This window comes from Micromonospora sp. Utrum1, assembly GCF_057197805.1.
The window spans coordinates 7,272,208-7,329,878 of the sequence record NZ_CM170071.1 but is presented as its reverse complement, the minus strand read 5'-3'; the positions used below and the strand labels follow the sequence as shown (position 1 = coordinate 7,329,878).

Sequence of the window (57,671 nt, the reverse complement as noted above, 5' to 3'; positions counted from 1 at the left end):
GAGTGATTCCGCCGCCGTGATCCGCCCCCTGGCGACCGGCGGTCCTCGACCTCCCGACCAAGAGGATTCCCGACATCCATGTCAAGAAGATGGATCTCTGTCCTGATGTCCGCCGGGCTCGCGCTCGGCACGGCGCTCACCACCGCACAGCCGGTCAGCGCGGCAGGCTCCGCTCCTGACGGTGGTGGACGGGCGAACGCCGGCGTCAAGCCGGGCGCCCGCACCACCTCGGCGTCCACGAGCGCCACCACCCCGGCCGGCTACACGGTCCGCGGCATCGACGTCTCCAGCCACGACCACAACCTCGGCCCGATCGACTGGCCGGCCGTGGCGACCAACGGCTACAAGTTCGCCTACATCAAGTCCACCGAGGGGCAGACGTACCGCAACCCCTACTTCGCCGAGGACTACGCGGCGGCCAAGGCGGCCGGCCTGCTCGTCGGTGCCTACCACTTCGCCCGCCCGGACGGGCGCGACCCGATCACCGAGGCCAACTTCTTCGTCGACAACGCGCAGTTCGCCAAGGACAGCCAGACGCTGGTGCCCATGGTGGACATCGAGTGGCCCTACTGGAGCGGCGCGCCGACCTGCTACGGGCTGACCACGACCGAGATGTCGAGCTGGATCAAGTCCTTCACCGACCAGGTCAAGTCCCGCATTGGCCGGCCGGTGATGATCTACACCAACACCAACTACTGGAACCCGTGCACCGGCAACAACGCGACCTTCGGTGCCAACCCGCTGGACATCGCCGGCTACACCACCACCCGCCCGCCGCTGCCGGCCGGCTGGACCACGGAGACCATCTGGCAGTACGCCGCCGGTGACCCCAGCCAGCCCGGCAACTACAGCCAGAACGTGTTCAACGGCGACTACGCGGGGCTCACCCGGCTCACCGGCGCTCCGGCGGTCGCGGCTCCGGTCGCCCTCCGCGCCCGGGTCAACAGCCGCTACGTGGTGGCCGAGAGCGCCGGCGCCAAGCCGCTCATCGCCAACCGGACCTCGGTCGGGCTGTGGGAGCAGTTCGACGTGGTCGACGCGGGTGGCGGCTTCGTCGCCCTCCGCGCGCGTGCCAACGGCATGTACGTGGTGGCGGAGAGCGCGGGCACCAAGGCGCTGATCGCCAACCGGACGTCGATCGGCGTCTGGGAGAAGTTCACCATCATCAACAACTCGGACGGCAGCATCAGCCTCCGGGCCAACGCCAACGGCCGGTACGTGGTGGCGGAGAACGCGGGCACCCTGCCGCTGATCGCCAACCGCACGTCGATCGGGCCGTGGGAGAAGTTCGACAAGCTCGCCACGTCCTGAGCCACCGCCGTTGCCCGGCGCCCTGACCAGGGGCGCCGGGCAACGGCATCTTCTGCGACCGTTGCGTCCCGCGCACCCGGGGCCGTTCGTCAGATTCCTTCCTCGGCCAGCGAGTCCCGCAGCAGGTCGGCCAGCTCGGCGGCCTTGGTCAGCTCCTCGCCGACCGGCGACTCCGCGAAGGCAACCGCGGCCACCCACAGCAGCCGCGCCGGCGTGCCGCCGCTCAGCCAGCCCGGCAGCGCCCGCTCCGTGTCCCCGGGCAGGCGCCCGCCCCAGGTCCAGGAATCGACCACCTCGGCCAGGTGCCGGGCCGGCTCCTCGCCCGGCAACTCCGCGAAGTCCGCGAGATACGCACCCACGTCGAGGTCGAGTTCCGCGACCGCCTTCAGCACGTCCCAGGCGGGGTTGGTGGACGGCCAGGACGTCAGGGTCCACCGCCACCAGGCCCGGAAGAAGTCCTCGATCGCGCTCTGCTCGGCGGGTGACCAGTCCCGCCAGCGCTGCTCGATACGCTGGGCCACCGTCTCCGGCGACCACCAGTTTTCCATCTCGCCGGTGGCGTACCCCTCCAGCAGCCGGGGCACCAGGTGCGGCAGCTCCGTCCCGTCGCCCCAGGTGCCGGGGTTGGACAGGTAGACCCCGAGCTGGTCGGGCGCGAGGTCGCGCAGCGGCGTACGCAGGAACTCGTCCACCTCGGCCGGGTCGACGCAGTGGTCGCAGGCCGTCGCCATGCCGGGCGGCAGGCGGTGGTGGGCGAAGGCGGTGTAGAGCCGGTCGGTCGCCCGCTCCAGGTCCGGTGGGAACATCCCGCCAGTCTGGTTGCCGCGCCCGCGGTCGTCACCCGGGATACGTCAGTAGGACTTGTCCTGGCCGAGCACGTGCTGGGCCACGAAGTTGAGGATCATCTCGCGGCTGACCGGGGCGATCCGGCCGGCGCGGACCGCGCCGAGCAGGGTGGCCACGCCGTACTCGGTGGTCATGCCGGCGCCGCCGAGCGCCTGCACGGCGGTGTCCACGGCGAGCGCGGCGGCCTCGCCGGCCGCGTACTTGGCCATGTTGCCGGCGACGCCGGCCTCCAGGTCGCGGCCCGCGTCGTAGAGGGTGGCCGCCTTGTGGATCATCAGTCGGGCGAGTTCCACCTGCACCGCCGCGTGCGCGAGCGGGTGGGCGACGCCCTGGTGCGAGCCGATCGTCCGGCCGCCCCACACCGTCCGGGTCGCGGTGTACGCGCTGGCCTGCTCGATGGCGTACCGGCCGGTGCCGGCGCCCATCGCGGCGACCGTGATCCGCTCCGGGTTGAGGCCGGCGAAGAGCGCCGGCAGCCCGGCGTCCAGCGACTCGCCGACCAGCGCGTCGGCGGGCAGCCGGACGTCGTCCAGGTAGAGCAGGAACTGGTTCTCCGGGGAGAGGATCTCCATGTCCAGCTTGGACTTCTCCAGCCCGGGTGCGTCGGTCGGCACGATGAACAGCGCCGGCTTCAGCTTGCCGGTGGCCGAGTCCTCGGTGCGGGCCACCACCAGCACGTGCCCGGCCTCGTCGACGCCGGAGATGTAGCACTTGCGGCCGGTGAGCAGCCAGTCGTCGCCGTCGCGGCGGGCCACCGTGCCGAGCCGGTGGAAGTTCGACCCGGCCTCCGGCTCGGTGATCGCGAAGACGATCTTCTGCGAGCCGTCGGCCAGGCCGGGCAGGTGACGCTTGCGCTGCTCGTCGGTGCCGTGCTTGTTGATCACGGTGGCCGCGATGGCGGGCGAGACCACGAGCAGCAGCAGCGGGCAGCCGGCCGCGGCCAGCTCCTCGCAGACGATGGCCAGCTCGGTGATGCCACCGCCTCCGCCGCCGTACTCGGTGGGGATGTTGACGCCCAGGTAGCCGAGCCGGCCGGCCTCCTGCCACAGCTCGGTGGTGTGCGCTCCGGCCTTGGCCTTCTCGACGAAGTAGCCGTGACCGTACTTCCGCCCCAGCGCCCGGACGGCGTCGCGGAGCTGGTCCTGCTCGGGAGTGAGATCGAAGTTCATCGCGGGTCCTCCTCGGGATTGACCACGGCCAGCACCGCTCCGGTGTCGACCTGGCCGCCGGCCGGCACCGGCAGCTCCGCCACCACGCCGTCGGTCGGGGCGAGCACGGGGTGTTCGAGCTTCATCGCTTCGAGGGTCAGCAGCAGGTCGCCGGCGGCCACCCGCTGGCCGACCTCGACGTGCACCCGGGTCACCGCGCCAGGCAGTGGCGCGAGCAGGGATCCGGCCGCCAGCTCGGCGGTGGGCAGGGAGAAACGCGGCAGCTCGGTGAGGCTCGCCGCCCCCTCCGGGCCGTCCACGAACACCTCCGGCCCCACCCGGTGTACGCCGAACGCCCGCCGCACCCCGTCGACGTCGAGCACCACGCGGTCCGGGGCGGCCTCGACCAGGGCGACACCCTGCGACACCGAGCACTCGGCGAGCGCCCCCGTCCGGTCCAGCCGGTACCGCACCTCGATCTCGCCCTCGGGGCCGGTGAATCGGCTGACCTGCGGGAAGGCCGGCACGTTGCGCCAGCCCGAGGGCAGGCCGGCGAGCACGGGCGCCGAGGCGCGGCGGCCGGCGGCGCCCGCCAGCGCCGCGGCGAGGGCGGCCAGGGGCAGCCGCTCCGGCGGGAGCAGCGGGGCGAAGACCTCCTCGTGCCGCTCCAGGAAGCCGGTGTCGGCCTCCGCCGCGCCGAACTCGCGGCTGCGCAGCACCCGGACCAGCAGGTCCCGGTTGGTGGCGACGCCGTGCAACTCGGCCCGGGCCAGCGCGCCGGCAAGAGCCCGGGCGGCCTCGGCGCGGGTGGGCGCCCAGGCGATCAGTTTGGCGAGCATCGAGTCGTAGTGCACGGTCACCGTCGAGCCGTCCCGCACGCCGGAGTCCAGGCGCAGGCCCTTCGTCGGGGCGAACTCGCCGGCCACCCCGCGGATCGCGAAGCGGTGCAGGGTGCCGGTGGCCGGCCGGAAGCCCTGGGCCGGGTCCTCGGCGCAGAGCCGCACCTCGATCGCGTGGCCGTCGGCCGACGGGGTGGCCGTGATCGGCAGCGGCTCGCCCTCGGCGACCAGCAGTTGCAGCCGGACCAGGTCCAACCCGGTGACCGCCTCGGTGACCGGGTGCTCCACCTGGAGGCGGGTGTTCATCTCCAGGAAGTGGACCTCCCCGTCGGGCGCGAGCAGGAACTCGACGGTCCCGGCGCCGACGTAGTCGACCGCCCGGCCGGCGGCCACCGCCGCCGCGTGCAGCCGCTCGCGCACCTGCGGGGGCAGGACGCCCGGCGCCTCCTCGACGATCTTCTGGTGCCGGCGCTGGATCGAGCAGTCGCGTACCCCGAGGGCCACCACCGTGCCGTGGGTGTCGCCGAAGATCTGCACCTCGACGTGCCGGCCGCACTCGACGTACCGCTCGATGAAGACCGTGCCGTCCCCGAACGCCGCGGCCGCCTCGCGGCGCGCGCCCGCGACGGCCTCGGCGAGCCCGGCGGCGTCGCGGACCACCCGCATGCCCCGGCCGCCGCCGCCCGCGGCCGCCTTGACCAGCACCGGGAAGTCGGTCACCTGGTCGGCCTCGGTCCAGGTGGGCAGCATCGGCACGCCCGCGTCGGCGAGCAGGGCCTTGGCCGCCATCTTGTCGCCCATCGCGGCGATCGCCTTGGCCGGCGGGCCGACCCAGGTCAGCCCGGCGTCGGTGACGGCGGCGGCGAACTCGGCGTTCTCGGCCAGGAAGCCGTAGCCCGGGTGGACGGCGTCCGCCCCGGCCCGGCGGGCCGCGTCCAGGACCAGGTCGATCCGCAGGTACGTCTCGGCCGGCGTGTTCCCGGGCAGCCGGACGGCCAGGTCGGCCTCGGCCACGAAGGGCGCGTCGGCGTCCGCGTCGGAGTGCACGGCGACCGTCTCCACGCCGAGCACCCGGCAGGTGGCGAAGACCCGGCGGGCGATCTCCCCCCGGTTGGCCACGAGAAGTCTGGTGATCACAGCTCGCCCCTCACATCCGGAAGACGCCGAAGCCGTCGGCGCCCTTCACGGGTCCGTTGTGGATCGCCGACAGGCAGAGCCCGAGGACGGTACGGGTGTCCCGGGGATCGATCACCCCGTCGTCGTAGAGCCGGCCGGAGAGGAAGAGCGCCCCGGACTGGGACTCGATCTGCTGCTCGACCATCATCCGCATGGCGGCGTCGGATTCCTCGTCGTAGTCGCGGCCCCGGGCGGCGGCGGCCTGCCGGGCGACGATCGACAGCACCCCGGCGAGCTGCGCGGGCCCCATCACCGCCGACTTGGCGTTCGGCCAGGTGAACAGGAACCTCGGCTCGTACGCCCGGCCGCACATGCCGTAGTTGCCGGCCCCGTAGGAGGCGCCGAGGTTGACGGTCAGGTGCGGCACCGTCGAGTTCGACACCGCGTTGATCATCAGGGCGCCGTGCTTGATGATGCCGCGCTGCTCGTACTCGGTGCCGACCATGTAGCCGGTGGTGTTCTGGAGGAAGACCAGCGGGGTGTCGGCGGCGTTGGCGAGCTGGATGAACTGGGCCGCCTTCTGCGCTTCCTCGCTGAACAGCACGCCCCGGACGTTGGCCAGCACGCCGACCGGCCACCCGTGCAGCTCGCCCCAGCCGGTGACCAGCGCGGTGCCGTAATTGGGCTTGAACTCGTCGAACTCGCTGCCGTCCAGCACCCGGGCCAGCACCTCGCGCGGGTCGAACGGCACCTTGAGGTCGGCGCTGGCGATGCCGAGCAGCTCGTCCGGGTCGTACTTCGGCGGCCGGGGGAACGGGTTGCGCGGCGGCGCGCCCTGCTTGCGCCAGTTGAGCCGGCGTACGCACTGCCGGGCCAGCCGGATGCCGTCCCGCTCGTCCTCGGCGAGGAAGTCGGCCAGGCCGGACTTCCCGGCGTGCATGGCCGCCCCACCCAGTGACTCGTCGTCGGTGACCTCGCCGGTGGCCATCTTCACCAGCGGCGGCCCGGCCAGGTAGACCTGCGACCGGTCCCGGATCATGATCGTGTAGTCCGACATGCCCGGCACGTACGCGCCACCCGCGGTGGCGTTGCCGAAGACCACGCTGACCGTGGGGATCTTCGCCGCGGAGAGCCGGGTCAGGTCGCGGAACACCCGGCCGCCCGGGATGAAGATCTCCGCCTGGGTGGGCAGGTCAGCGCCGGCGCTCTCCACCAGGTTGACCATCGGAAGCCGGTTGGCCAGGGCGATCTCGCCGGCCCGCCGGGTCTTGGCGAGCGCCCAGGGGTTCACCGCCCCACCGCGTACGGTCGGGTCGTTGGCGACCACGAGGCACTCCACGCCCTCGACCACCCCGATGCCGGTGACCGTGCTGGCGCCGACCGGGAAGTCCGTGCCGTACGCGGCCACCGGCGACAGCTCCAGGAACGGGCTGTCCGGGTCGAGCAGCAGCTCGATTCGCTCCCGGGGGAGCAGCTTGCCCCGCTTGTGGTGCCGGGTCACGTACTTCTCGCCGCCGCCGGCGCGGGCCTGGTCGAGCGCGGTCTCCAGCTCCGCGAGGCGCTCCAGCAGGGCCGCCCGGTTGGCGCGGTGGGCCGGTGCGGCCGGGTCGATCGCACTGTCGATTGTGGTCAAAGGCCCATGCCCTTCGCGATGATCTCGTTCATGATCTCGGTGGTGCCGCCGCCGATGCCCAGGATCCGGGCGTCCCGGTAGTGCCGTTCCACCTCGGCGTCGCGCAGGTAGCCGAAGCCGCCGTGCAGTTGCAGCGCCGCGTCGACGACGAAGTCGCAGGCCGACACCGCGACGTTCTTCGCCATCGCCACCTCGGTCACGACGGGCTGCCCTCCCGCGACGCGCTCGGCCACGTCGTGCACGTACGCCCGGGCCGCCTCGGCGCGGGTGTGCATCTCGGCCAGCCGGTGCCGGACGAGCTGGCGGCTGGCCAGCGGGCGGCCGAAGGTGGAGCGGTCCCGGCACCAGCGGGTGGCCAGCTCCACGCAGCGCTGCGCCGTGGCGTAGGCCTGGGTCGCCAGGGAGAGCCGCTCGGTGGCGAACTGCTGCATGATCGCCAGGAAGGCGGTGTCCTCCGGGCCGATCCGGTTCGCCACCGGCACCCGGACGTCGACGAAGGAGAGCTCGGCGGTGTCCGAGCAGTGCCAGCCCAGCTTCTCCAGCCGCCGGCCGACGGTGAACCCGGGCATGCCCTTCTCGATCACAAGCAGGCTCAGCGAGCCCGAGCCGGGGAAGTCGGTGCAGACGGCGGTGGTCACGAAGTCGGACCGGACGCCGCTGGTGATGTAGGTCTTCGACCCGTTCACCACGTAGTGCTCGCCGTCCCGCCGGGCGCAGGTGCGGATGCCCGCCACGTCGGAGCCGCCGCCCGGCTCGGTGATCGCCAGCGCGCCGATCATCGTGCCGGCGAGCGTCGGCCGCACGTACCGGCCGATGAGGCCCTCGTCGCGCGAGGCAACCATGTGCGGCAGCGCGATGCCGTGGGTGAACAGCGCGGCAACCAGTCCGGACGAGCCGCCCGAGCGGATGATCTCCTCGGTGACCAGGATCGAGTCGAGCAGGTCCCCGCCGCTGCCGCCGACCGACTCGGGGAAGCCGATGCCGAGCAGCCCGATCTTCGCGGCGGTCTCGTGCAGCGACCGGGGCACCTCGCCGGCCCGCTCCCAGTCGTCCAGGCAGGGCAGGACCTCCTTGGTCACGAAGGCCCGGGTCAGCTCGCGGAGCTGCCGCCGCTCCGGAGTGTCCACGATGGTCACGACGGCACCCCCGGGGTGAGGTCGGCGGGCAGGTCGACGACCCGGGAGCGGAGCAGCTCGCCGAGCGCCTTGGCCTGCGGATCGAAGCGGGTGGAGGCGGCCACGCCCTGGCCGAGCAGCCCCCGGATCACGAAGTTGATCGCCCGCAGGTTCGGCAGCTCGTACCGCTCGACGGCCAGCGGAGCGGTCTCCGGCAACAGCTCGGCCAGCCGCGCGACGGTCAGCCAGCCGCGCAGCCACGCCCAGGTGGCGTCGGTGCGGGCCCAGACGCCCAGGTTGGCGTCCCCGCCCTTGTCGCCCGAGCGCGCCCCGACCAGCTCGCCGAGCGGCGCCCGCCGGGTCGGCCCGGTCTCGGGCTCCGGCCGGGTCACCGGCTCGTACGGCGGCGGTGCCGCCGTCCGCGTCGGCGGGGCGATCGGCACCCGGGTCCCGTCCGGCAGCACGGCCACGTGCGCGACCGCGTCCTGCGGCACGGCGTCGGCGGTGAAGACCCCGTACGGGGTGGCGTCGCCGGGCAGGGTGGTCAGCGTGCAGCCCGGATAGGAGGCCAGGGCCAGCTCCACGGCGGCCGCCGAGAAGGCCCGCCCGGCCCGCGCCTTGTCGCCGTTCCGCAGGTGTACGTGCAGCAGCGCGCTCGCCGCCTCGGTGTCGGTGGCGTCCGGGTGGTCGGTGCGGGCCAGCGTGAACTCCAGCCCCTCCTTGCCGACCGCCTCCTCCAGCTGCCCCCGGACCAGGGCCGCCTTGGCCGGGATGTCCGGCCCGCAGAGCACGAACGTCATCGAGTTGCGGAAGCCGCCCAGGTTGTTGACGCCCACCTTGAGGGTGTCCGGCGGGGGCGCGCCCCGGACGCCGGAGACCCGCACCCGGTCCGGCCCCTCCCGCGCCAGCTCCACCGTGTCCAGCCGGGTCACCACGTCCGGCCCGAGGTACGCGGGCCCGCCCACCTCGTAGAGCAGTTGGGCGGTGACCGTCTCGACGGTGACCGCGCCGCCCGTGCCGGGGTGCTTGGTGAGCACCGACGAGCCGTCGGCGTGGATCTCGGCGATGGGGAAGCCGGGGCGGTGCCCGCCGTCGGGCAGCTCGGTGAAGAAGCTGAAGTTGCCGCCGGTGACCTGCGCACCGCACTCGATGAGGTGCCCGGCGACGGTCGCCCCGGCCAGCGCGTCGAGGTCCTCCCGGGTCCAGCCGAAGCGGGAAATGGCCGGGCCGACCGCCAGCGAGGCGTCACTCACCCGCCCGGTGACCACCACGTCCGCCCCGGCGTCGAGGCAGGCCGCGATCCCGAACGCCCCCAGGTACGCGTTCGCCGTCAACGCGTCCGGCCGGGCGAGGGCGTCGCCCTCCACGTACCCGATCCGGACGGTGAGGCCGAGCCGGTCGGCGAGCGCGCTGATCGCGGCGGCCAGCCCCGCCGGGTTGAGCCCGCCGGCGTTGGTGACCAGCTTGACCCCGCGCTCCAGCGCGATGCCGAGGGTGCCCTCCACTTGGCGCAGGAACGTCTTGGCGTAGCCGAGCGAGGGGTCGCGCATCCGGTCCCGGCCGAGGATCAGCATGGTCAGCTCGGCCAGGTAGTCGCCGGTCAGCACGTCCAGCTCGCCGCCGTCGAGCATCTCCCGCCAGGCGGTGAGGCGGTCGCCGTAGAAGCCGGACGCGTTGCCGACCCGCAGCGCGGTCACCGGGTCACCCCGCCGCCCGTCGCCTCCCGCTTGCCGCCGGGCGGCCCCGCGAACGCCTGGGCGATGTCCAGCCATTCGTCGGCGACCGGCCCGGTGGCGACCAGCGCCAGATCCGCGCGGTGCCGGCGCTGGATGACCAGCAGGCAGAAGTCGAGCGCCGGCCCGGTGACCCGGTCGGCCGCGTCCTGCGGCCCGAAGGCCCAGGTGTCGCCGTCGGGTGCGGCGAGTTCGACACGCACCGGCGCCGTCGGCACCGCGCGGCCGTGGGCCGCGAAGCTGTGCCCGAGGGTACGGAAGCCCAGGTGCGCCACGTGCCGGAGCCGGGCCGTCGGGGCACGCCGGACGCCCAGCGCGTCGGCCACGTCCTCGCCGTGCGCCCAGGTCTCCATGAGCCGGGCGGTCGCCATCGAGGCGGGCGACATCCGGGTGCCGTACCAGGGCAGCTTCTCCCCGGTTGGGACGGCGGCGAGCGCCGTCGCGAGCGCGGCCCGGCCCGCCCGCCAGCGTGCCAGCAGCGCCGCGGCCGGGGCGAGGAACGATTCGGCGCCGTCCTCGACCAGCCGGGACGGATCCGGAGCGGAGGTGACCGAGGCGAAGAACGCCGCCGCGTCGGTCGCCGCGAGGTGGGCGACGTGGTCGGTCCAGGCCAGGTGGGCGATCTGGTGGGCGATGCTCCACCCGGGCGCCGGGGTCGGCCGCTCCCAGGCTTCCGGCGCCAGCGGTGCGACGAGCGCGTCGAGCTGCTCGGACTCGGCGGTCAGGTCCGCGAGCAGGGCTGTCAGGTCGACCATGGTGCCTCCGGGGGACTCAGTGCGGCCGCGCGCTCCCGGGCGTCGGCGGGCCGGCGTCGGGGTTGAGCAGGGCGGCGAGCTGGCGCTTCCAGGTGTGCAGCAGGGCGGTGCGGCGGGTCGTGTCGTCGCTAAGCAGGTTGGCCACGCCGAGGCCGCGGAGCAGGTCGAGGGTGGCCTGCACCGCCTCGCGGACGCCGGGTCGCCGCTCGTCCACGCCGAGCAGCTCCACGGTGAGCCGGTGCATCTCCCGGCCGACCCGTGCCTCGAGGGGAACCAGGGCGTCGCGCAGCTCGGCGTCGGTGCGGGCGGCCACCCACAGCTCCAGCGCCGCGACGAAGAGCGGCCCGGTGAAGGCGGCGGCGAGCAGGTCGACCACCCCGTCGAGGCGCCGCGGGCCGGCCGGCAACGCCGCGGCCTCGGTGCGCAGCTCCACGGCCCGGCGCTCGGTGAGGTGGGTGACCGCGGCGGTGACCAGGGCCGCCTTGGTCGGGTAGTGGTGCAGCTGGGCGCCCCGGGAGACGCCCGCCCGGGCGGCCACCACGGTCGTCGTCGTGCCGGACCAGCCGTGCTCCACCACGCATTCGACGGTCGCCTCCAGCAGCCGGGCCTGGGTGGCGCGGCTGCGCTCCTGTTGAGGGACGCGGGTCGATGCGGTGGGCACGGGGACAGCGTGCCGTCCCCGAAACAAACAGTCAAGCCTGACTTTTTCTGAGTCCCGATCGAGCGATGTATACAATCCATGCGCATAGATCTAGCTGTCGGCCGATGGCTGGACTAACGTGCGCCTCACCAGATCAAGGAGGCGTGCCGTGACTCAACCTCCCGACCCATCCGAGACATCCGTCCAGGTCGAACGGTTCGGCTACCGGCAGGAACTGAGCCGGACCCTCACCTTCACCGACCTGCTGATCTACGGACTGATCTTCATGGTGCCGATCGCGCCCTTCGGCATCTTCGGCAGCGTGTACGCCGGCTCCGGCGGCATGGTCGCGCTGGCCTACCTCATCGGCATGGTGGCGATGATGTTCACCGCCTCCTCGTACGCGCAGATGGTCCGCGCGTTCCCCATGGCCGGGTCCGTCTACAGCTACACCGGTCGCGGCATCGCACCGCCCGTCGGCTTCCTCGCCGGCTGGGTGATCCTGCTCGACTACGTCCTCGTGCCCGGCCTGCTCTACCTGGTGGCCAGCGTGGCCATGCACTCCCTCGTGCCCGGCGTGCCGGTGTGGGTGTGGCTGGCGGCCTTCGTCGTGCTCAACACCGTCGTCAACTACCTCGGCATCAAGATGACCGCCCGGGTCAACCGGGTGATGCTCGCCGCCGAGCTGGTCATCCTCGCGATCTTCCTGGTCGTCGGCGTGATCGCGCTGGCGCAGGGCAAGGGTGCCGGCTTCTCGCTCCGGCCACTGTTCAACGCGGGCACCTTCTCCTGGCCGCTGGTCTTCGGCGCGGTGTCGATCGCCGTGCTCTCCTTCCTCGGCTTCGACGGGATCTCCATGCTGGCCGAGGAGAGCCGCGAGGAGGCCCGGCAGATCGGCCGGGCGATGGTCGGGGCGCTGCTGCTGGCCGGTGCCCTGTTCGTCGTGCAGACCTGGGTCGCGGCCCTGCTGGTGCCGGACGCACCCGGCCTGCTCGAAAACGGCGACCCGGAGGGGACCGCGTTCTACGACGCGGCCCGCGCGGCCGGCGGGGGCTGGCTGGCCGGGCTGACCGCCCTGGCCACCGCGATCGCCTGGGGCTTCGCCAACTCCCTCGTGGCCCAGGCCGCGACCTCCCGCCTGCTGTACGCGATGGCCCGCGACCGGCAGATGCCGCGCTTCCTCGCCCGGATCAACCCGAAACACAAGGTGCCGGCCAACGCCACCCTGCTGGTCGCCGCCATCTCGCTGGCCCTCGGCCTCTACATGGCCAGCCGGGACGACGGCATCTCGCTGCTGTCCACACTGGTCAACTTCGGCGCCATGACGGCGTTCCTGGCGCTGCACGTCTCCGTCGTGACCCACTACGTCGTGCGCAACGGCAGCCGGGACTGGCTGCGGCATCTGGTGGTGCCCGTGATCGGGTTCCTGATCCTGCTCTACGTCGTGATCAACGCCAAGGTCGCCGCCCAGGTGCTCGGCTTCGTCTGGCTGGGCGTCGGGCTGCTGGTCCTGCTGGTCTTCTACCTGACGGGCCGGCGTCCCGAGCTCGCCGCGCTGGTCGACGTCGCCCACGAGAGCACCGACGAGCCGGTGAAGGAGCCGCACTGATGACCGACGTGGTGAAGTACCGGCCGGAGCCGGACGAACTCTCCTACACCTTCGGCGGGCGCGAGGCGGTGCTCCGGGTGCGCCCGGGCACCATCCTCGAGCTCTACACCGAGGACTGCTTCGGCGGCCGGGTCCGGACCACCGACGACCTGCCGTCGCAGGTCTGCCAGTTCCCGTACCTCAACCCGGTGACCGGGCCGATCCACGTCGAGGGGGCCGAGCCCGGCGACACGCTCGCCGTGCACTTCATCTCCATCGAGCCGGCCCGGGACTGGGCCGTGTCCACCACCTTCCCGCACTTCGGCGCGCTCACCAGCACCCACACCACGGCGACCCTGCAACCCCCGCTCGCCGAGGTGGTCTGGCGGTACGACGTCGACGTCGCCGCCGGCACGGCGACGTACCGGGCACGGCGGGGCGACTACACCGTGGCGCTGCCGCTGGATCCGATGCACGGCACCGCCGGGGTGGCGCCGGGCGCCTTCGAGGCGCGGATGACGATCACCCCGGACGCGCACGGCGGCAACATGGACACGCCCGAGCTGCGGGCCGGGGTCACCGCGTACTTCGGCGTGAACGTGTCGGGAGCGCTCTTCGCCCTCGGCGACGGGCACTGCCGGCAGGGCCATGGCGAGGTCTGCGGCACCGGCCTCGAGGCCGCCATGAACACCACGGTCGTGGTGGACGTCGTCAAGGGGATCGGCACCCCGTGGCCGCGGCTGGAGTCGGACGACGCGCTGATGTCCACCGGCTCGGCCCGCCCGCTGGAGGACGCCTACCGGATCAGCCAGCACGATCTGGTCACCTGGACCGCCGAGCTGGTCGGGCTGGACCAGCTCGACGCGTACCAGCTGATCAGCCAGGCCGGTGAGGCGCCGGTCGGCAACGTGTGCGACACGAACTACACGATGGTGGCGAAGGTGGACAAGCGCTACCTAAGCGGGGCCGCTGGGTACGACGGGGTGCACGCCCGGCTGCGCGCGACGGCCCACGACTACCTGACCCACCGCTGACCCACGGAGGGACCGGCCGTGTCGACCCCGGCCGGTCCCGCCACCCGCGCTGCCGCTGTCGGACCGGGAATTCACAAACTTCACGATCTCCTGCGGGTGTGGCCGGTCAGCGGCCGTCGCGCGGGCCGAAGACGGTGAGCGCGTCCGCGTCGCTGTGGCGGGAACGCAGGTACTCGTCGGCCCAGGCGGCGGCGTCCGGGAAGCCCGACTCGGCGGCCACCCGGGCGCAGGCGGCGTCCACGTCGTAGCCGGTCCGGCGCAGTTGCACGCCCGGCCCGAGCAGCGCCCACCAGGCGCCCGCGCCGCCGTACGGCATGCCGACGCTGCCGGGGTTGACCACCAGCCGGCGGTCCACCAGCCGGGTGAACGGCATGTGGGTGTGTCCGCAGACCACCGTGCCCACCCGGGCCGGCAGCCCGGCGAAGACCTCGGCCCAGCGCTCCAGCCGGGAGTCGACCAGCACGACCTCCTCGTCGTCGCGGGGCGTGGCGTGGCAGAAGATGACCTCGCCGAGGCCGGCGACCGGCAGCGTGACGGTCGGCGGCAGCGCGGCCAGCCGGGCCACCTGGTCCTCGCGGAGCTGGGTCGCGGCCCAGTCGGACACCTCGATCTTCGCCGGTCGCCCGGCCCGCGCCTCGACCAGCTCGCGGTCGGCGTTGCCGCCGACCCAGCGGGCCCGGTCGCCGAGCGAGGCGAGCAGGTCGAGCACCTCGACCGGCTGCGGGCCGGCGGCGATGTCGCCGGTGAGCACGATCAGGTCGGCGGCCGCCACGTCCGGCTCGGCCAGAACGGCCTCCAGCGCCGGCAGCACGCCGTGGATGTCGGAGAGGACAGCTACCCGCTCGATCATCGCCCCAGCCTGCGCCCGGCCGGCCGGCTGGTCCAGCAATTCTGCGGCCGGCAGAGACGGGACCGGCCCGGCCCGTGGACTCACCGCGCCGGGCGCGGCGCCGCCAGGACGGCAACCGGCCCGGACCGTGGACTCACCGCGCCGGGCGCGGCGCCGCCAGGACGGCAACCGGCCCGGACCGTGGACTCACCGCGCCGGGCGCGGCGCCGCCAGGACGGCAACCGGCCCGGACCGTGGACTCACCGCGCCGGGCGCGGCGCCGCCAGGACGGCAACCGGCCCGGACCGCGGAGGCGGGCCGGGCCGGGACGCTCGTGGAGGGGTCAAACCCGCGCGCGGCGGGCCAGGCGCTCCGGGTCGAGGATGATGATGCTCTTGCCGTCGAGCCGCAGCCAGCCGCGCGAGGCGAAGTCGGCCAGGGCCTTGTTGACGGTCTCCCGGGAGGCGCCGACGAGCTGGGCGATCTCCTCCTGGGTCAGGTCGTGGGTCACCCGCAGCACGCCGCCGTCGCGGGTGCCGAACCGGCCGGCCATCTGGAGCAGGTTCTTGGCGACCCGGCCGGGCACGTCCGTGAAGATCAGGTCGGCCAGCGAGTCGTTGGTCCGGCGCAGCCGGCGGGCCAGCACCCGCAGCAGCTGCTCGGCGATCTCGGGCCGGTTGTTCAGCCAGGGCCGCAGCGCCTGCTTGCGCAGCCGGACCAGCCGGGTGTCGGTGACCGCCGTGGCCGTCGCCGTACGCGGGCCGGGGTCGAAGAGCGACAGCTCGCCGACCATGTCCGACGGGCCCATCACGGCGATCAGGTTCTGCCGGCCGTCCGCGGCCCGGCGACCCACCTTGATCTTGCCGGACAGGAGGATGTAGAGACTGTCGCCGGGCTCACCCTCGTTGAAGACGACCTCGCCCTTGCGGACCTCGATCGTCTCCATCTCCTTGGCGAGCGCCTCGGCAGCCTCCGGGTCGACACCCTGGAAGATCCCGCTGCGGGCCAGTACCTCGTCCATCGCGCACCTCCGCTTGCGCGTGCCGTCCGTCGGCCGGGTCCGCCGTCCGCTGATCCCTCGCGCGACGCCAGTCTAGGCGCACGTGAGCGGGAATCAGAGGTGCACCCCTGGAATCTTGATCGTTGGGCGTAACCTGCCCGACCCGGTCGACGACTAGGATCCCCGTCCCCCGGTCCGGGCCGGCACCACCCGTCCCCACCTGTGATCGTAGGGTGACCGGCGTGCTGAGCGAGCCGTTCCTGACCACCCGGCCCGAGGACGGGTGGGACCTCCCGCTGCTGGTCTGGCGGGCCGAGACGCCGCTGGTGGCGATCGGCTCCGCCCCGCTGGGCGGCGGGATCGGCGTACGGCGGTGGGTGGTCAACGCGACCGTGCCGATGTCGTACGACCGGGACGACCCCGCCGCGCACCTGACCGACCTGGCCGCCGGGCTCGGCCTGGCCGGCCCCGGCGTCGGGCTGCTGACCGGGGTCGACGTGACCGAGGTGGTGACCCGCGCGGACGGCGGCGTACGGGTCTGGGCGACGGTCGGCCTCGGCACCCCGGTCTGGGCCGCCGCGCCCGCCGCGCCCGCCCAGCGGGTCGGCACGGTCAACATCGTCGTGTACGTGCCGGCCCGGCTCGGCGAGGCCGCCCTGGTCAACGCGGTGGCCACGGCCACCGAGGCGAAGGCGCAGGCGATCTGGGAGCTGGGACTGCCGGCCACCGGCACCCCCACCGACGCGGTCACCGTGCTCTGCCCGGCCGACGGCGACCCGGCCCCGTACGGCGGCCCCCGCTCGGCCTGGGGCGCCCCGCTGGCCCGGGCCGTGCACGCGGCCGTCCTGGCCGGCGGCGCCGGGCCGGTCGTGCCCTGGTCCGACCGGCGGGCGGGTTGAGCGTGGCCGGTCCCGCCGATCGGGTTTTCCGACCGATCGGCCCTCGTCGCGGTGTTCCCGGGACGGTAGCGTCGCGGACGATGTACGCTCCCGCCCTCTCCGTGCCTCGTCCCCGCCGCCGCTCCGCGCGCCTCGCCGCGGCCCTCGGCGCGCTGCTCGTCGTCCTGCTCGCCGCCGGCTGCGGCGAGGATTCCGGCGACGGGCCGATCTGGCAGCCGGGCCAGGGCGGGGGCTCGACCGGGTCGGCGGTCCCCGCCGAGGCCGACCAGCCCGCCGCGTCGGGCGAGCCCGCCGAGAAGTCGATCTCGCTGACCGCGACCGGTGACGTGATCATGGGCAACGCCCCGTCCCGGCTGCCCGCCAACGGCGGGAAGGGCTTCTTCGACGACGTCAAGGCCGCGCTCAAGGGCGACCTGGTGATGGGCAACCTGGAGGAGCCGCTCACCGACGACACCGGCGCCGGCAAGTGCGGCCCGCAGCCGAAGAACTGCTACCAGTTCCGGGCGCCCCCGGGCTGGGCGGCGCACCTGCGCTCGGCCGGGTTCCAGCTGCTCAACCAGGCCAACAACCACGGCTACGACTACGGCCAGCAGGGCTACGAGAACACCCAGTCGGCGCTGGAGGCGCACGGGCTCAAGCACACCGGCGCGCCCGGCGAGATCACCGTGGTCGACGTCAAGGGCATCAAGGTCGCGGTGGCGGGCTTCTCGTCGTACCCGTGGTCGAACAGCCTGGTCGACCTCGACGCCGCGAAGCAGGTCATCACCATGGCCAAGGGGATGGCCGACCTGGTCGTGGTGCAGGTGCACATGGGCGCCGAGGGCGCCGACCGGAGCCACGTGAAGCCGGGCACCGAGATGTTCTTCGGGGAGAACCGGGGCGACCCGATCCGCTTCTCGCACGCGGTGATCGACGCCGGCGCCGACCTGGTGATCGGGCACGGCCCGCACGTGCTGCGCGGCATGGAGTTCTACAAGGGGCGGCTGATCGCCTACAGCCTGGGCAACTTCGCCGGCGGCGGGAAGTCGCTGAACAGCTCGGGCCGGCTCGGCTGGGGCGGCGTGCTGAAGGTCTCGCTGACCGCGGAGGGGCGCTTCGTCGGGGGCCAGTTCACCTCGACCAGGATGAACAGCGTGGGCCGGCCGGCCATCGACCGGCAGGACCAGGGCCTCGGGCTGGTCCGCGAGATGAGCGGGGCCGACTTCCCGAAGACCGGCGCGCGGGTCGACGATTCCGGCAAGATCAGCGCTCCGGCGGGCGGCTGAGGCAACCACCGCGCGCGTGGGCCCGCCGGGACGTCGTCCCCGCGACGTAGGCTGGCCGGCGTGACAACGCGCTCCCCCGAGACCGACCTCGGTCGTACGCGCCGCGCCCGGCGGATCGGCCGGGTGCTGACCGAGACCCACCCCGACGCGCACTGTGAACTCGACCACTCCAACGCGCTGGAGCTGGCCGTCGCCACGATCCTGTCGGCCCAGTGCACGGACAAGAAGGTCAACGAGGTCACCCCGAAGCTGTTCGCCCGCTACCGCACGGCGGCCGCCTACGCCGGGGCCGACCGCGCCGAGCTGGAGGAGCTGATCCGGCCCACCGGGTTCTACCGGAACAAGACCAGCTCCCTGATCAACCTCGGCCGGGCCCTCTGCGAGCGCTACGACGGCGAGCTCCCCGGCAAGCTGGCCGATCTGGTCACCCTGCCGGGCATCGGGCGCAAGACCGCCAACGTGATCCTCGGCAACGCCTTCGACGTCCCCGGCATCACGGTCGACACCCACTTCCAGCGGCTGGTGCAGCGGTGGGAGCTGACCACCGAGACCGACCCGGTCAAGATCGAGCACGCGATCGGGGCGCTCTACCCGAAGCGCGACTGGACGATGCTGTCGCACCGGATCATCTTCCACGGCCGGCGGGTCTGCCACGCCCGCAAGCCGGCCTGCGGCGCCTGCACACTGGCGCAGCTCTGCCCGGCGTACGGCACCGGGCCGACCGACCCGGTGGCAGCGGCCAAGCTGCTCAAGGGGCCGCGCGCCCGGGACCTGGCGGCGGCCGTCGGCATCGACCCCGACCTGGTGCCGCAGCAGGCGGTCGCGGCGGAGGTGCCGTGACCCGCCGGTTCGCCTACCTGCTCGTCCCGCTGCTGCTCGCGGTGGCCGGCTGCACCGCCAGCACCGAGGAGTCCGCGGGCCCGGCGCCGGCCACCCGGGCCGAGCGTCCCTCGCCGTTCGCCGACTGCGCTCCGCTGGCCGCCGCGCCGGCGTCCGCCCCGGCCCCGTCCGGCACGCCGGGCGATCCGCTGCCCGACCTGGCCCTCTCCTGCTTCACCGGGGGCGCGCCAGTGAACGTCCGCGACATCAAGGGGCCCGCGGTGATCAACGTGTGGGCGTCCTGGTGCCCGCCGTGCCGCAAGGAGCTGCCCGCCTTCCAGCGGCTCAGCGAGCGGGCCGACGGCCGGTTCCAGGTGATCGGGGTCAACAGCCGGGACAGCCGCGGCGGCGCCCAGTCCATCGGCGAGGACTTCGGCGTCCGGTTCCCCATGCTGGTCGACCAGGGTGACGCGTTCGAGCGGGCGCTCGGCCGCAACGCCTTCCCGCTGACCGTCCTGGTCGACGCCGACGGGCGGATCCGGCGCACCGACTCGACCGGTGCGCTGGACGACGCCCGCCTCGCCGAGCTGGTCCGTAGCCACCTCGGGGTGCGGCTGTGACCCGACGGCCGCCGGACTGGCTCGACCCGCTGCTCCACCGGCTCGGCACCGCGCGCGCCGAGGACTTCACCCGGCTCGCCACCCCGGAGAGCGGCGGCCGGGAGAGCGCGGTGCTGGTGCTGCTCGGCGAGGAGCCGGGCGTCGGCCCGGACGTGCTGGTCCTCCAGCGCGCCGCCACGCTGCGCAACCACGCCGGGCAGCCGGCCTTCCCCGGCGGCGCGGCCGACCCGGAGGACGCCGACGCCCGCGCCACCGCGCTGCGCGAGGCGAACGAGGAGGTCGACCTCGACCCGAGCACGGTGACCGTGCTGGCCGAGCTGCCGAGGCTGTGGATCCCGGTCAGCGACTTCGTGGTCACCCCGGTGCTCGCCTGGTGGCACGCCCCGCACCCGGTGCACCCGCGCGAGCCGGCCGAGGTGGCGCACGTCGCCCGGCTGCCGGTCGCCGAGCTGGTCGACCCGGCGAACCGGATGCGGGTCCGCCACCCGAGCGGCTGGATCGGCCCGGCCTTCTCGGTGCGCGGCATGCTGGTCTGGGGCTTCACCGCCGGGGTGCTGAACACGCTGCTGGAGATGGGCGGCTGGGCCCGCCCGTGGCCGCGGTCCCGGGTGGTGGAACTGCCGCCGGCCGCCGCCCCGGCCCCCTCGGCCGGCACCGACGCGGCGGACGAGAGCCCGGTCCGCTGAGCCGACCGGGCTCACCGGCGCGAATCCGAAGGTCACGTTCAGCGAGCGGCCAGCCTCTTCCGGGCGCGGTGCCCGTACCCTTGGGGCGTGTCCGCCGTGGATCTCGTACTGCTCCTGCTCATGCTCGTGTTCGCGATCAGCGGATACCGTCAGGGCTTCGTCATCGGGGCGCTGTCGTTCTCCGGCTTCTTCCTGGGCGCGCTGCTCGGCCTCCAGCTCGGGCCGCTGGTCGCCCGGCAGTTCACCGACAGCGGCACCCGCGTGCTGATCTCCCTGGTGGCCATTTTCGGGCTGGCCGTGCTGGGCCAGGCGCTGGCCGGCTGGCTCGGCTCCAACCTGCGGGCGGCGATCACCGGGCCGGCCGGGCGGAAGATCGACGACGCCGGCGGCGCGGTCATCTCGGTCTTCGCGGTCATGCTGGTGGCCTGGCTGGTCGCCGTGCCGCTGGGCTCCTCGTCGGTGCCCTGGCTGGCCTCGTCCGTCCGCAACAGCGCGCTGCTCACCGTGGTCGACCGGGTGCTGCCGGACAAGGCGCAGGAGCTGTCCACGGCGCTGCGCGACACGGTCGACACCAACGGCTTCCCGGACGTCTTCGGCGACCTCGCGCCGACCCGGGCCCGGCAGGTCTCCCCGCCCGACCCGACGCTGGCCAACTCCCAGGTGGTGAAGAACAGCCAGCGGTCGGTGGTGAAGGTGCTGGGCTCCGCGCCGAGCTGCGCCCGCCGCATCGAGGGCTCCGGCTTCGTGTACGCCGACGACCGGGTGATGACCAACGCGCACGTGGTGGCGGGCACCCGCACGGTGGCGGTGGAGCTGCGCGGCGACCGCTACGACGGCGAGGTCGTCGTCTACGACCCCGAGCGGGACCTGGCCGTGCTGCACGTGCCGGGGCTGCCCGGGCCGTCGCTGCGCTTCGCCGCCGGGGAGGCCGGCAGCGGGGCCGACGCCATCGTGCTCGGCTTCCCCCTCGACGGCCCGTACGACGCCCGCCCGGCCCGGATCCGCGACGTCGACCGGATCACCGGGCCGGACATCTACTCCGCCGGCGACGTGACCCGGGAGATCTACACGATCCGGGCGCTGGTCCGCAGCGGCAACTCGGGCGGCCCGCTGGTCTCCTCGAACGGGCTGGTGCTCGGCGTGATCTTCGCGGCCGCCGCGGACGACCCGAACACCGGCTTCGCGGTCACCTCCGCCGAGGCGCGGTCGGTGGCGCTGGCCGGCGCGGAGCGTACCCGGGGGGTGGCCACCGGCGAGTGCACCTGAGCCGGCGGCGGTCAGCCGGTGGAGGCGCCCGCCCGGGTCACGCCGTCGCCGGAGCGGCCGAGCGGCAGCTTGGTCCGGCCCCAGGTGAGCGTGCGGTCGAGCACCGCCCGCGCCATGATCGCCACGCAGGCGCCGCCGTTGAGGAAGGACGCCGCCACGTCGCTGGGGTGGTGCATGCCCCGGTACATCCGGGTGAGCGCGACCCCGACCGGCACCAGCACCAGCAGGGCCCACCAGCCGACCTTGGCCGGGGCGCTCCGCGCCCGCAGCGCGAGCAGCACCGCGATGCCCACGTAGAGCGCCATCGCGGCCGACGTGTGCCCGGACGGGAAGCTGGAGGTCGGCGGCGAGTCGTCCATGTGCTCGACGGCGGGACGGGTCCGGTCGATGACCATGGTGGTGAAGAGGAAGATCAGCGCCTGCGCGCTCACCGCGGCGCAGAGGAAGAGCGGCTCCCGCCAGCGGTGCAGCACCAGCCGCAGCACCAGCGCCACCAGCACCGTCACCACGACGATCAGCTGAGTGCTGGCCAGCGTGCTGAACACCAGCGAGACGTCGTTCCAGCCGGCGGTCCGGTGCGCGGCGAACTCGCGGTTGAGCGCGTCCTCGACGGTGAACGGCCAGGTCTTCGCGAACACCCGGGTGACCAGGAGGCCCAGCGCCACCAGGACGGCGAAGAGCAGGGCCACCGGCAGCAGGACCCGCCGGGCGATCTGGACCGCGACATCGGACATGAGCCGCCCATTACCCCGGCGGATGCCGGACTACGCGTGGCGGCCGTCCGGCCCCGGTTCGGCCAACTCCGGCTCGACCCCCTCCCGGGCGGTACGCGCCGGCCGCCGGCCGACCCGGGTCCGCCAGGTGGAGAACGCGGCCGTGGTGGCGGCGACCACCGCCACGCCGAGCAGCCAGCCGCCGACCACGTCGCTGGTCCAGTGCACCCCCAGCGCGATCCGGCTGAGCCCGGTCACCACCGCGATCAGCACCGCCGCCGTCCAGAGCGCGCCGCGCACCGCCCGGCTGTGCCGGGCGAAGGGCAGGAAGACCAGCAGCAGCACCCCGGCGGCCAGGGTGGCGTTCAGCGCGTGGCCGGACGGGAAGGAGTAGCCGGCCGCCCGGGCCACCGGGTCGAGCAGGTCCGGCCGGTGCCGGCCCACCAGCAGCTTGAGCAGTGCGCCGAGCAGCCCGCCGACGGTCATCGTGGTGACCACCCAGAGCGCCAGCCGGGGCGCGCCGCGCAGCAGCAACCAGACCACCACCCCGGCGGCGGCCACCCGGAGCGGGCCGGGCCCGAAGACGTCGGTCCAGACCGCCATCACCCGGACCCAGGCCGGATGGTCGAGGGCGTACCCGTGCAGGGCGTCGGTGATCGTGGCGTCCAGCCGGGACAGCGGCGACCAGGCGTCCAGCACCAGCAGCGCGAGCAGGGCGAACGGCACCAGCACCAGGAACGCGGCGAGGGCGGCCAGGGTGAGCCGCAGGCCCAGCGAATGGTCCGGGTCGAGGCGGCGCCGCCGCCAGGACCGCTCGGGCAGGGAGGTCAGGTCGCCGGACGTGTTCATGCGCTGGTCACTACCCAGGGTGGGGCTCCGTCAGACGGGCCGGCGGTCAGCGGTGGGACTGCCGGAACCGGCGGACCATCAGCGCGGCGCCGGTGACCAGGGCGACGAACAGGGCCAGGCCGGACCAGAGCCGTTCCGGCGCCGAGTCGTCGGCCTGGCCGGCCGGGCGGGCCGACCACCGGGTCTGCTGCTGCGGGCCGTAGCCGAACGGTTCGCCGCCCTGCCCGGCGGCGGCCCGGGTGTCGCGGCCGGCGCCGGGGGCCGGCCCGAAGCCCACCACGCCGGGAGAGTCGTTGTCGTCGAGGGGGTTGCGGCCGACCGACGGCACGTCGGCGGTGAGCGCGGCCACCGGGTCGACCATGCCGTAGCCGAACCGGTCGTCACGGCCGGTGGGACCGAGGTCGCGGGCCGTCGTGATCAGCCGGTTGACCACGTCCCCGGCGGACATCCGCGGATAGCGGGCCCGGACCAGCGCGGCCGTCGCGGCGACCAGCGGGGCGGCGAAACTGGTGCCCTGCACCCGCCAGTAGCCCTCCGGGCGGGCGCCGTAGAGCGCGGTGGCCGGCGCGGTGAGCACGGTCTGGTGGCCGGTGATCGAGCCGGACCAGAGGTTCTGGCTGTTGCGGTCGAGACCGGCGACCGCCAGTACCCCCGGCTCGCGGGCCGGGTACCAGACCTTCGGGCTGTTCGAGGTGGCCAGGTTGCCGGTGCAGGCGACCACCACCACGTCCCGGGCGAAGGCGTAGTCGAGGGCCGCGGCGAGGGCCGGGCTGTCTCCGCCGCCGCCGAGGGACAGGTTGATCACGCGCGCGCCGTTGTCGACCGCCCAGCGCACCCCCTTGGCGACGATCAGTGCGTCGTCGTAGCGGTTCTCGTCGTCCAGGACGCGGACCGGGAGGATCCGGGCTTCCGGCGCCAGCCCCAGGACGCCGCGGTCGTCATCGGCCCGCCCGGCGATCAGGCCGGCCACCGTGGTGCCGTGGCCCACCGGGTCCGGCCCGTCCCCGCCGTCCGGCGTGACGAGGTCGACGCCGGGAAGCACCTGGCCGACCAGGTCGGGATGGGTACCGTCCACACCCGAATCGATGACCGCGACCACCACGCCGCGCCCCGTCGAGGTGCGCCAGGCCGTCTTCGCGCGAAGCTCCTCGAGCTGCCACTGCTCGTCGCGGACCTGGTCCGTCCGGGCCACCGTGTGCAGCGGGGCGAGCCGGGCCGGTTCGCGGGTCGCGACGGCTGGGGCGGCGTGCGCGGGCGGGGCCAGTGGACCGGCCACGGTGGCCACGACCGCCACCGCGCCGAGCAGCGCGCGCCCGGCGAGACGCCGGGGTGGCGCGGTGGGAACTCCCTGCCGATCCCTGGTCACATTCCCCAGCCATTTCGTCGCGTCAGACACATGCTGCTCGGAGATTACCGGGTTTCCCGTACGTCACGGTGCAACTCGGTGGGGCTGGTCACCCGGGCGGGAGATGGGCCAGCTGGACCAGGCGTACGCCCTCCCGCCGGGTGACCAGGCGACCCCGGCCCGGCGGCAGCGGGCCGGCCTTCACCTGACCGACGAGCGGACCCTCCTCCGGGGCGCCCGACATCACCAGCCCGGCCGTGGACAACTCCCGCAACCGCTGGATGACCGGCTCGAACGAGGTCCGGCCCGCACCCCCGGAGCGGCGGGCCAGCACCAGGTGCAGGCCGACGTCCCGGGCGTGCGGCAGGTGCTCCTCCAGCGCCCGCACCGGGTTGGTCGGCCCGCCGGCCACCAGGTCGTAGTCGTCCACCAGCACGAACAGCTCCGGCCCGGTCCACCACGACCGGGTACGCAGCTCCGCCGGGGTGACCCCCGGCCCGGGCAGCCGCCCCTGGAGGTAGCCGGCCGCCGACTCGATCAGCTCGGCGGTGTGCGGCGCGGCGGTCCCGTACCCGATCAGGTGCGCCGTCTCGATGGCGCCCATCAGGCTGCGCCGGTAGTCGACCAGGATCACCCGGGCCTGCTCCGGGGTGAACCGGTGGACGATCGAGGTGGCCAGCGCTCGCAGGAACGAGGACTTGCCGCACTCGGCGTCGCCGAAGACCACGAAGTTCGGCTCGATGGCGAAGTCCAGCACCACCGGACGCAGGTCCGCCTCGGCCACCCCGATCGGGAAGGCCAGCCCGGTGGTCGCGGCCTGGTCCAGCTCGGCGTAGGGCAGCACCGGCGGGAGCAGCCGCACCGGGGGCGCGACCGGGCCGGCCCAGGCCCCGGCGACCGCCTTGACCAGGTCGCCGGTCTCGGCCCCGAGGCCGGCGACCCGGGGCTCGGCGACGAGGAAGTGCAGCCCGCCCGCCGTGATCCCGCGCCCCGGCCGCTCCTCGGGGACGGTCGCCGCGAGCGCGCGCTTGACGACCACCGAGTCGGCCGGGTCGCCGAGGCGCAGCTCCAACCGGGAGCCGAACAGGTCCCGGATCGCCGGCCGGAAGTCCGACCAGCGCAGCGCGCTCGCCACCACGTGCACCCCGTACGCCAGGCCCCGGGTGGCCAGCTCGGTGACCAGGGGTTCCAGGTCCTCGTACTCGCTGCGCAGGGTGTTCCAGCCGTCTACCACCAGGAACACGTCGCCGAACGGGTCGGTGCCTTCCGACGTCGTCGTGGCCCGGCGCCGGCGCCAGGCCGCCATCGACTCCACCCCGGCCTCGGTGAACCGCCGCTCCCGCTCGGCCAGCAGGGTGGCGATCTCGCCGACGGTCCGGCGTACCGCGGTGTCGTCGGCCCGGCCGCTCACCCCGCCGACGTGCGGCAGGTCGCGCAGCGCGCCGAGCGTCCCGCCGCCGAGGTCCAGGCAGTAGACCTGCACCTCGGCCGGGGTGTGGGTGAGTGCCAGCGCGCAGACCAGGGTGCGGAGCAGGGTGGACCGGCCGCTACGCGTGGTGCCGACCACCGCGACGTGCCCGGCCGCCCCGTCCAGGGCCAGCGAGAACAGGTCGCGGCGCTGCTCGAACGGCTTGTCGACCACGGCTACCGGCACCTGGAGGGCGCCGTGCAGCTCCGGGTTGCCCACGGTGAGCCCGCGGACCGGGTCCGCACCGACCGGGCCGAGCAGCTCGTCGAGGGACGGTGACTCGTCGAGCGGGGGCAGCCACACCTGGTGCGCCGGCCGGCCCTGCCCGGCCAGCCGCCCGACCATCAGGTCGAGCAGGGTCTCGCCGGTCTCCTCCTCGGCGGGGAGGGCGGCCGGGGTGGCCGGCTCGGGCACCGGCACCAGGTGGGTGGAGAAGGCGAGCAGCCGCGGGCTGCCGGCGCCGGCCGCTCCCGCCGGGCCGGCCCGCCGGCGTACCGCGCCGGAGACGTACGCGGCCTTGAACCGGACCAGCGGGTCGGTGCCCGAGCGCAGGTAGCCGTGCCCTGCGCTGCGGGGCAGCTCGTGCGCGTCCGGCACGCCGAGCACCGTCCGGGACTCCAGCGCCGAGAAGGTGCGCAACCCGATCCGGTACGACAGGTGGGTGTCCAGCCCGCGCAGCCGGCCCTCCTCCAGCCGCTGCGAGGCGAGCAGCAGGTGCACACCGAGCGACCGGCCCAGCCGGCCGATCTGCACGAAGAGGTCGATGAAGTCGGGCTTGGCGGAGAGCAGCTCGGAGAACTCGTCGCAGACGAGGAGCAACGACGGAAGCGGAGCGAGCGGGGTGCCGGCCGCCCGGGCCCGCTCGTAGTCGCGCACACCGGCGAAGTTGCCGGCCCGGCGCAGCAGCTCCTGCCGGCGCATCAGCTCGCCGTTGATCGCGTCGACCATCCGGTCGACCAGCGGCAGCGCGTCGGCCAGGTTGGTTATCACCGCGGCGGTGTGCGGCAGCCGTTCGAACGGCGCGAAGGTGGCGCCGCCCTTGAAGTCGACCAGCACGAAGTTGAGCTGCTCCGAGCTGTGCGTGGCGGCCAGCCCGAGCACCAGCGTGCGGAGCAGCTCGGACTTGCCCGAGCCGGTGGCGCCGATGAGCAGCCCGTGCGGGCCCATCCCGTCCTGCGCCGACTCCTTGAGGTCCAGCTCGATCGCCCCGCCGTCGGCGCCCACCCCGATCGGCACCCGGAGCCGGTCCCGGGCCGCCCGGGGCGTCCAGCCCTGCTCGGCGGTGAAGTTCTCCGGGTCGCCGAGCCCGAGCAGCTCGGGCAGGCCCGGCTCGGCGCCGGGCGGGGCGTCCGGTCCGCGTACGGTGCCGGCCAGCCGCAGCGGGGCGAGCCGGCGGGCCACCGCCTCGGCGTCGGCCGGCTCCAGCGCGTCGGCCACGCCCACCTCGGCGTGCCCCTCGGCGGAGTGCGAGTGCAGCCGGCCGTCGACCACGTCGAGCAGGAGGGCGTACCGGTCGAGCAGGCGGGGCGGCGGGGTGTCCAGGTCGAGCACGGTGACCGCGTCGATCCCGCCGTCGCCGGCCAGGTCGGTGGCCCCGGTCAGGTCGCCGCCGTCGAGCACCACCAGCACGTGCGGGCCGTCGGTGGCCGGACCGGCCGGGCTGAACCGGGACCGGCTGGCGAGCACGTCGTCGAGGAGCCGTTCCAGCTCGGCGGCGGAGCTGGTGACCAGCCGGACCGGGCCGAGCGCGTCGGTGCGGCCCGGGTGGTGGGCGTGTGGCAGCCACTTGACCCACTCCCACCGAGCCCGGCGTTCCGGCCCGGCGCAGACCGCGATCAGCAGCTCGTCGGGGGCGTGGAAGACGGCGAGCTGGGTGAGCACGGCCCGGGCCAGCGCCGGGGCGGCCGGGCCGCGCACGAAGACCCGGGCGAAGCTGCGTAGCGAGAGCGCCACCGGCAGGTCCGGCACCACCGAGTACGCGTCCAGGAAGCGCCGCAGCGCCCCCGCGGTCATCGGCTCCAGCTCGTCCAGCGGCCGGGTGACCGGCGGCACCAGCGGGGTGGCCAGCGTCTGCGGCCCGACCCCGACCCGGACCACGGCGAAGTCGGGGTCGCCCGGCCGGCGCTCCCAGACCCGGTGGCTCTCGACGGTCGACCAGAGCCGCACCGGGTCGGGGTGCCGGTAGTAGAGCCCGGCCCGCTGTGCCCCGGCGGTCTCCCGGACCCGGCGGCGCAGCGCGGCCAGGTGCCGCAGGTATTCCCGGCGGGCGGCCATCATCTCCGACCTCTTCGGGCCGGCGCTGCCCCAGGAGGTCACCAGCATCGCCACCGAGGAGAGCCCGAACATGCCGCCCACCACGTACGAGTAGGCCCCGCCGCCCCGGCCGAACATCATCGCCATGGCCACCGTCCCGCCGAGCATCGGCAGCACCATCAGCGCCTGCTGCCACCGCCCGCCGGCCACCGCCGGGATCTCCGGCGGCGCCTCGACGGGCAGCTCACCGGCCGGGATCTCCGGCGCCGGGCGGCGCGGCGGCCGCTTGATGACGACAGTGGACACTCCGCCTCCCCATGGCTCTCGGTAACCCGAGCCTGGCTCATCGTAGGTAAAGTCCACTCGTCCGTCAGCCACCGTTCCCGCTCGATATGGAGAAACATCGATGACAAGCGGGCTGGCCCGGGTCACGATCAGCGCCCCCCGGCGGCGGGTCGACGTGGCCCTGCCGGAGCAGGTCCCCCTCGCCGAGCTGCTGCCCGAGGTGCTCCGGCACGCCGGGGAGGGGCTGGCCGACGACGGCGAACGGCACGGCGGCTGGGTGCTGCGGCGGACCGACGGCGCGGTGCTGGCCACCGCGCAGGCGCTGCTGCCCCAGGGCGTCCGCGACGGCGAGGTGCTGCACCTCGTCCCGGCCCGCGCCCAGTGGCCCGAACTGGAATACGACGACGTGGTCGAGGCGATCGCCGACGGGGCCCGCCGCCGGGGCGCCGCCTGGTCGCCCGGGGCCACCCGGGCAGCCGCCCTGGCCGGCGCGGGCGTGCCGCTGGCCGTCGGGCTGCTCGCCGTGGTGGCCGCCGGCCCGGGGCCGGGCAGCGGCTGGCCGGTCGCCGCCACGGTCGCCCTGCTCCTGGTGCTCGCCGCCACCGCCGCCTCCCGGGCCTACGGCGACGGGCCGGTCGGCGCCACCCTCGGCGGGTACGCGCTGCCCTGGGCCGCCGCGGCCGGCGCCCTGGCGGTCGGCACCGGCGACCCGGTCGGCCCGCTCGGGCCGTTGCGCTGGGTCGGCGCGCCCGAACTCCTCGCCGGCTCGGTGGCGCTGCTGCTGGTGTCGGTGCTCGGCCTGCTCGGGGTGGTCAGCCGGTCCCGGGTCTTCCTGGCCGGCGCGACCACCGGCGCGGCCGGCGCGGCGGCCGGCCTCGGCGGGCTGCTCCTCGACCCGGCCGGCACCGCCGCCGTGCTGCTCTGCGCGCTGGTCTTCGCGCTGGGCGGGCTGCCGCTGCTGGCCATCCGGCTCGGCAAGGTGCCGCTGCCGCCGATCACCCTGCCCGCCCCGGCCGGCGGCCCGCCCGGAGTCCGTGACCTGCCCGACCGGGGCCGGGTGCAGGCGGCCGTGGCCCGCACCGAGGAGATGCTGACCGGGATGCTGCTCGGGCACGCGGTGCTGGCCGTCGCGGCCACCGCGGTGCTCGCCACCACCGGCGGGACCGCCGGTCGGCTGCTGGTGGCGGTCGGCTGCGGGGTGCTGCTGCTGCGCTCCCGGCTCTTCGTGGCGGTCCGCCACCGGGTGCCCGCCGTCGCCGCCGGGCTGACCGGGTACGCCCTGCTCGGCGCGGTGCTCGCCGACCGGGCCGGCCCGGCCGGCCGGCTGGCGCTGACCGTGGGCGGGCTGGCCCTGGCCCTGGTCGCCGTCGCGGCCGGCGCCACGTACGCCCGGCGACCGGTCTCCCCGTACCTCGGTCGGCTGGCCGACCTGACCGACACGGCGCTGGTGGTGGCGGTGGTCCCGGTGGCCTGCGCGGTGCTCGACCTCTACGACCGGGCCCGCGGCCTGCTCGGCTGACCGGCACGCACGCGGGCCCGGGTCGCTCCGTGGAGCGGCCCGGGCCCGTCGGCGCGGATCAGGTCAGTGCAGGGTCTCGCCGCGCTCGGCGGCCTCCTTGGCACGCTGGTACGAGGCCACGATCTCGGCCTCGGCCTCGGTGCGGCCCACCCAGGTCGCGCCCTCGACCGACTTGCCCGGCTCCAGGTCCTTGTAGACCTCGAAGAAGTGCTGGATCTCCAGCCGGTCGAACTCGCCCAGGTGGTGGATGTCCCGCAGGTGCTCCTGGCGCGGGTCCTCGTAGGGCACGCAGAGGACCTTGTCGTCGCCGCCCTTCTCGTCGGTCATCCGGAACATGCCGATGGTGCGGCAGCGGATCAGGCAGCCCGGGAAGGTGGGCTCGGGCACCAGCACCAGCGCGTCCAGCGGGTCGCCGTCCTCGCCGAGGGTGCCCTCGATGAAGCCGTAGTCGGCCGGGTACTGGGTGGAGGTGAAGAGAGTGCGGTCCAGCCGGATCCGGCCGGTCGCGTGGTCCACCTCGTACTTGTTGCGGTGACCCTTGGGGATCTCAACCGTGACGTCGAAATCCATCTCCCACGCTCCCTCGTTTGCCCACGCTGGCTAACGGAAACCAGTGGCGCCGCCCACCGGACGGGGTGAACGCCCCCCGCCGGCTCCGGCCGCCGCATAGTGTTCGGACCGAAGTAGTGTCACCCAAGGCGCTTTTGAGCGGGGGAGGAGGGGGTCGTGGGGAGGGAAGATTCACACTACCGCCCCGAAGGGGTTGACGGGCGCGGGTCCGCCACTTCCGGTCCCGGCGGGGCCACCGGCCGCGTCTCGGTCCCCGGCACCAACCCCGCCCACCGCCCTGGGCCGGCCGCCGGGTCCGCCCCGGTCGGCCGCGCCAACCCCGGGGAGTACGGCCACCCCCGGCCCACGGACCACGGCCGCGCCGCCCCGCGCGAGTACGGCCACGCGGCGCCCCGGGACCACGGTCACGCCGCGCCGCAGGACTACGGCCACGCCGCGCCGCAGGACTACGGCCACGCCGCGCCGCGGGACTACGGCCACGCCGATCCCCGGCAGTACGGCCACGCCGGCGCGCGGGACTACGGGCAGGCCGACCCGCGCGGCCACGGCCCGGGCCCGGCCGCGCCGGTGAGCTGGCCCGGCTACGACGCGCCCGGATCCATCCCGGTGAGCCCGCCCGTCCCGCCGGTCGGCGCCGCTCCGCTCCCGCCGCCTCCGCCGCCACGTCGACGCCGGCTCCCGCTGGTCGCGGTGCTGGCCACCGTACTGATCGTCGCCCTGGCCGCGGTCGGCCTGGCCGTGGTCCGCCCCGGCCCGGTGGCCGGCTGGCTGGGCGGCGAGGACAGCCCGACCGCGGCCGCGCAGTCGTCCGAGCCCGCCCCGCCCGCTGTGCTGGCCGGCGCGGACGGCAATGCCCCGCTGCCCACCCCCGACGGGGTACGCGCCGCGCTCGAACCCCTGGTCCGCGCCGCCGCGCTCGGTGATCGGGTGAACGTGTCGGTGGCCGACGTGACCACCGGCGAGGCGCTCTACGGCAGCGGGCAGGACACCCCGACCGTTCCCGCCTCGGTGACCAAGCTGGCCACCGGGGTCGCCGTGCTGGCGGCCCGCGGCCCGGCCTACCGGATCCCCACCCGGGCGGTGGCCGGCGCGGCCCCCGGCGAGGTGGTCCTGGTGGGGGGCGGCGACCCGACCCTCGCCGTCGACAAGAACGGCTTCTACCCGGGGGCGGCCCGGCTGGACGACCTTGCGGCCCAGGTGCGCAAGGCGCTCGGCGGCACCGCCCCGACCAAGGTCACCGTCGACTCGTCCCTGTTCAGCGGCCCGGTCTACGAGCCCGGTTGGGACGACGACATCCCCACCGGCGGGTTCGGCGCGGCGATCACCGCGCTGATGACCGACGGCGCGCGGCGGGACCCGGCGGAGGCCCGCCGAACCGAGGAGGCCATGAACCACGCCGCCGAGCGAGTGCCCCAGCCGGACCTGACCGCCGGCCGGCAGTTCGCCAAGCTCCTCGGGCTCTCCGGAGCGGCCGCCGAGGTGAAGCGGGGCACCGCGCCCGCCGCCTCCGGCGCGACGGCGACCGGCACGCCCGCCCCCGGCGCCGAGCTGGGCAAGGTCCAGTCGCTGCCGATGGTCCGCCTGGTCGACATCATGATCAGCGACAGCGACAACGTGATCGCCGAGGCGATGGCCCGGCAGGTGGCGCTCGCCAAGGGCAAGCCCGGCTCGTTCGCGGGCGGCGCGGCCGCCACCGACCAGGTGCTCGGCGAGCTGGGCCTGCCGGCCGACGAGATCAGCCTGGCCGACGGCAGCGGCCTGTCCCGCACCAACCGGATCAGCCCGTCGCTGCTCACCGACCTCATCACGCTCGCCGGCAACGGCAGCCACCCCGACCTGGCCGCGATCTTCGGCGGCCTGCCGGTGGGCGGCTGGTCCGGCACCCTGGACGAGCGCTACCAGGCGGCGGTGACGAAGGCCGGCGCGGGCGTGGTGCGGGCGAAGACCGGGACGCTCAGCGGGGTGAACGCCATCGCCGGGCTGGTCACCACCACCGACGGCCGGCTGCTCACCTTCGCCGTCCTCACCGACCGCACGCCGGACGCCCTCGACGAGACCCGGCAGGCCCTCGACCGGATCACCTCCGCGCTGGCCGGCTGCGGCTGCCGCTGACCGTCCCGCCCGCTGCGACCGGCGTCGATCGGCTGGCGCGAGCCCGGGTGGGGGTGTCGCGGCGCGGGTACGGTGGGTTCATGGCGCAGTTCGTGGACTGGGATCTGGCCGCCGCGACCGCGGGGGCGCTGGGCAAGTCGGGCCCCCGGGTGTCGTACGCCGAGGCCACCGACGTGGTGGGCGAGCTGCGCCGGCTGACCGAGGGAGCCGCCGGGCACGTCGCCAACTACACCGGTCTGCGCCCCCAGGTCACCCACCCGCCGGTCCGCGTGGTCGACCGCCGGGACTGGGCGGCCGCCAACATCGCCGGGCTGCGCGAGGTGATCACTCCGCTGGTGGATCGGCTCTCCGGCGACAAGCGCCCCGGGCCGCTCACCGAGGCGATCGGCTCCCGGCTCACCGGGGTGCAGGCCGGCACCGTGCTGGCGTACCTCTCCGGCCGGGTGCTCGGCCAGTACGAGGTCTTCGCCGGCGACCCCGGCCAGCTCCTGCTGGTCGCCCCGAACATCGTCGAGGTGGAGCGGAAGCTGGGGGCCGACCCGCGGGACTTCCGCCTCTGGGTCTGCCTGCACGAGGTGACCCACCGGACCCAGTTCACCGCCGTGCCGTGGATGCGGGCCTACTTCCTCAGCGAGGTGCAGGCGTTCGTCGACGCGTCACAAGGCGGCGAGCACGTGCTGGAGCGGCTGCGCCGCGGGGTGGCCACGCTCTCCGACGCGGTGAAGGACCCGAACAGCCGCGCCAGCGTGCTGGACATCGTGCAGACCCCGGCGCAGCGTGCCGTGCTGGACCGGCTCACCGCGCTGATGACCCTGCTGGAGGGGCACGCCGAGTTCGTCATGGACGGCGTCGGCCCGCAGGTCATCCCCAGCGTCGAGTCGATCCGGGCGGCGTTCAACCGCCGCCGCGAGTCCGGCAACCCGCTGGAGAAGGCGATCCGCCGGATCCTCGGCATCGAGGTCAAGATGCGCCAGTACGCCGAGGGCCGCAAGTTCGTGCACGGCGTGGTGGACCGGGTCGGCATGGCCGGTTTCAACAAGATCTTTTCCTCGCCGCTCACCCTGCCCCGCCTGGACGAGCTGGGTGACCCGGACGCCTGGGTGGCCCGGGTGCACGGCGGCCCGGCGAACGTGCCCCCGGCCGCCGGCTGAGTTGGCGGCGCTTCCCCCGCCGGTCGCCGCCGTCCGGCTCGCCGTACGCCGGGCGTTGACCGGGCTGCCCGGGGCCGGGCCGGTGCTGGTGGCCTGCTCCGGCGGCGCCGATTCGCTCGCCCTGGCCGCCGCCACCGCCTTCGTCGCGCCCCGCCTCGACCGCCGGGCCGGCCTGGTGACCGTGGATCACGGCCTGCAAGCCGGCTCGGCCGAGCGCGCCGAACGGGTGGCCCGGTGGGCGGCCGAGGCCGGTTTCGACCCGATCGAGGTGGTCCCGGTGACCGTCGCTGGCCGCCCCGGCGGCCCGGAGGCGGCCGCCCGCGAGGCCCGGTACGCCGCCCTGGTCGCCGCCGCCCGACGGCACGACGCGGCCGCGGTGCTGCTCGGGCACACCCGCGACGACCAGGCCGAGACGGTGCTGCTCGCGCTGGCCCGGGGGGCCGGCCCGCGCGGGCTGTCCGGCATGCCGCCCCACCGCGAGCTGGACGGGGTGCCCCTGCTGCGCCCGCTGCTCGACGTCGCCCGCGTCGACACCCGCGAGGCGTGCGCCGCGCTCGGCCTCACGCCCTGGGAGGACCCGCACAACGCCGATCCCGCGTACGCCCGGTCCCGGGTCCGCGCCGACGTGCTGCCGGCCCTGGTCGAGGCGCTCGGTCCCGGGGTAGTGGACAACCTGGCCCGGACCGCCCACCTGCTGGCCGCCGACGCCGCCGCCCTGGACGACCTCGCCGCCACCGCGCTCGCCGAGATCCGGGCCGCCGAGGGCGGGCTCTCGGTCGCCGGCCTGGCGGCACTGCCGGCGGCGGTACGCGCCCGGGTGCTGCACGCCTGGGCCCGTGAGCTGGGCGCGCCGCCGGCCGCCCTGTCACACCGGCACGTGGCGGCGCTGGACGCCCTGGTCACCGACTGGCACGGGCAGGGCCCCGCGCACCTGCCCGGGGGCCTCCCGGTCCGCCGCCACGCCGGCCGTCTCACCACCTGATCCACCCGGGGTCGCCGGGAGCCGCCGGAGGCGGTAGACAGGGCGCATGGCGTACCCCCGACAGCCGCTGCTGGCCCTCCACGGTGCGGTCGCGACCAGCCAGCCGCTCGCGGCGGCCGCGGGCCTCGCCGTGCTGCGACGCGGCGGCAACGCCGTCGACGCGGCGCTGGCCACCGCGATCACCCTGACCGTGGTGCAGCCACCCTCGAACGACATCGGCGGCGACCTGTTCGCCATCGTCTGGGACGGCGAGCGGCTGCACGGGTTGAACGCCTCCGGCCGTTCCCCGGCGGCGCTGACCCGGGAGCTGGTGCTGGCCGCGACCGGCCGGCGCGGCGCGGCGGCGGTCGAGGCGCTCGGTGGCGCGCAGGGCGCGGGGCCCGCCGTGCCGGCCCGGGGCTGGCTGCCGGTGACCGTGCCGGGCGCCCCCGCCGGCTGGCGGGACCTGCACGAGCGGTTCGGCTCGCTGCCCTTCGCCGACCTGTTCGCCGACGCCATCGGCTACGCCGAGCGCGGCTATCCGGTGGCCCCGGGCACGGCGGCCGCCTGGGCGCGCGGGGTCGCCGCGCACGACGGGCTGGCCGGGCCGGAGTACGCGGAGTTCCGCCGGGTGTTCACGCTGGGCGGTCGGGCGCCGCGGCCGGGGGAGTGGTGGCGCAACCCGGACGCGGCCGGCACGCTGCGGCGGATCGCGGAGAGCGGGGCGGCGGACTTCTACCGGGGGCGGATCGCGGCGGCGATCGACGACCACGCGGCCCGCACCGGTGGCTTCCTCACCGGCGACGACCTGGCCCGGCACGCCTCGACCTGGGTCGACCCGGTCCCGGTGCGTTACCGGGGGCACGAGGTGTGGGAGTTGCCGCCCAACGGGCAGGGGATCGCCGCGCTGCTGGCGCTCCAGGTGCTCGACGGGGTGGACCTGGCCACGCTGTCGCCGGAGGAGCGGCTGCACTGGCAGATCGAGGCGGTGAAGCTCGGCTTCGCCGACGCGCACGCCCACGTGGCCGATCCGGAGCGAGTCGAGGTGCCGACGGCGGCGCTGCTCGACCCGGCGTACGCGGCGGCCCGCCGGGCGCTGGTCAGCGAGCGGGCGGGCGACCCGGTCGCCGGGGAGCCGGAGCGCGGCGGCACCGTCTACCTCTGCACCGCCGACGCCGGCGGCATGATGGTCAGCCTGATCCAGTCGACCTACCTGGCGTTCGGCTCGCACGTGGTGGTCCCCGGGCACGGCTTCGCGTTGCAGAACCGCGGGCTCGGCTTCCGTCCCGACCCCGACCACCCGAACGTGGTGGGGCCGGCGAAGCGGCCGTACCACACGATCATCCCGGGGTTCCTGACCCGGGACGGGGCCCCGGTCGGACCGTTCGGGGTGATGGGCGGGCACATGCAGCCGCAGGGGTACGTGCAGCTCGTCTCGGCCACCATCGACGCCGGGCGCGACCCGCAGGCGGCTCTCGACGCCCCGCGCTGGTACTGGCACGCGGGCCGGACGCTGCTGGTCGAGCCGGAACTCGACCCCGCGCTCGTCGCGGGGTTGCGGTCGCGCGGGCACGAGATCACCGTCGCGACCGAGCCGTCGGTCTTCGGGTACGGCCAGGCGATCTGGCGGGCGCCCGGTGGCGGGTACGTGGCCGGGTCGGAGTCCCGGGTCGACGGGGCGATGCTGGGCTGGTGATCAGGCGTCGACCCGCTCCCGGAAGGTGGTCCGGTAGGCGTGCGGGGTGGTGCCGACCCGGCGGGTGAAGTGGTGCCGCAGCGCCGCCGCGTCGCCGAAGCCGGCCTGGTCGGCGACGGTCTCCACGCTCAGCCGGGTCTCCTCCAGCAGCCGCCGGGCCAGCAGCACCCGCTGGTTGGTCAGCCAGTCGTGGGGGGTGGTGCCGGTCTCGGCGCGGAACCGCCGGGCGAAGGTTCGCGGCGCCATCCCGGCCCGGGCCGCCAACTCGTCCACGGTCACCGTCCGGTCCAGGTGCCCCATCAGCCACTCCAGCACCGGCTCCAGGGTGGGCGCCTCGGGCGCCCGGGGGATGGGCGCCTCGACGTACTGGGACTGGCCGCCGTCGCGGTGCGGCGGGACGACCATCCGGCGGGCCAGCCGGGTGGCCGTGGCCGAGCCGTGTTCCTGGCGGACCAGGTGCAGGCAGGCGTCGATCCCGGCGGCGGTGCCGGCGCTGGTGAGCAGCCGCCCGTCCTGCACGTAGAGCGAATTGCAGTGCACCCGGGCCGCCGGGAACCGCTCCTGGAGGTCGTCGACGTGCCGCCAGTGGGTGGTGCAGTCGCGCCCGTCGAGCAGCCCCGCCTCGCCGAGCACGAACGCCCCGGAGCAGACGCTGAGCAGCCAGGCGCCGCGGTCGGCCGCCCGGCGCAGCGCGGCCAGCACCGGCGCGGGGACCGGCGTGGTCCCGTCGCCGTGGGCGGGCACGGCCACCAGGTCGGCGTCGTCGACCGCAGTCAGGTCGGCGGTCGGGGTGAGCAGGAAGCCGGAGCGGCTGCGGACCGGCCCACCGTCGGCGGTGCAGACGTCGAACCGGTAGCCGGGGAAGCCGTCGGCGGTGCGGTCGGTGCCGAACACCTCCGCGACGACACCGAGCTCGAACGCGGCGACCTCTTGCAGGGCGACGACGGCGACGGAACGAAGCATGTGACGAGGGTAACCCCAGAGGTGGCAGTAAATCGAGGCTCAGTGGCATCCCTGCCACTGTCCGAACTGCACGGCGGGTCGCAAACTTGATGGTGTCCGGTGCGCACCGGCGGCGAAAACCACATCAACCACGCGAAAGCGAGCGCCGCCATGACCGTTCTGCTGCTCCTGCTCTTCCTGCTCCTCCTCCTCGGCGCCAGCGCCTTCGGGCTGACCGCCGACACCCGGGACTCGGCCGACTGGAAGCCGACCGACGACGGCCGGCGCTGGCGCTCCCGCACCTGCTGAGGTGATTTGCTCCATCTGCGCCGTTAATCCCCGGCGGGACCGCGCCAAAAGGGGCGGCCCCGCCGACGGAGGCCATCCGGCGTACGGCAGGCTAGGAGCATGGCTGACGGCTCCTGGTACGACGCCGACATCGACCACGTGATCATCTCCGAGGCGCAGATCCGCGAGAAGACCGCGGAACTGGCCAAGCAGGTCTCGGCGGACTACGCGCACGTCGAGAACGGTCTCCTGCTCGTCTGCGTGCTCAAGGGCGCGGTCATGTTCATGGCCGATTTCGCCCGCGCGCTGGGCCGCCAGGGCCCGCCCGCCGAGCTGGACTTCATGGCCATCTCCTCGTACGGCCAGGGCACCACCTCCTCCGGCGTGGTGCGGATCCTCAAGGACCTGGACCGGGACATCGCCGGCCGGCACGTGGTGGTCGTCGAGGACATCGTCGACTCCGGTCTGACCCTCTCCTGGCTCCTGCGCTACCTCGAGTCGCGCTCCGCGGCCAGCGTCGAGGTGGTCGCCCTGTTCCGCAAGCCGGACGCGGTCAAGGTGCCGGTCCCGGTGAAGTACGTCGGCTTCGACATCCCGACCGAGTTCGTGGTCGGCTACGGCCTCGACTTCGGCGAGCGCTACCGCGAGGTGCCCTATGTCGGCGTGCTCAAGCCCGAGGTCTACGCCCGGGCCTGACCCGGTCGCCCGGCCGGTCGTCAGCCGACGTTCAGCGGGCTCTCAGCCTTCCGGTCTACGGTAGAGGCCGGTGACGTGGAGGCACTCTCCACGCCCGACCCCTCGAACCGCGTGACCGGGCGGCGGGGTGGCCGGGTGGGGAGCTCCCCGCCACGCCGGCTCAAACCCGGGTTCGCCGTACGCGTAAGTGCCGGGCTCGCAAGCTCGCATCTGGCACGAACGGTGTACCGTCGAATGACCGCGGCGCGGCAGTTGGCGCGCCTCGGGGTCGGGGCCGGCCCGCACGGCGGCCGCGGCCGCCGCCCGAGGCGGCGACACCATTCAGACGGTCAGGACGTCGATCAGGAGGATGCGGGCGCTTCGGTGCCCGACAACAGCATGGAACGTACGCGTTTCTTCCGCCGACCGGTGGTCTGGATCATCCTGGTCATCCTCGGCGCCGTTGTGCTCAGTCAACTTTTCACGGCTGGCCCCAGCTACCACCGCGTGGACACGTCGGTGGCGCTCGACCAGCTCCACACCGCGAAGATCAACAAGGCGGTCTTCCAGGACAAGGAGCAGACGCTCCAGCTCGACCTGGCCCAGAAGACGAAGTTCGGCGACACCACCACCGACCGGATCGAGGCCCAGTTCCCCTACGAGGTGGGCAGCCAGGTCTGGAACGACGTTCTCAAGGCCAAGGCGGAGAACCGGGTCACCGGCCCGGCCGACACCAAGGTCTCCTCGGACAGCATCTGGGTGAGCCTGCTGGTCAACCTGCTGCCCATCGCGCTGCTCGTGCTCCTGCTGCTGTTCTTCATGTCGCAGATGCAGGGCGGCGGCTCGCGGGTGCTCAACTTCGGCAAGTCCAAGGCGAAGATGATCACCAAGGACACGCCGAAGACCACCTTCGCCGACGTGGCCGGGGCGGACGAGGCCGTCGAGGAACTGCACGAGATCAAGGACTTCCTGCAGAACCCGGCGAAGTACCAGGCCCTGGGCGCCAAGATCCCGAAGGGCGTGCTGCTCTTCGGCCCGCCCGGTACCGGTAAGACCCTGCTGGCCCGGGCGGTCGCCGGCGAGGCCGGCGTGCCGTTCTACTCCATCTCCGGCTCGGACTTCGTGGAGATGTTCGTCGGTGTCGGCGCCAGCCGGGTCCGCGACCTCTTCGAACAGGCCAAGTCGAACGCGCCGGCGATCGTCTTCGTCGACGAGATCGACGCCGTCGGCCGGCACCGCGGCGCCGGCATGGGCGGCGGCCACGACGAGCGGGAGCAGACCCTCAACCAGCTGCTGGTCGAGATGGACGGCTTCGACACCAAGGGCGGGGTCATCCTGATCGCCGCCACCAACCGGCCCGACATCCTCGACCCGGCGCTGCTGCGCCCGGGCCGCTTCGACCGGCAGATCCCGGTCGACGCCCCCGACATGGAGGGCCGCAAGGCCATCCTGCGGGTGCACGCCAAGGGCAAGCCGTTCACGCCCGACGTCGACCTCGACTCGGTCGCCCGGCGGACCCCCGGCTTCAGCGGCGCTGACCTGGCCAACGTGATCAACGAGTCCGCGCTGCTCACCGCCCGCAAGGACCAGCGGGCGATCACCAACGACTCCCTGGAGGAGTCGATCGACCGGGTGATCGCCGGTCCGCAGCGGCGGACCCGAGTGATGAGCGACCAGGAGAAGAAGATCACCGCGTACCACGAGGGTGGGCACGCGCTGGTCGCCTGGGCGCTGCCGCACGCCGCGCCGGTGCACAAGGTGACCATCCTGTCCCGGGGCCGGTCGCTGGGCCACACCCTGGTCCTGCCGACCGAGGACAAGTACACCCAGACCCGGGCCGAGATGATCGACACCCTGGCGTACGCGCTGGGTGGCCGGGCCGCCGAGGAACTCGTCTTCCACGAGCCCACCACCGGCGCCGGCAACGACATCGAGAAGGCCACCCAGCTGGCCCGCGCGATGATCACCCAGTACGGCATGAGCTCCAAGCTCGGCGCGATCAAGTACGGCACCAGCGGGGACGAGCCGTTCCTCGGCCGCAACATGGGCCACGAGCGGGACTACTCCGACGCGGTGGCCGCCGAGATCGACGGCGAGATGCGGGCGCTGATCGAGCTCGCGCACGACGAGGCCTGGGAGATCCTGGTGGAATACCGGGACGTCCTGGACAACATCGTGCTCGAGCTGATGGAGAAGGAGACTCTCTCCACGGCCGACATGGCCCGGATCTGCGCCCGGGTGGCGAAGCGCCCGCCGATGGCCCCCTACCACGGCTTCGGCAAGCGTCAGCCCTCCACCGAGCCGCCCGTGCTCACCCCCGCCGAGAAGGAGACCCTCAAGGCGCAGGCCCAGGCCGACGGCGCCGCGGTCGGCGGGTCCCCCTCGAACAACTCGGACGGTACGCACTGAGCACCGACCCGACGGCCAGCTCCCACGACCGGGGGCTGGCCGTCTCCGCGACCGAGCCCGAAGACGACGCGCTCGACTACGTCGCCGCCCGCCTGATCAGCGGCAAGCTCACCGGCCGGCCGGTGGAGGAGAGCGTCGACCTGGGCCGCATCGAGAAGGCGGTCCGGGAGATCCTCGTCGCCGTCGGCGAGGACCCGGACCGCGACGGCCTCCAGCAGACGCCGGCCCGGGTCGCCCGCGCGTACGCCGAGCTCTTCGCCGGCCTGCGGGTCGACCCGGCGCAGGTGCTCAGCACCACCTTCGAGGCCAACCACGAGGAGCTGGTGCTCGTCCGGGACATCGACGTGATGAGCCTCTGCGAGCACCACCTGCTCCCGTTCCGGGGCAGCGCGCACATCGGCTACATCCCGGGGCCGGACGGCCGGATCACCGGCCTGTCCAAGCTGGCCCGGCTCGTCGAGGTGTTCGCCCGGCGCCCACAGGTGCAGGAGCGGCTCACCTCGCAGATCGCCGACCTGCTGATGGCCAAGCTGGCCCCGCGCGGCGTCGTGGTGGTGCTCCAGTGCGAGCACATGTGCATGGCGATGCGGGGCATCCAGAAGTCCGGCGCCCAGACCATCACCTCGGCGGTCCGGGGCACCCTCCAGCACGACGCCAAGTCGCGCGCCGAGGCGATGTCACTGATCATCCCGCGCTGACCGCAGCGAAACAGGGCCCTTCCCGCCGGGAGGGGCCCTGTGCCGTGTCCGGGCTCAGTCGGCCAGCATGGCCAGCAGCAGGCCGGCCGCGGTCAGCACCGCCGGGACCAGGCAGACCAGCGCGCCGAAGCGCGGCGTCCGGTCCACCCGGTCCACCGGGCGGGGCCGGAACAGCCGGCCCACCGCGAGCCAGCCCAGCATGAACGCGACCGTCGGCAGCGGCAGTCCCACCACCAGCGCGAGCACGGTCACCGGACCGGTGCCGGTGGCGAGGAAGAGCACGAGCTGGACCAGCGGCACCAGCAGCGCCAGCGGGCCGTAGACCAGCAGGTTGCGGGGGCGCGCCGGCCAGCGGGCCAGCCGGGGCAGGCCGCGCGCGGCGAGGCTGTCGTCCGCCGCGTCCGCCCAGCCCCGGGCGGTACGCAGGGCGGCCAGCACGGCCGCCGGCCCGGCCGCCATCGGCCGGGACGCCTCGGTCACCTCCGGGGGCGTGGGCACCAGCGAGATGGCCGGCACGCCCAGCTCCCGCAGCCGCGACTGCTGCGGGGCGAGCCGCTCGCGGACCGCGGTCAGCTCCTCCCGGGCCGCCGCCACCGACCGGGCCTGCTCGCTCGCCGCGGTCGCCGCGGCCCGGCGTACGCCGTCGAGCTGGCGGGCGGCGGCCACGTAGTCGGCCCAGGCCGCCCCGGCCGGGTCCACGTCGACCGTCGGGCCGCCGGACCGGGGCGCAGGCACCGCCGTACCGGTCTCGCTCATGGTGCTACCCCCTCGCCGAACGGGACCAGCACCGTCCCCTGCTCGCCGGGACCGTCCCAGAGCACCGCCCGGCCCGGGCGGGGCCGCCAGAGCACCGGCCGGTCGAAGAGCTGTTCCAGCCGGCCGCCGGGCACGTCGGTGACCACCACGGCGGTGAGCTTGTCCACCTCGCCCTCCGGGCCGAGCAGCCCGGCCAGCGGCGCCACGGTGCGCCACCAGCCGAGCAGGTGCCGGCCGGCCGGCGGCCCCTCCAGCAGCAGCGTGCGCAGCAGCTCGGGCGGCAGTTCGGCGGCGTCCGGCACGTCCAGCCCGAACACCACCAGGTAGCCCGGCTCATCCGCCGCCACCGCCGCCCGCAACCCGGTCACGTCGACGGTCTCCACCCGGTGCCGCCCGGCCAGCTCGGCGGCGAGCACGCCGGCCGGCTCGGCCGACCCGTTGGCCAGCGGGGCGAGCACGAACCGCGCCGCACCGGGGTGCGCCGCCGCGGCGCTGCGGACCGCGGTGACCAGCAGCCGCTCGGCCTCCTCGTCCCGGCCGAGCACGGCCAGGTTCCGGCCGGCGGCCGGCCCGAGCGGCACGGCCACCGTGGAGCGCCGGACGTCCACCGCCCGGCCGAGCAGCGCGGCCGGCGCGTGCGCCCGGCCGGCCAGCGCGGCCCGGTGCCGCGGGTCGTTGGCGAGCAACGGGCGGGCGAACCCGGCGAAGACCACCGGCGGGGCGGCCCCCTCGGGCCGGGCCGACCAGAGCCGGTGCCGCAGATCGGCGAGGACCGCCGGATCGTCGTGCGGGTCCGGGAACCGGATCAGTCGCTCGTGGCCCCGGGTCGCGCCGCGCGGGCCGCCCAACCCGCCGGCGGTGTTCACCACCGCGCTGCCCACCGGCAGACCGGCCGCCGCGTCGTTGGTCGGTTCGAGCACGGCCGAACCGCCGGGCAGCGCCACCCGGACCGGGAACTGGCCGAGCAGCGGGTCGCGCGGGCCGCCGATGCACAGGTCGCCCTCGCCGGCCAGGACCAGGTGGATCCCGTACGACCGGGCGGCGCGGGCCAGCCCGTCCAGCCGGGCCAGCAGGTCGGCGGCGAGCCGGTCCCGCTCGCGCAGCAGCAGCGGGAAGTTGTCGATCACACAGACGATCCGGGGCAGCGACTGGTGCTGGCGCAGCTCGGCGTAGCGCTGCCCGCCGGCCCGCCGGGCTGCCTCCTCCCGGCGACGCAACTCGCCCTCCAGCTCGCCGAGCAGGTCCGCCACATATTCGCGGTCGGCGGCCATCCCGGCGGCCCGGACCTGCGGCACCCAGGACCGGTCCCGCTCGGTCTGGAGGAACTCCACGAAGGACTCGCCGTCGTCGAGGTCGGCCAGGTAGAGGACCAGCTCGTCCGGGCCGTACCGGGCGGCCAGGCCGAAGAGCGCGTCGGTGAGGAACGCCGACCGCCCGGCCTGCGAGCGGCCGCTGACCAGCCAGTGCGGGGTCAGCTCGGTGAAGCCCAGGCCGACCGGCCGCCCGGCGGCGTCCCCGACCGTCGTGGTGAGCCCGTCGACCGAGCTCTCCGCCCAGGGCTCGCCCTCCGGCAGCAGGTCGGTGAGGGCGAGGCGGGAGCCGTCCTCGATCTGCCGGACCAGCCGCCGGCACACCCCGGCGACCAGTTCCTCGGGCGGATCCTCGTCGAGGAAGATCGGGGAGTTCAGCCCGCCCGGCGGCTCCGCTCCGGGACTGCTGAACCCGGCCGCCGGCGGGTCGCCGACCAGCGCGTACGCCGTGCGCACCGCCAGCGGAGTGGCCTGCGGCAGCGGCGCACGGTCGGGCCAGCCGGCCACCACCAGGTGCAGCCCGGCCCGGGGACCCCGGGCGGCCAGCTCGGCGAGCCGGTCGAGATCGGACGGTGCGGCCCCGTCGGGCAGGGCGGCCACCACCAGCAGCAGCGTACGGTCGTGCCCGCGCTGGCGGGCGGTCCCGGCGGCCACCCACTGCTCGGCCTCGGCCAGCACCGCCCGGAGCCCGGGCAGGTCGGTGGCGGGCGGCGGCAGCAGGCCCGCGTCGGCCAGCGCCACGTAGCCGGCGAAGGTGGCGGCCGGGCCGCCGTCGACCGCGCGGGCCAGCAGGGCGCCGGCCGGGCTGGCCGCGAAGAGCCGCAGCAGCAGGGCCCGGAGCAGCCCGGCCACCCGCGGGTCGCCGGCGTCGGCGTCGATGCTCAGATGTCCACTGGAGAGCAGCGGCACCAGCGCGGGGAACCGGGCGTCGTCCAGCGGCGCGGCGGTGCCGACCCGGACGAAGGCGGGTGGGCCGTCCCCGGGCGGGGTCGTCGGCGCCAGTGTCTCCAGCGCGTCACCGGCCCAGCCGGGCGCGGCGAGCGCCGCCGCGGCCCGGAGCCGCTCGGCCAGCTCGTACTGCCGGTGGTGGTCGGCGGGCGCGGGGCGGATCTCGTCGAGGATCCCGGCCGCCGCGGTCGCGGTGGCCTCGGCCCTGCGGTGCAGCGCGGCGGCCCGGCCGGCGCGGGCCTTCGGACTCGCCACCCGTCCACCTCTCTTTCCGAGGCCGACACTCCTCCCCGGCTGTGACGGTATCCCAGCCGGGGGCCGACCTCCGGGATGTCGGTCGGCGCGGTGCCCGGCTCGGCGGTGAGCAGCCTCACCCGCCGGCCCGCCAACCGGACCGTGCGGCGGTTCGCCACTATCCGCCAGTTCTGAGGCATTGGGTACGCGCCGCGCAGCCGATAGCCTCAGGAGGTGGAATCAGTGCAGCCCCCCGCCGGTTCCCAGGTCTCCCGCGTACCGGCGCAGCGGACCCCGCCCGAGCAGTTGGCGCCGCCCGCGCCCGCCCCGGCGCCGGTCCGCCCGAAGCGGCGGCTGCGCACCGTCCTCGCCGTGGTCGCCGGGGTGCTGGCGCTGGTCTGTGCCGGCGGAGCCGTCGTCGGCTTCGTGCTGTACGACCGCGCTACCGCGCCCGACCGCAGCGCCCCGGACGTGGTGGTGGACAACTACCTCCGGGCGCTACTGGTGGACCGCAACGACACCAAGGCGCAGGAGTTCGCCTGTCCGGACCGAACGGACGTCGGCGACCTTCGCGCACTTCGTGACGATCTAGTTGCGCGGGAGAAGAGATTCGACACGGCGATCTCGGTGAGCTGGGGCGCGCTCAACGCCAAGCAGTCCGGTGATGTGGCCGTGGTCGAGGTTGATCTCATCATCTCGGCCCACGTCGACGGGATCTCGCAGAGCGATCGGCAGGGCTGGCGGTTCGAGACGCGGCGGAGCGACGGCTGGGGAGTCTGCGCGGCCGAGCGCACCGGGTGAGGCCGGTCCTACTCCAGCCACAGCAGGTGCACCGGCACCTCCAATGTGGTCGGCGCCTGGCCGCGCCAGGCCCAGCGGTACCACTCCAGCTCCGGGGTCACCCGGACGCAGATGTCCCCGTCGGCGCCCGAGTAGGTCTCGGTGACCGCGCGCAGGTCACGCTGCTCCGTCGCCCCGGTTACGTGCACCACGCGCCGATCGGTGACCGAGTCGGCCTCGAAGACCGGGGTGGGCGGGCGCCGGGTGGGCGCGTCGAGCGAGACGAGCCGAATGCCCGACTCGGTCGGGCCGGCACTCGCCCGCCGCTCACCGATCGTCTCCACCCAGACCCGCTCCACCGGCACCAGCGGCGCGAAGACCTCCACCTGCTCGGACTCGGCGCGGTACCACTCGTGCTCCGGGATGACCGGCACGTAGGTCCGGCTGCCCTGCACCACCCGCTCGTCGGCGCGCAGGTCACCGCGCCAACCGAGGCCCGGCAGGCCGACCAGCACGCGCCGGCCGCGCAGCTCGATCCGGCCGGTGGCCGGGACGATCTCGACGGGGCGGGGTGGCAGCGGAGCCCAGTCGGGCTGGTCCGCGAAGGGGTCGGGTAGCGGGTTGTTCATGGGCCGGTACGCCTCACGCGGTCCCGTCCACCGGAGCGCCCCGCTCGCGCATGAACGGCACCGGGTTGATCGCGCCCCGGCTGGAGCGGTCGCCGTCCACGTGCACCTCGAAGTGCAGGTGCGGACCGGAGGAGTTGCCGCTGGTGCCGGAGAGGCCGATCTCCTCGCCCGCCTCCACGAGCTGGCCCGGCACCACCCGGGGCCGCTCGATCATGTGGCAGTAGCGGGTGATGTAGCCGCCGGCGTGCAGGATGTCGACGAACCAGCCGCAGCCGCCCTTGCCCGGCCAGCCGTCCCGGTTACAGTCCCGCCGCCCCGAGCGGTCGGGGTCGCAGCGGGCCACCAGCACCCGGCCCGCCGAGGCGGCGTGGATCGGGGTGCGCTTTTCCGCGTCGAGGTCGACCCCGTTGTGGCTGGGACGCTCCGCGGTGCGGAAGCCGGAGACCACGCCCCCGGGCAGCGGCGCGGTCCAACCGGAGGCGGCGATCCGGGCCCCGGCGGCGGCGTCGCAGACCGCCTTGCCGGCGATCTCGACGGTCCGGGCGGCCCCGCCGGCCAGCGCGTCCACGATCCGGCCGGCCAGGTCCTCGTGCTTGGCGTAGGCGTCCGGGAAGGCACTGACCTGCACCCGCTGCGCCACCACGGTCAGCGGCCGCTGCTGCCAGTTCCGCACCTTGATCATCTTCTCGTAGAACTTCCGGGCCGCGTACGCGGGCGTCATCCGCTGCTGGACGCTGCCCCACCCGGGTCGCTGCTGGAACAGGCCGAGCGAGTCGTGGTCGGCGCCGACGCCCTCGTGCGGCAGGGCCAGCGACGCGCGCACGCTGCTGTTGGCGAGGTTGCGCAGCCCGGACTCCTGCATCGCGGTGGCCAGCGCGATCACCCAGCCGCGGGCGGGCACCTTCATGTCCTGCCCGACCTTGATGATGACGGCGGCGTTGCGGAGCTGGCCGTCACCGTACTCGGTGAAGCGCGGCATGTCCCCGGTGAGATTCACCTGGTAGGCCGGGTCGCAGGCCAGGCCGGCGAGCACGCCGTCCTTCTGGTCGCCGCCCAGTTCGGTGAGGAGGAAGGCGCCCGCGCCGCCGACGCAGCAGAGCAGGGTGAGCACCGTGGTGACCGCGGTGACCAGCACGCCGACCCGCAGCTTGCGGCGGACCGGCGCGGTGCCACCGGACGCGGCGCTCACGGCCGCTCCCAGTCGACCGCGTCCACCAGCCACGACCCGTCCGGGGCCACCAGTTCGAGCCGGAGCCGGCCGTCGTCGAGCGGGACCAGCGCCTCCACGAAGGACTCGGTGCGGGGCCGGAGGGTCACCGCGCCGGTCATCCGGCGGGCCGGCACGGTCTCCGGGTCGGCACCGGTCATCTTCTCGATGAGCGCGGGCGTGGAGAGCGGCCGCAGCCGGGCCTGCCAGGCCTCGCCGCTGCTGCCCGGGCCGGTCAGCCAGGCGGTGGTGAACCGGCTCGCGGTCTGCTCGGGGGTGGCCTCGCCCGGTCGGGTCTTCGGGGAGACCGCCGCCGGCGGGCTCGCCAGCACCCCGTCGTCACCGGCATGCGGGTCCACGGTGCTGATCGGTTGGCTCGGGCGGGTGCTCAGGCCGGTGGTCGTGTCGACCGGACCGGAGACCAGCCGGGCCGCGCCGATCACGCCGAAGACCAGGACGGCGATCACCAGCGCCACGCCGAGCCGGGACCGGAGTACCCGGGTGACCAGGAATTCCAGCGCCCGCCGCACCGGGCTCACCGCGCCTCGGAGCGGACCCGCGGCGTCGGCTTCGGCGCCGGGGTGCGGTCGGCCGAGTCCGGCCGGTAGACGGCGAAGGAGGGTGCCTCCTCGGGCACGTCGGGCCCGGTCCAGCCCGCCGGCTGGCGGCGGGGCCGGGGCGCGGCGCCGCGGCGCCCGGACCGGGACTCGGTCGCCTCCTCGGGGCGCCCCCGCCCGTCGGGCCGGTCCCGTTCGATCGCCGTGACGGTGTGCGCCGGGTCCTCGTGCCGGGCCTCCGGCCGGAGGCTGCGCTGGTCGGCCGGCACGCCGCGCCGCCGCCCCATCGCCGGCTCGGCGGTGCCGCCCGGCTCGGCCACGTCGAGACGGGCCGCGATGCGCATGTCCCGGAAGAACCGCCGGTGCCAGGAGCCGGCCGAGCTGACCGCCTCGCTGCTGTCCTTGCCGCCGAGCTGGGTGATCCGCCGGTAGGGGCGGAGCAGCAGCCAGCCCACCACACCGCAGAGCCAGACCAGGACCACCTGGAGCCAGCCGGGGAGAGTGGGAGTGTTCATGATCAGATCCACCGCGAACAGGTAGATGGCCGCGCCGGTGCCGAAGATGGCGATGTTGAAGACCGCGGCGACCACCGCGTTCGCCAGCCGCCGGAGCCCGGCGCTGGCCGGGCGCATCAGCCCGACCGTGCCCAGGATCGGCGCGGCGATCACCGCCCAGCGGAAGATCAGGAAGCCGAGCAGCACCAGCAGTGAGGCGGTCAGGTCGAACATCGCGAAGAGCAGAGAGGCCAGCACGGCGATGAAACCGGCCCCGATCCGGTCCATGTCCCGGACGCCCTGGAGGTACTCGTAAGCCTCCGGATCCTCCGACTTGATCTGCTCGGCCACCCGGGCCCACTGCTGCTGCTTGGCCTTGATGGTGGCCTCGCGCGTCGCCGGGTTCTGCCGGAGCTTCTCCGCCTCCTCCCAGGAGAGGGACTTGGCGTCGTAGAGCGCCGGGCCGTACTTCTTGGCGGTCTCACTGTCGGCCGAGCCGAGGACGCCGCGCAGCCAGTTCCGGTAAAGCATGGTTTCGGTCGCGGTGTCGCTGGCACGGACCGCGGGCGGGCGCTTGTCGACACAGGCGTCCCGGTTCGGCAGGGCGCACTTGTCCGGGGGAATGTCCCTGGACGCCGGACCGACGGCGTCGTGCACCACGCCGAGGGTGGTGATCAGGGTGTTGTCGGCGATATTCGCCGACTTGACCGGCCAGGCGGCCAGGGCGGTCACCGCCACCATCACCAGAATCGCCCAGCCGGCCGTGGTCATGGCGTTGCTCATGTCCGACTGGCGCGACCGCCAGAGCAGGTAGAGGCCGACCACGCAGATGGTGATGATGCCGAAGACGCTGAACACCTTCTGGTAGACGGCCTTGGTGGCCTGCTCGACCAGCGGGTCGGCCCAGCGCCACATCGTCCGCGGGTCCCAGGCGCGCTCGCGCAGCGCGTTCGAGGCGCCGATGATCGCGTTGGCGAACATGAACTCGCCGTTCGCGACCATGGTCGTGAAGCGGTAGTCCGGATGCAGGACCGAGGACGCGCAGCCGCCGTCGACGTCGTACGTGGTGTAGCTGTACCCGGCGTACCCGTAGTCGCTGTAGAGGCCCTTGGGGCCGGGCTGCTTGGCGGAGGCGGGGCGGGAGGCGAACCAGCCGGCCAGGCCGGAGTCCGGCGCGGCGGGCACGGGCGCGTTGCGGCACTCGACCTGGTCCTCGCTGACCGCCTTGAGCTTGGCGACGCAGGCGCGGAAGTCGGCCTGCCACTCCTTGGTGCTGCACAGCTCGGCCCGGGCCTGGGCGGCCGGCACGGCGGCGTACGCGGGTGTCGCCCCGACCAGCGGCCAGGCGATGGTGGCCCCGGCCAGTACGCCGAGCGCGAGGAGGAGCGCCGCGATCCGTGCCCGGGCCCTCGCCATGTCACGCCTCCAGATCAGCCAGGACGGTCGGTAGCTGCCCGGCGGCCTGGGCGACCGCGGCGGGGGTGGTGTCCAGGTGCTCCAGCAGCCCGTCGACGTACGACACGTCGACCCGGACCTTCTGCACGCGCCCGTCGACGTCGCGCATGACGAACTCGCGGAAGCCGAGCCGGGCGGCCGAGCCGCTGTCGGCCTGGGACAGCGAGGCGAGGGTGGCCTCGTAACCGTCGTTGACCGGCACGCGGAGCAGCCGCAGCGCCTCGGAGGCGATCTCGGTGTCCTCGGCGATCCGGCCCACGAAGACGGTGGAGACCAGGTTCTGCACGTCGAGACCGAGGATGTCCTTCGGGTTCTGCGAGGCGACCAGCGCGGCCAGGTTCCACTTGCGGGAGTCGCGGGCGAGGCGGACCAGGAACGACCGGCCGGAGCGCCAGCCCTCCATGAAGTGCGCCTCGTCCAGGCCGACCAGCTTTCGGGAGGACATCGAGCCGCCGTAGCAGCGGCGGACGGCGAGCCGGTGCGCGGTGTGCAGCATCGGCAGGGCCAGCGCCTCCTCGGCCGACCAGTACTCGCGCTCGATCTTGAGGTCGGGCAGCCGGAGCCCGGCCATGGTGATCACGGTGAGCGCCGCGTCGGCGCCGAGCAGCCCCTCCGGCGGCCGGCCGAAGAAGAGCATGGCCAGCGGCATCTCGGCGGTGTCGAGGAGCAGGTTGGCCAGCTCGCGGCCGGCGTCGTCGTCCAGCCCCTGGAGGCAGGCGACCACGTCGTCCAGGGTGGAGGTCTCCTCGGCCGGCACCTGGCGTACGGCGTGCCGGAACAGGGTCGCGGTGGACGCCTCCCGGGCCACCTGCGGCGGCACCAGCATCATGCAGATGTCCTGCACCAGCATCCGGCGCTCGGCGCGTGCGTTGGAGACCGCGATCTCGAACTCCCGGTCGCCGGGCGCCCCGGCGCCGAACTCGCTGCGCAGCGGGGTCGGGATCAGCGCGTACGGGGCCAGGGTGCCCTGCTCCGAGCCGGTCAGGTTGAGCACCCGCGAGTACGGCTTCAGCTCGGGCATGGCGCAGAGCCGGGCCAGCGGGCCGGACGGGTCGAGCAGGGTCACCTGCACGCCGCGCCGGGCGGACAGGTAGCCGAGCGCGCCGAGCAGGGTGGACTTGCCACCGCCCGGCTCGGCGACGAAGACGGCGAGGCCGGAGCGCTCGCGTACCTCCATCGGGAAGTGCAGGTCGAGGAAGACCGGGCGCCGGCAGGTGCCCGCGGTGCGGCCGATCAAGTCACCGCGCCGGTCGCCGACCGTGGAGGCGGCCTGCGGCAACGCGGCGGCGAGCAGGTTGACCGGCATCCGCCGGACGTAGCCGGTGTTGGCGATCGGCTCGCCCGGGATGAACTCGCGGGCCAGCCAGTCCTGGTTCTTCGGGTGCTGGAGCGAGATGCGCAGCTCCCGCGAGTAGAGCTGGATGAGCCGGCGGGCCCGTTCCAGGCACTCCTCGCGGGTCCGGCCGCCGACCGCGATCCGGTGCCAGCCGTGCGCGCGGGCCGAGTCCACGGGCAGGCCCGTGGTCATCTCGTCGCCGATCACCAGCGCCCGCTTGGCCAGGCGCTCCAGCTCGGGCGGGGCGTCGATGCCGTGCTCGGCGTAATCGAGCTGCTGGGAGCGGATCATCCGGAGCCGGTGTTCGAGGTTCCGGAAGGAGTCGCCGGGACCGAGGATGTCGACCCGGGTGGAGAGCTCCATCGGCCACGGCAGCCGCTCGTGGAAGTGCAGCCAGGGCTCGTGCCGCTCGGGGATCTCCAGTGGTTCCATCCGGCCGACCGCGAGCACGGCGACGTGCCGCTCCTCGCCGGTCATCCGGTTGACCAGCTTGACCGTGGAGCCGTACGGGGTGCGGTAGCGCTCGACCTGCTCGGTGAGGGCCAGCAGGTCGCCGCGTTCCCACCGGCCGTTGGTGATCGGGGAGAGCACGCCGGGCGGTGCCATGCAGAGCGCCACCGAGCGGTAGAGCAGCCACTCCAGTTCCTGCGCGGTGACCCGGCGGCCGCGCATGCCGAACGCGCCGAGCACCTCGTCGAACTGCTCGACGGTGCGGCCCAGCCGGCGCCGCTCGCCGTCGGCGGTGCCCCGGCCGAAGGTGCGCAGCAGGCGCTCGGTGAGCGAGTCGCCGAGCGACCGGCGGGCGAAGGTGACGCCGAGGTAGGTCTGCCCCTCGGCGTGGTTGACGGCCATGAGGTGCCGCTGCGCGGCGACCAGGTGGTCGGCCCAGCCGGTGGTGCCGGGCACGTCGGGCAGTGGGGCGGCGGTGTGCGCGTCGATGGCGCGGGCCCACTCGTCGGCCGGGAAGGGCCGGGTGGTGCGGCGCAGGTGCAGCCGGAAGCCGGCCAGGCCGGCGTACTGCTCGGAGATCGCGGAGAGCAGCGCCTCGCGCTCGGCGTCGGGGCGGAAGGCCCAGCGCACCTCGGGCAGCCAGTACCAGGCGGTGACCGTGTTGGGGGTGAAGGTGAGGTGGCCGGCGATCTCGGTGATGGCCAGCTCGACCGCGGGGTCGCGGTCACTGAACTTGATCTTCGGGGCCCGGACCGGCTTGGCGGGCCTGCCGCTGCGCTCCGGGGACCGCTGCCGGGGCGGTGCCACCTCGCGGCTGGGCGGCGGGGCCACCTCGCGGGTCGCCGCGGCCGCCACCTCGCGCCCGTTCGGCCGGGCCGGCTCGGCCCGCCGCCGGTCGGCCCGGCGGCCGGGGCGCTCGACCGGAGCCTCGGGCTCGGTCGGGTCCGGCTCCACGGTGGACCGGAGCGCCGGGAGCCGGTCGCCGACCTGGTGCGGCACCCGGGTACGGGTGGCCGGCGCCGGTTCGAGGGCGGGCCGCTCCGGCGGTGCGGGGGCGGCGTACGTCGCCGGGCGGGCGGCCTCGGGCGCCTCGCGCGGCCGGCCCACCGGACGGACGCCCGGCAGGTTCTCCCGGAGTCGGGCGGCCGGCGGCTCGTCCTCGGGCAGGGCTGGCGGCAGGGCCGGCTCCACCGGCTCGACCGGAGCGGCGTGCTGGTGCGGGATCGGCGGGGCCGGCTCTGCCGGAGCGGAGTGCTGGTGCGGGATGGGCAGCGCCTCCCGGCCGACGCCACGCCGGGGCGGCGCCACCACCGGTTCCACCGGGGCCGGCGAACCGGCGGGCGGGATCGCCGGCCGGCGGGCCCGGGGCTGCGCGCCACCGAAGAGGTCGAGGAAGGGGGAGTCGATGTCACCGCTGTCGGCGACCACCGGTTCCCGCTGCTCGGCGCCGCGCGGGGCCAGCGGCCGGGGCGGCTGGAAGACCCCGACGCGACCGTGGTGCGGGCTGGTCACCAGGGCCGGGTCGAGGGCGGCCTCGTCCAGCTCCTCGTCCGGTGGGTAGTCGAACGATCGCGCACGGTTACCGTAGGGCCCGGCCGGACGTCCGGCCGGGGAACCCGGCGTGGAAGAGCGACTCATGCGACCGCCTCACCCGCGTCGTTCGTCTGCGCCGTCGGCGTACGCCCGGTCATGCCAGTTCCTCCCGGATCCTGATCCGGCTCGCGACGAGGCGCGGGTCGCGCAGCTCGGCGGCCGGCTCCCGGGTGCGTCGCCAGTCGGTCAGCGCGGTCCGGATGACCATGCGCGCCGGCCGGTCCGGGTCGACGTACCGGAAGATGAACGAGGTCGTCACGATGGCGAGCGAGATCTCCCAGGCGGGAAAGAGCTCGACCTGGAGCGTGAACAACCAGTGGATGAACATGTAGAGGGGTACGAGCAGCATGAACAGGCCGTACTGGGCGTACGGCAGGTGGACGGGAAGGGTGTACCCGGGCGGCCCCAGGTAGACGAGGCGTGCCCGGTAGATGTCGTCGTCGGTGCGCAGCCGCATCGTCGCCCAACGCCTATTCGAAGATCAGGTTGATCAGGTAGTCGCCGACGAAGAACAGCGTGGCGGCGCCGGCGATGAAGGCCAGCCCGATGATCGCGATGGCCGAGCTGGTCAGCACCTTGGAGATCTCGCCCCGGCTGGCCCGGCCGATGAAGATCACGCCGAGCACCGCCAGCAGGATCGGGGCGATCTTGCTGGCGAAGAAGGAGACGACATTGTTGGTGTCGATGCCCTTGGGAGCCGGCTCGGCGAGTGGAGTCGACGCCAAGGTGTGGAGCGCGTGGTCGACGGCGGCGGACGCCGTCCCCATGAGCTCGATGGCGATCACTGGAAAACCTCCCCAAGGTCGCGGCCGGCGGCGCCGCGGTGGTGCACGTGGGCAAAGCCTGGCGGGATGGTGCTCGTACCACACAGCGTCGACGACGCTGGGTTCGTCACCCACCACGGAGGGTGGTGAGTATTGGGGGGATTGGTCCCGCTTCGGCCCTCCCTCCAGGCTTCGCCATCTCAATGCTGGGCAATTCCAAAGCGTACGGCCCGGTTACCTTTGCGACAACCCGCGAAGAGTCGACCCGGAACGGACCTGACGACCGATCGTACACCTGTTCCAATCCGCACGTCAGAGGCGTCGTCCGCCGGGGTCGCCCGGGCCGCCGGACGCCCTGCTGGTGACCGGTACTGTCGGGGCCGTGACCGATCTGGTACGGGCGGAGACCCCGGTGGTGATGGGCGTCCTCAACGTCACGCCCGACTCCTTCTCCGACGGCGGCAGATACGCCGACCTCGACGCCGCCGTCGCACACGGAGTGCGACTGCGCGCGGCCGGCGCCGACCTGGTCGACGTGGGCGGCGAGTCCACCCGGCCGGGCGCCGACCGGGTCGACGCGGAGACCGAGACCGCCCGGGTGCTGCCGGTGATCCGCGAGCTGAGCGCCGCCGGCATCCCGGTCAGCATCGACACCAGCCGGGCCCGGGTGGCCGAGGCCGTCCTCGCCGCCGGTGCCGATGTGGTCAACGACGTCTCCGGTGGCCTCGCCGACCCGGACATGGCCCGGGTGGTCCGCGACGCCGGCTGCCCCTGGGTGCTCATGCACTGGCGGGGCCACTCGCGCGAGATGCGGGACCTGGCCCGCTACACCGACGTGGTTGCCGACGTGCGGGCCGAGCTGAGCCGGCGGGTCGATGAGGCGCTGGCCGCCGGGGTGGCCGCCGACCGGATCATCGTCGACCCGGGGCTGGGCTTCGCGAAGACCGCCGCGCACAACTGGGAGCTCAGCGCCCGCCTGCCCGAGTTGGTCGACCTCGGCTTCCCGGTGCTGTTCGGGGCGAGCCGCAAGTCCTACCTGGGCCGGCTGCTCGCCGACGCGGACGGCAACCCCCGCCCCACCGCCGAACGGGAGGCGGCCACCGTCGCCACCAGCGTCCTCGCCGTGGCGGCCGGCGCCTGGGGGGTACGCGTGCACGACGTCCAGGGCACCGCCGACGCGCTCGCCGTCTGGCGGGCGACCGGCCGCCCGCGCCTGGCCCGGCCCACGGGAGACGAGGGAAACCGATGAGCGCAGGGAACGAGCTTGCGAGTCCCGCGGTCGCGAATGAAAGGGGGGCTCTGATGAGCGACCGGATCGAGCTGACCGGCCTGCGCGCGCACGGCCGGCACGGCGTCTACGACTTCGAACGCGCCCAGGGGCAGGAGTTCGTGGTCGACGCGGTGCTCGAACTCGACCTGGCCCCGGCCGCCGAGTCGGACGAGGTGACCGACACCGTGCACTACGGCGAGCTGGCCGAGAAGCTGGTCGCCGTGGTCACCGGCGAGCCGGTCAACCTGATCGAGACGCTCGCCGACCGGCTGCTCGCCGTCTGCCTGGCCGAGCCGCTGGTCGCCGCCGCGACGGTCACCGTGCACAAGCCGGAGGCCCCGATCCCGCACGCCTTCCGGGACGTGGCGGTGACGATGCGGCGTACCCGATGACCCGGGCCGTGCTGTCGATCGGCAGCAACCTGGGCGACCGCCTCGCCCACCTGCGCGCCGCGGTCGCCTCGTTCGGCGACGCCGTGCTGGTCGTCTCCGGTGTCTACGAGACTCCACCGTGGGGGGACGCCGACCAGCCCGCGTACCTCAACGCGGCGCTGCTGGTCGGGGACCCGGCGGCGACCCCGCGCGACTGGCTGGCGCGGGCCCGGGCCGCCGAGGCGGCGGCCGGTCGCACCCGCGACCCGGAGCGGCGGTTCGGGCCGCGCACCCTCGACGTGGACGTGATCGCGGTCTGGGACGCCGCCGGGGAGCCGGTGCTCAGCGCGGACCCGGAGCTGACTTTGCCGCATCCCCGGGCCCACCTGCGCGCCTTCGTGCTGCGGCCGTGGATCGACATCGAGCCGCACGGCCGGCTGCCCGGGCACGGCTGGCTGACCGACCTGCTCAACGCCGAGCCACTCGCCTCCGACGCGCTGGAACTCAGTCCGCGCCCCGATCTGGCGTTAGAGTCGGACACATGACCCTGTGGAGCCGGACGGCATGAGCCAGGCGCAGTCCCCGCGCGACCCCCACCGTTTCCGGATGGGTCCGACCCGGATCTCCACGCTGGTGGTGGCCGCCCTGGCCGCCGCCGCGCTGGCCTGGCTGCTGATCAGCACCTTCTACTACGAGATGGCCCCCGACCTGCCCTGGCTGCCGGTGGTCACGCTGGCCGGCCTGGCCGTGCTCGAGGCGTACGCGGCGGTCAACACCCGAGGGCGGATCGAGCGCCGCCCCGGGCGGGACCCGGTGAACGCGCTGCTGGTCGCCCGGTTCGTGGTGCTGGCCAAGGCGTCCGCCCTGGCCGGGGCCATCTTCGCCGGCTTCTACGCCGGGCTGACCGCCTGGCTCTTCGTGGAGCGGACCAACGCCGCCATGAGCGACCGGCCGGCCGGCGGGGCCGGCCTGCTCGCCTCGCTCGCCCTGGTCGCGGCGGCGCTCTGGCTGGAGCGGTCCTGCCGGGTGCCCGAGCAGGAGGACGACGAGGATCGCGAGCCCGGCGACCGGGAGACTCCGCGCGGCCGGCTCTGATCAGGGGTTCCCAGCACCTCCCCCCGCAGGTACCGTGCCTGGCGACCGGAGAGCAACGGCCGCCGCCGGTCCGCCCGAGCGTCGGACCGCACCGCCGGCCATGTGGGAGGCGCGGGCCATGGGGTACGACGAGACGGGCCGGAACGCGCCGGCGGAGGCGTCGTCCGGCGTGCCCGCGACGGTGTTGGAGAACGTCTTCGACGACCCCTCCCACGGCGAGCCCGGCCGGGACCGGATCGCCGTGCACGTGGTCTGGGAGTTCCTGCTGCTGGCCGGGCTGATCGCGGTGACCTGGCTGCTCTGGCGCGAAAACGCCGACGCGCTGCGCGGCGGCGCGCTGAAGACGCTGCTGGTCGACGTGGCCGGCCTCGGGCTGCTCACCCTGGCCGCCGGGCTCAGTCTGCGGGCCGCCGCGGTCAACCTGACGATCGGCCCGGTCGCCGTGGCCGCCGCGCTGCACTTCGCCGAGCAGGGCGACCGCGGGATACGGGAGGCGCTGCTCCCGGCGCTGGTGGTGGCGGCGCTCGGCGGGCTGGCGCTGGCAGTGGCCGTGGTGCTGCTGCACGTGCCTGCCTGGGCGGCCAGCCTGGCCGGCGCGGCCGGCGTCATCGTGTACATCGAGCGGCGGACCACCCCGATCGTGGTCCAGGGCGGCTACGACCCCCGACGCACTGCCCTCTACCTCTTCCTCGGCTTCGCCGCGGTGGCCGTCCTCGGCGGGCTCTTCGGTGCGATCAAACCGGTCCGCCGGCTGGTCGGGCGATTCCGGCCGGTCGCCGACCCGGCCCGACGGCGGGGCGCCGTGGCCGCCACGGTGACCGCGCTGGCGCTGATCGGCTCGACCGTCCTGGCGGTGCTCGGCGGGGTGCTCATCGCGGCGAACGGGGACGGGCCGGTGGCGCCCGTCACCGGGCTCGACTGGTCGGTGCTGGCGATCGGCGCGGTGATGCTCGGCGGCACCAGCGCGTACGGCCGCCGGGGCGGGATCTTCGGCTCCCTGTTGGCGGTCTGCACGGTGGAGGTCTTCCTGGCCTGGGCCGTGGCGCAGGACTGGGAGATCAGCCGGTGGGCGGTCGGCGGGGCCACGCTCGGCGCCGGGCTGCTGGTCACCCGGCTGGTCGAGACGTTAGGCCGGCCGCGACCGGCGCCGCCGGGGGCGGTTCCGACCGGGCCGAGCGGCGACGGCACGATCAGCACCGGCTGGGCGCTGACCCCGCCACCGGAGCCGGCCGACGCCTGGCCGTCGGTGCTGCCGGTCCGCACCACCGACACCGTCGACTCGTGGGAGTCGCCGCGCTGGGAGAGCGAACCGCGGCGCTGGGACGCCGGGGACCGCTGACCCGGGC

49 protein-coding genes are annotated in these 57,671 nt (G+C 74.6%); 24 read left to right on the top strand and 25 right to left on the bottom strand.

Annotated elements, in window-relative coordinates; genetic code table 11:
- Positions 1-105: 105 nt before the first annotated feature.
- A complete protein-coding gene (locus tag AC0OLQ_RS34555) occupies positions 106-1,311 on the top strand; it encodes a GH25 family lysozyme (protein ID WP_484529610.1) in 1,206 nt (401 codons plus the stop codon).
- Between the two features lie 89 nt (positions 1,312-1,400).
- On the opposite strand, the gene AC0OLQ_RS34550 is transcribed toward AC0OLQ_RS34555, so the two are convergent.
- The 8 genes from AC0OLQ_RS34550 to AC0OLQ_RS34515 are packed head-to-tail and all read right to left on the bottom strand — an operon-like array spanning position 1,401 to position 11,157.
- A complete protein-coding gene (locus AC0OLQ_RS34550; protein ID WP_484529609.1) occupies positions 1,401-2,117 on the bottom strand; it encodes a hypothetical protein in 717 nt (238 codons plus the stop codon).
- Positions 2,118-2,162: 45 nt separating this feature from the next.
- Positions 2,163-3,326, bottom strand: coding sequence for an acyl-CoA dehydrogenase family protein (locus AC0OLQ_RS34545; protein WP_484529608.1), 1,164 nt, complete (start codon positions 3,324-3,326; stop codon positions 2,163-2,165).
- A complete protein-coding gene (locus tag AC0OLQ_RS34540; protein ID WP_484529607.1) occupies positions 3,323-5,281 on the bottom strand; it encodes an acetyl/propionyl/methylcrotonyl-CoA carboxylase subunit alpha in 1,959 nt (652 codons plus the stop codon). The genes AC0OLQ_RS34545 and AC0OLQ_RS34540 overlap by 4 nt, the downstream gene beginning before the upstream one ends.
- 10 nt (positions 5,282-5,291) lie before the next feature.
- Complete coding sequence (locus AC0OLQ_RS34535; protein WP_484529606.1) at positions 5,292-6,893, bottom strand: acyl-CoA carboxylase subunit beta; 1,602 nt, start codon at positions 6,891-6,893, stop codon at positions 5,292-5,294.
- A complete protein-coding gene (locus AC0OLQ_RS34530) occupies positions 6,890-8,029 on the bottom strand; it encodes an acyl-CoA dehydrogenase family protein (RefSeq protein WP_484529605.1) in 1,140 nt (379 codons plus the stop codon). The genes AC0OLQ_RS34535 and AC0OLQ_RS34530 overlap by 4 nt, the downstream gene beginning before the upstream one ends.
- Positions 8,026-9,705 (bottom strand): acyclic terpene utilization AtuA family protein, encoded by a 1,680-nt coding sequence (locus tag AC0OLQ_RS34525; protein WP_484529604.1) that lies wholly within the window; start codon positions 9,703-9,705, stop codon positions 8,026-8,028. The genes AC0OLQ_RS34530 and AC0OLQ_RS34525 overlap by 4 nt, the downstream gene beginning before the upstream one ends.
- Positions 9,702-10,496 carry a TIGR03084 family metal-binding protein gene (locus tag AC0OLQ_RS34520; protein ID WP_484529603.1) on the bottom strand — a complete coding sequence of 265 codons (795 nt, stop codon included), beginning with the start codon at positions 10,494-10,496 and terminating at the stop codon, positions 9,702-9,704. The genes AC0OLQ_RS34525 and AC0OLQ_RS34520 overlap by 4 nt, the downstream gene beginning before the upstream one ends.
- A 16-nt stretch (positions 10,497-10,512) precedes the next feature.
- Positions 10,513-11,157 (bottom strand): TetR/AcrR family transcriptional regulator, encoded by a 645-nt coding sequence (locus AC0OLQ_RS34515; RefSeq protein WP_484529602.1) that lies wholly within the window; start codon positions 11,155-11,157, stop codon positions 10,513-10,515.
- Between the two features lie 148 nt (positions 11,158-11,305).
- Between AC0OLQ_RS34515 and AC0OLQ_RS34510 the strand changes: the two genes are divergently transcribed.
- Positions 11,306-12,745 carry an APC family permease gene (locus AC0OLQ_RS34510; protein WP_484529601.1) on the top strand — a complete coding sequence of 480 codons (1,440 nt, stop codon included), beginning with the start codon at positions 11,306-11,308 and terminating at the stop codon, positions 12,743-12,745.
- Positions 12,745-13,758, top strand: coding sequence for an acetamidase/formamidase family protein (locus AC0OLQ_RS34505; protein ID WP_484529600.1), 1,014 nt, complete (start codon positions 12,745-12,747; stop codon positions 13,756-13,758). Before AC0OLQ_RS34510 ends, AC0OLQ_RS34505 begins: the two co-directional genes overlap by 1 nt.
- A gap of 106 nt (positions 13,759-13,864) precedes the next feature.
- On the opposite strand, the gene AC0OLQ_RS34500 is transcribed toward AC0OLQ_RS34505, so the two are convergent.
- Together AC0OLQ_RS34500 and AC0OLQ_RS34495 are read right to left on the bottom strand one after the other, a co-directional pair.
- Positions 13,865-14,608 carry a metallophosphoesterase family protein gene (locus tag AC0OLQ_RS34500; protein WP_484529599.1) on the bottom strand — a complete coding sequence of 248 codons (744 nt, stop codon included), beginning with the start codon at positions 14,606-14,608 and terminating at the stop codon, positions 13,865-13,867.
- A 322-nt stretch (positions 14,609-14,930) separates the two neighbouring features.
- Positions 14,931-15,608, bottom strand: coding sequence for a Crp/Fnr family transcriptional regulator (locus AC0OLQ_RS34495; protein ID WP_007073398.1), 678 nt, complete (start codon positions 15,606-15,608; stop codon positions 14,931-14,933).
- Between the two features lie 221 nt (positions 15,609-15,829).
- Here AC0OLQ_RS34495 and AC0OLQ_RS34490 point away from each other — a divergent pair, with 221 nt between their 5' ends.
- From AC0OLQ_RS34490 to AC0OLQ_RS34465, 6 genes are all read left to right on the top strand, one after another.
- Positions 15,830-16,486: an adenosylcobinamide amidohydrolase gene (locus AC0OLQ_RS34490; protein ID WP_484529598.1), complete on the top strand. Its 657-nt coding sequence runs from the start codon at positions 15,830-15,832 to the stop codon at positions 16,484-16,486.
- An 80-nt stretch (positions 16,487-16,566) separates the two neighbouring features.
- Complete coding sequence (locus tag AC0OLQ_RS34485) at positions 16,567-17,751, top strand: CapA family protein (protein WP_484529597.1); 1,185 nt, start codon at positions 16,567-16,569, stop codon at positions 17,749-17,751.
- Positions 17,752-17,811: 60 nt separating this feature from the next.
- The gene (nth, locus tag AC0OLQ_RS34480) at positions 17,812-18,591 is read left to right on the top strand and encodes an endonuclease III (protein WP_484529596.1); all 780 of its coding nucleotides are present in this window, start codon (positions 17,812-17,814) and stop codon (positions 18,589-18,591) included.
- Positions 18,588-19,190, top strand: a complete 603-nt coding sequence (locus AC0OLQ_RS34475) for a TlpA family protein disulfide reductase (protein ID WP_484529595.1) — start codon at positions 18,588-18,590, stop codon at positions 19,188-19,190. Before nth ends, AC0OLQ_RS34475 begins: the two co-directional genes overlap by 4 nt.
- A complete protein-coding gene (locus AC0OLQ_RS34470; RefSeq protein WP_484529594.1) occupies positions 19,187-19,876 on the top strand; it encodes an NUDIX hydrolase in 690 nt (229 codons plus the stop codon). Before AC0OLQ_RS34475 ends, AC0OLQ_RS34470 begins: the two co-directional genes overlap by 4 nt.
- Positions 19,877-19,963: 87 nt before the next feature.
- Entirely contained in the window at positions 19,964-21,142 is a 1,179-nt protein-coding gene (locus AC0OLQ_RS34465; RefSeq protein WP_357334044.1) for a MarP family serine protease, read from the top strand.
- 11 nt (positions 21,143-21,153) lie between these two features.
- On the opposite strand, the gene AC0OLQ_RS34460 is transcribed toward AC0OLQ_RS34465, so the two are convergent.
- The 4 genes from AC0OLQ_RS34460 to eccCa all read right to left on the bottom strand — a co-directional run bounded on the left by AC0OLQ_RS34460 (position 21,154) and on the right by eccCa (position 28,076).
- Positions 21,154-21,876 carry a phosphatase PAP2 family protein gene (locus tag AC0OLQ_RS34460; protein WP_484529593.1) on the bottom strand — a complete coding sequence of 241 codons (723 nt, stop codon included), beginning with the start codon at positions 21,874-21,876 and terminating at the stop codon, positions 21,154-21,156.
- 30 nt (positions 21,877-21,906) lie between these two features.
- The gene (locus tag AC0OLQ_RS34455; protein ID WP_484529592.1) at positions 21,907-22,704 is read right to left on the bottom strand and encodes a phosphatase PAP2 family protein; all 798 of its coding nucleotides are present in this window, start codon (positions 22,702-22,704) and stop codon (positions 21,907-21,909) included.
- 46 nt (positions 22,705-22,750) lie between these two features.
- Positions 22,751-24,070: a type VII secretion-associated serine protease mycosin gene (gene mycP / locus AC0OLQ_RS34450; RefSeq protein ID WP_484529591.1), complete on the bottom strand. Its 1,320-nt coding sequence runs from the start codon at positions 24,068-24,070 to the stop codon at positions 22,751-22,753.
- A gap of 88 nt (positions 24,071-24,158) precedes the next feature.
- Entirely contained in the window at positions 24,159-28,076 is a 3,918-nt protein-coding gene (gene eccCa, locus AC0OLQ_RS34445) for a type VII secretion protein EccCa (protein ID WP_484529590.1), read from the bottom strand.
- A gap of 100 nt (positions 28,077-28,176) precedes the next feature.
- Here eccCa and eccD point away from each other — a divergent pair, with 100 nt between their 5' ends.
- Complete coding sequence (gene eccD / locus AC0OLQ_RS34440; RefSeq protein ID WP_484529589.1) at positions 28,177-29,574, top strand: type VII secretion integral membrane protein EccD; 1,398 nt, start codon at positions 28,177-28,179, stop codon at positions 29,572-29,574.
- Between the two features lie 63 nt (positions 29,575-29,637).
- Here the strand turns inward: eccD and AC0OLQ_RS34435 are convergent, their stop codons facing one another.
- Positions 29,638-30,144 (bottom strand): inorganic diphosphatase, encoded by a 507-nt coding sequence (locus AC0OLQ_RS34435; protein WP_091266984.1) that lies wholly within the window; start codon positions 30,142-30,144, stop codon positions 29,638-29,640.
- Between the two features lie 606 nt (positions 30,145-30,750).
- Between AC0OLQ_RS34435 and dacB the strand changes: the two genes are divergently transcribed.
- From dacB to AC0OLQ_RS34415, 4 genes are all read left to right on the top strand, one after another.
- Positions 30,751-32,256, top strand: a complete 1,506-nt coding sequence (gene dacB / locus AC0OLQ_RS34430) for a D-alanyl-D-alanine carboxypeptidase/D-alanyl-D-alanine endopeptidase (protein ID WP_484532506.1) — start codon at positions 30,751-30,753, stop codon at positions 32,254-32,256.
- 80 nt (positions 32,257-32,336) lie between these two features.
- On the top strand, positions 32,337-33,407 hold the full coding sequence (locus AC0OLQ_RS34425) for a zinc-dependent metalloprotease (RefSeq protein WP_484529588.1): 1,071 nt from the start codon (positions 32,337-32,339) through the stop codon (positions 33,405-33,407).
- Between the two features lies 1 nt (position 33,408).
- The gene (gene tilS / locus AC0OLQ_RS34420; RefSeq protein WP_484529587.1) at positions 33,409-34,389 is read left to right on the top strand and encodes a tRNA lysidine(34) synthetase TilS; all 981 of its coding nucleotides are present in this window, start codon (positions 33,409-33,411) and stop codon (positions 34,387-34,389) included.
- Between the two features lie 46 nt (positions 34,390-34,435).
- Positions 34,436-36,064, top strand: coding sequence for a gamma-glutamyltransferase family protein (locus AC0OLQ_RS34415; protein WP_484529586.1), 1,629 nt, complete (start codon positions 34,436-34,438; stop codon positions 36,062-36,064).
- Here the strand turns inward: AC0OLQ_RS34415 and AC0OLQ_RS34410 are convergent, their stop codons facing one another.
- Positions 36,065-37,027: a GlxA family transcriptional regulator gene (locus AC0OLQ_RS34410; protein WP_484529585.1), complete on the bottom strand. Its 963-nt coding sequence runs from the start codon at positions 37,025-37,027 to the stop codon at positions 36,065-36,067.
- 150 nt (positions 37,028-37,177) lie between these two features.
- On the opposite strand from AC0OLQ_RS34410, the gene AC0OLQ_RS34405 reads away from it, so the two are divergent.
- The 4 genes from AC0OLQ_RS34405 (at position 37,178) to folE (ending at position 41,076) form a co-directional block, all read left to right on the top strand.
- Entirely contained in the window at positions 37,178-37,315 is a 138-nt protein-coding gene (locus AC0OLQ_RS34405) for a hypothetical protein (protein WP_484529584.1), read from the top strand.
- A 99-nt stretch (positions 37,316-37,414) separates the two neighbouring features.
- Entirely contained in the window at positions 37,415-37,990 is a 576-nt protein-coding gene (hpt, locus tag AC0OLQ_RS34400) for a hypoxanthine phosphoribosyltransferase (RefSeq protein WP_151463854.1), read from the top strand.
- 378 nt (positions 37,991-38,368) lie between these two features.
- On the top strand, positions 38,369-40,378 hold the full coding sequence (gene ftsH / locus AC0OLQ_RS34395; RefSeq protein ID WP_357334720.1) for an ATP-dependent zinc metalloprotease FtsH: 2,010 nt from the start codon (positions 38,369-38,371) through the stop codon (positions 40,376-40,378).
- A 35-nt stretch (positions 40,379-40,413) separates the two neighbouring features.
- Entirely contained in the window at positions 40,414-41,076 is a 663-nt protein-coding gene (gene folE / locus AC0OLQ_RS34390) for a GTP cyclohydrolase I FolE (protein ID WP_357334723.1), read from the top strand.
- 54 nt (positions 41,077-41,130) lie between these two features.
- On the opposite strand, the gene AC0OLQ_RS34385 is transcribed toward folE, so the two are convergent.
- A complete protein-coding gene (locus AC0OLQ_RS34385; RefSeq protein WP_484529583.1) occupies positions 41,131-41,832 on the bottom strand; it encodes a hypothetical protein in 702 nt (233 codons plus the stop codon).
- Positions 41,829-44,345 carry an FtsK/SpoIIIE domain-containing protein gene (locus AC0OLQ_RS34380; protein WP_484529582.1) on the bottom strand — a complete coding sequence of 839 codons (2,517 nt, stop codon included), beginning with the start codon at positions 44,343-44,345 and terminating at the stop codon, positions 41,829-41,831. The genes AC0OLQ_RS34385 and AC0OLQ_RS34380 overlap by 4 nt, the downstream gene beginning before the upstream one ends.
- A 222-nt stretch (positions 44,346-44,567) precedes the next feature.
- On the opposite strand from AC0OLQ_RS34380, the gene AC0OLQ_RS34375 reads away from it, so the two are divergent.
- Positions 44,568-45,125, top strand: a complete 558-nt coding sequence (locus tag AC0OLQ_RS34375) for a hypothetical protein (RefSeq protein WP_484532505.1) — start codon at positions 44,568-44,570, stop codon at positions 45,123-45,125.
- Positions 45,126-45,133: 8 nt separating this feature from the next.
- Here the strand turns inward: AC0OLQ_RS34375 and AC0OLQ_RS34370 are convergent, their stop codons facing one another.
- Genes AC0OLQ_RS34370 through AC0OLQ_RS34340 form a run of 7 tightly spaced genes read right to left on the bottom strand, consistent with a single transcriptional unit; the run spans position 45,134 to position 53,610 of the window.
- A complete protein-coding gene (locus AC0OLQ_RS34370; RefSeq protein WP_484529581.1) occupies positions 45,134-45,733 on the bottom strand; it encodes a hypothetical protein in 600 nt (199 codons plus the stop codon).
- Positions 45,734-45,746: 13 nt separating this feature from the next.
- A complete protein-coding gene (locus AC0OLQ_RS34365; RefSeq protein ID WP_484529580.1) occupies positions 45,747-46,922 on the bottom strand; it encodes a M23 family metallopeptidase in 1,176 nt (391 codons plus the stop codon).
- Complete coding sequence (locus tag AC0OLQ_RS34360; RefSeq protein WP_484529579.1) at positions 46,919-47,479, bottom strand: hypothetical protein; 561 nt, start codon at positions 47,477-47,479, stop codon at positions 46,919-46,921. The genes AC0OLQ_RS34365 and AC0OLQ_RS34360 overlap by 4 nt, the downstream gene beginning before the upstream one ends.
- Positions 47,476-49,407 carry an MFS transporter gene (locus AC0OLQ_RS34355; protein ID WP_484529578.1) on the bottom strand — a complete coding sequence of 644 codons (1,932 nt, stop codon included), beginning with the start codon at positions 49,405-49,407 and terminating at the stop codon, positions 47,476-47,478. Before AC0OLQ_RS34355 ends, AC0OLQ_RS34360 begins: the two co-directional genes overlap by 4 nt.
- 1 nt (position 49,408) lies before the next feature.
- Positions 49,409-52,870 (bottom strand): ATP-binding protein, encoded by a 3,462-nt coding sequence (locus AC0OLQ_RS34350; RefSeq protein WP_484529577.1) that lies wholly within the window; start codon positions 52,868-52,870, stop codon positions 49,409-49,411.
- A 49-nt stretch (positions 52,871-52,919) separates the two neighbouring features.
- Positions 52,920-53,282: a hypothetical protein gene (locus AC0OLQ_RS34345; protein WP_091317037.1), complete on the bottom strand. Its 363-nt coding sequence runs from the start codon at positions 53,280-53,282 to the stop codon at positions 52,920-52,922.
- Positions 53,283-53,295: 13 nt separating this feature from the next.
- Positions 53,296-53,610, bottom strand: coding sequence for a hypothetical protein (locus AC0OLQ_RS34340; RefSeq protein ID WP_151465372.1), 315 nt, complete (start codon positions 53,608-53,610; stop codon positions 53,296-53,298).
- Between the two features lie 361 nt (positions 53,611-53,971).
- Here AC0OLQ_RS34340 and folP point away from each other — a divergent pair, with 361 nt between their 5' ends.
- The 5 genes from folP (at position 53,972) to AC0OLQ_RS34315 (ending at position 57,664) form a co-directional block, all read left to right on the top strand.
- Positions 53,972-54,838 carry a dihydropteroate synthase gene (folP, locus tag AC0OLQ_RS34335; protein WP_357334084.1) on the top strand — a complete coding sequence of 289 codons (867 nt, stop codon included), beginning with the start codon at positions 53,972-53,974 and terminating at the stop codon, positions 54,836-54,838.
- A 53-nt stretch (positions 54,839-54,891) separates the two neighbouring features.
- Complete coding sequence (gene folB, locus AC0OLQ_RS34330) at positions 54,892-55,251, top strand: dihydroneopterin aldolase (protein ID WP_357334087.1); 360 nt, start codon at positions 54,892-54,894, stop codon at positions 55,249-55,251.
- Positions 55,248-55,775, top strand: coding sequence for a 2-amino-4-hydroxy-6-hydroxymethyldihydropteridine diphosphokinase (gene folK / locus AC0OLQ_RS34325; RefSeq protein WP_357334089.1), 528 nt, complete (start codon positions 55,248-55,250; stop codon positions 55,773-55,775). Before folB ends, folK begins: the two co-directional genes overlap by 4 nt.
- 61 nt (positions 55,776-55,836) lie before the next feature.
- Positions 55,837-56,325, top strand: coding sequence for a DUF3180 domain-containing protein (locus tag AC0OLQ_RS34320; RefSeq protein ID WP_484529576.1), 489 nt, complete (start codon positions 55,837-55,839; stop codon positions 56,323-56,325).
- 118 nt (positions 56,326-56,443) lie between these two features.
- Positions 56,444-57,664, top strand: coding sequence for an ABC transporter permease (locus AC0OLQ_RS34315; RefSeq protein ID WP_484529575.1), 1,221 nt, complete (start codon positions 56,444-56,446; stop codon positions 57,662-57,664).
- Positions 57,665-57,671: the final 7 nt, after the last annotated feature.

Bases quoted from the DNA above. Each gene is read 5' to 3' on its own strand.
- AC0OLQ_RS34350 (WP_484529577.1), bottom strand. From the start codon at position 52,870: ATGAGTCGCTCTTCCACGCCGGGTTCCCCGGCCGGACGTCCGGCCGGG.
- AC0OLQ_RS34485 (WP_484529597.1), top strand. From the start codon at position 16,567: ATGTACGCTCCCGCCCTCTCCGTGCCTCGTCCCCGCCGCCGCTCCGCG.
- AC0OLQ_RS34505 (WP_484529600.1), top strand. From the start codon at position 12,745: ATGACCGACGTGGTGAAGTACCGGCCGGAGCCGGACGAACTCTCCTAC.
- eccD (WP_484529589.1), top strand. From the start codon at position 28,177: ATGACAAGCGGGCTGGCCCGGGTCACGATCAGCGCCCCCCGGCGGCGG.
- AC0OLQ_RS34545 (WP_484529608.1), bottom strand. From the start codon at position 3,326: ATGAACTTCGATCTCACTCCCGAGCAGGACCAGCTCCGCGACGCCGTC.
- AC0OLQ_RS34495 (WP_007073398.1), bottom strand. From the start codon at position 15,608: ATGGACGAGGTACTGGCCCGCAGCGGGATCTTCCAGGGTGTCGACCCG.
- ftsH (WP_357334720.1), top strand. From the start codon at position 38,369: ATGGAACGTACGCGTTTCTTCCGCCGACCGGTGGTCTGGATCATCCTG.
- AC0OLQ_RS34455 (WP_484529592.1), bottom strand. From the start codon at position 22,704: ATGAACACGTCCGGCGACCTGACCTCCCTGCCCGAGCGGTCCTGGCGG.
- AC0OLQ_RS34460 (WP_484529593.1), bottom strand. From the start codon at position 21,876: ATGTCCGATGTCGCGGTCCAGATCGCCCGGCGGGTCCTGCTGCCGGTG.
- folK (WP_357334089.1), top strand. From the start codon at position 55,248: ATGACCCGGGCCGTGCTGTCGATCGGCAGCAACCTGGGCGACCGCCTC.
- AC0OLQ_RS34500 (WP_484529599.1), bottom strand. From the start codon at position 14,608: ATGATCGAGCGGGTAGCTGTCCTCTCCGACATCCACGGCGTGCTGCCG.
- AC0OLQ_RS34520 (WP_484529603.1), bottom strand. From the start codon at position 10,496: ATGGTCGACCTGACAGCCCTGCTCGCGGACCTGACCGCCGAGTCCGAG.
- AC0OLQ_RS34405 (WP_484529584.1), top strand. From the start codon at position 37,178: ATGACCGTTCTGCTGCTCCTGCTCTTCCTGCTCCTCCTCCTCGGCGCC.
- AC0OLQ_RS34555 (WP_484529610.1), top strand. From the start codon at position 106: ATGTCCGCCGGGCTCGCGCTCGGCACGGCGCTCACCACCGCACAGCCG.
- AC0OLQ_RS34415 (WP_484529586.1), top strand. From the start codon at position 34,436: ATGGCGTACCCCCGACAGCCGCTGCTGGCCCTCCACGGTGCGGTCGCG.
- folB (WP_357334087.1), top strand. From the start codon at position 54,892: ATGAGCGACCGGATCGAGCTGACCGGCCTGCGCGCGCACGGCCGGCAC.
- AC0OLQ_RS34320 (WP_484529576.1), top strand. From the start codon at position 55,837: ATGGGTCCGACCCGGATCTCCACGCTGGTGGTGGCCGCCCTGGCCGCC.
- AC0OLQ_RS34315 (WP_484529575.1), top strand. From the start codon at position 56,444: ATGGGGTACGACGAGACGGGCCGGAACGCGCCGGCGGAGGCGTCGTCC.
- AC0OLQ_RS34435 (WP_091266984.1), bottom strand. From the start codon at position 30,144: ATGGATTTCGACGTCACGGTTGAGATCCCCAAGGGTCACCGCAACAAG.
- hpt (WP_151463854.1), top strand. From the start codon at position 37,415: ATGGCTGACGGCTCCTGGTACGACGCCGACATCGACCACGTGATCATC.
- AC0OLQ_RS34345 (WP_091317037.1), bottom strand. From the start codon at position 53,282: ATGCGGCTGCGCACCGACGACGACATCTACCGGGCACGCCTCGTCTAC.
- AC0OLQ_RS34410 (WP_484529585.1), bottom strand. From the start codon at position 37,027: ATGCTTCGTTCCGTCGCCGTCGTCGCCCTGCAAGAGGTCGCCGCGTTC.
- AC0OLQ_RS34370 (WP_484529581.1), bottom strand. From the start codon at position 45,733: ATGAACAACCCGCTACCCGACCCCTTCGCGGACCAGCCCGACTGGGCT.
- AC0OLQ_RS34385 (WP_484529583.1), bottom strand. From the start codon at position 41,832: ATGAGCGAGACCGGTACGGCGGTGCCTGCGCCCCGGTCCGGCGGCCCG.
- AC0OLQ_RS34355 (WP_484529578.1), bottom strand. From the start codon at position 49,407: ATGGCGAGGGCCCGGGCACGGATCGCGGCGCTCCTCCTCGCGCTCGGC.
- AC0OLQ_RS34550 (WP_484529609.1), bottom strand. From the start codon at position 2,117: ATGTTCCCACCGGACCTGGAGCGGGCGACCGACCGGCTCTACACCGCC.
- AC0OLQ_RS34425 (WP_484529588.1), top strand. From the start codon at position 32,337: ATGGCGCAGTTCGTGGACTGGGATCTGGCCGCCGCGACCGCGGGGGCG.